This window comes from Colwellia sp. MEBiC06753 (assembly GCF_053470325.1).
The window spans coordinates 57,672-106,412 of the sequence record NZ_JBQMTM010000017.1; the positions used below are offsets into that span (position 1 = coordinate 57,672).

At 40.8% G+C, this 48,741-nt stretch carries 45 protein-coding genes and 1 pseudogene (1 of these 46 cut by a window edge); 24 read left to right on the forward strand and 22 right to left on the reverse strand.

Annotated elements, in window-relative coordinates; genetic code table 11:
• The 6 genes from ACOB82_RS13690 to ACOB82_RS13715 form a co-directional block, all read left to right on the forward strand.
• A protein-coding gene (locus ACOB82_RS13690) for a type III restriction-modification system endonuclease (protein ID WP_448213534.1) crosses the window boundary here: on the forward strand, positions 1-22 show its 3' portion. 3,107 nt of this gene lie to the left of the window's left edge; the window shows 22 of its 3,129 coding nt (coding positions 3,108-3,129); the start codon falls outside the window, past its left edge; its stop codon occupies positions 20-22.
• Positions 23-34: 12 nt separating this feature from the next.
• Entirely contained in the window at positions 35-1,015 is a 981-nt protein-coding gene (locus tag ACOB82_RS13695; RefSeq protein ID WP_448213535.1) for a hypothetical protein, read from the forward strand.
• Complete coding sequence (locus tag ACOB82_RS13700; protein WP_448213536.1) at positions 1,012-1,503, forward strand: hypothetical protein; 492 nt, start codon at positions 1,012-1,014, stop codon at positions 1,501-1,503. The genes ACOB82_RS13695 and ACOB82_RS13700 overlap by 4 nt, the downstream gene beginning before the upstream one ends.
• Positions 1,504-1,517: 14 nt before the next feature.
• Positions 1,518-2,168 carry a hypothetical protein gene (locus ACOB82_RS13705; protein ID WP_448213538.1) on the forward strand — a complete coding sequence of 217 codons (651 nt, stop codon included), beginning with the start codon at positions 1,518-1,520 and terminating at the stop codon, positions 2,166-2,168.
• Positions 2,169-2,269: 101 nt separating this feature from the next.
• Positions 2,270-3,598 (forward strand): hypothetical protein, encoded by a 1,329-nt coding sequence (locus ACOB82_RS13710; RefSeq protein WP_448213539.1) that lies wholly within the window; start codon positions 2,270-2,272, stop codon positions 3,596-3,598.
• Positions 3,599-4,145: 547 nt separating this feature from the next.
• A complete protein-coding gene (locus tag ACOB82_RS13715) occupies positions 4,146-4,505 on the forward strand; it encodes a transposase (protein WP_448213540.1) in 360 nt (119 codons plus the stop codon).
• Here ACOB82_RS13715 and ACOB82_RS13720 read toward each other — a convergent pair.
• Together ACOB82_RS13720 and ACOB82_RS13725 are read right to left on the reverse strand one after the other, a co-directional pair.
• Positions 4,441-5,925, reverse strand: a complete 1,485-nt coding sequence (locus tag ACOB82_RS13720) for a UvrD-helicase domain-containing protein (protein ID WP_448213541.1) — start codon at positions 5,923-5,925, stop codon at positions 4,441-4,443. The two genes, ACOB82_RS13715 and ACOB82_RS13720, sit on opposite strands and share 65 nt — an antisense overlap.
• A 2-nt stretch (positions 5,926-5,927) precedes the next feature.
• Positions 5,928-6,860 (reverse strand): ATP-dependent endonuclease, encoded by a 933-nt coding sequence (locus tag ACOB82_RS13725; protein ID WP_448213542.1) that lies wholly within the window; start codon positions 6,858-6,860, stop codon positions 5,928-5,930.
• 20 nt (positions 6,861-6,880) lie between these two features.
• Here ACOB82_RS13725 and ACOB82_RS13730 point away from each other — a divergent pair, with 20 nt between their 5' ends.
• Entirely contained in the window at positions 6,881-7,204 is a 324-nt protein-coding gene (locus tag ACOB82_RS13730; protein WP_448213543.1) for a hypothetical protein, read from the forward strand.
• A 222-nt stretch (positions 7,205-7,426) separates the two neighbouring features.
• Here ACOB82_RS13730 and ACOB82_RS13735 read toward each other — a convergent pair whose 3' ends face one another.
• On the reverse strand, positions 7,427-8,191 hold the full coding sequence (locus ACOB82_RS13735) for a peptidylprolyl isomerase (RefSeq protein ID WP_448213544.1): 765 nt from the start codon (positions 8,189-8,191) through the stop codon (positions 7,427-7,429).
• Positions 8,192-8,471: 280 nt separating this feature from the next.
• Here ACOB82_RS13735 and ACOB82_RS13740 point away from each other — a divergent pair.
• From ACOB82_RS13740 to ACOB82_RS13775, 8 genes and pseudogenes are all read left to right on the forward strand, one after another.
• A pseudogene (locus tag ACOB82_RS13740) lies at positions 8,472-10,052 on the forward strand (alkaline phosphatase).
• 10 nt (positions 10,053-10,062) lie between these two features.
• On the forward strand, positions 10,063-11,889 hold the full coding sequence (locus ACOB82_RS13745) for an alkaline phosphatase (RefSeq protein WP_448213545.1): 1,827 nt from the start codon (positions 10,063-10,065) through the stop codon (positions 11,887-11,889).
• Positions 11,890-11,990: 101 nt separating this feature from the next.
• Entirely contained in the window at positions 11,991-12,701 is a 711-nt protein-coding gene (locus ACOB82_RS13750; RefSeq protein ID WP_448213546.1) for a hypothetical protein, read from the forward strand.
• Positions 12,702-12,779: 78 nt separating this feature from the next.
• The gene (locus ACOB82_RS13755) at positions 12,780-13,634 is read left to right on the forward strand and encodes a TIGR02285 family protein (protein WP_448213547.1); all 855 of its coding nucleotides are present in this window, start codon (positions 12,780-12,782) and stop codon (positions 13,632-13,634) included.
• A gap of 58 nt (positions 13,635-13,692) precedes the next feature.
• Positions 13,693-14,148, forward strand: a complete 456-nt coding sequence (locus ACOB82_RS13760; RefSeq protein ID WP_448213548.1) for a hypothetical protein — start codon at positions 13,693-13,695, stop codon at positions 14,146-14,148.
• Positions 14,149-14,169: 21 nt separating this feature from the next.
• The gene (locus tag ACOB82_RS13765; protein ID WP_448213549.1) at positions 14,170-14,601 is read left to right on the forward strand and encodes a hypothetical protein; all 432 of its coding nucleotides are present in this window, start codon (positions 14,170-14,172) and stop codon (positions 14,599-14,601) included.
• 117 nt (positions 14,602-14,718) lie between these two features.
• Positions 14,719-15,858, forward strand: a complete 1,140-nt coding sequence (locus ACOB82_RS13770) for an MltA domain-containing protein (RefSeq protein ID WP_448213550.1) — start codon at positions 14,719-14,721, stop codon at positions 15,856-15,858.
• Positions 15,851-16,318, forward strand: a complete 468-nt coding sequence (locus ACOB82_RS13775) for an RNA methyltransferase (RefSeq protein WP_448213551.1) — start codon at positions 15,851-15,853, stop codon at positions 16,316-16,318. Before ACOB82_RS13770 ends, ACOB82_RS13775 begins: the two co-directional genes overlap by 8 nt.
• Before the next feature lie 3 nt (positions 16,319-16,321).
• On the opposite strand, the gene ACOB82_RS13780 is transcribed toward ACOB82_RS13775, so the two are convergent.
• The 11 genes from ACOB82_RS13780 to ACOB82_RS13830 all read right to left on the reverse strand — a co-directional run bounded on the left by ACOB82_RS13780 (position 16,322) and on the right by ACOB82_RS13830 (position 30,606).
• The gene (locus ACOB82_RS13780; protein ID WP_448213552.1) at positions 16,322-18,271 is read right to left on the reverse strand and encodes a polysaccharide biosynthesis protein; all 1,950 of its coding nucleotides are present in this window, start codon (positions 18,269-18,271) and stop codon (positions 16,322-16,324) included.
• A gap of 97 nt (positions 18,272-18,368) precedes the next feature.
• Entirely contained in the window at positions 18,369-19,556 is a 1,188-nt protein-coding gene (locus ACOB82_RS13785) for a DegT/DnrJ/EryC1/StrS family aminotransferase (RefSeq protein WP_448213553.1), read from the reverse strand.
• Complete coding sequence (locus ACOB82_RS13790; RefSeq protein WP_448213554.1) at positions 19,550-20,197, reverse strand: acetyltransferase; 648 nt, start codon at positions 20,195-20,197, stop codon at positions 19,550-19,552. The genes ACOB82_RS13785 and ACOB82_RS13790 overlap by 7 nt, the downstream gene beginning before the upstream one ends.
• Positions 20,194-20,790: a sugar transferase gene (locus tag ACOB82_RS13795; protein ID WP_448213555.1), complete on the reverse strand. Its 597-nt coding sequence runs from the start codon at positions 20,788-20,790 to the stop codon at positions 20,194-20,196. Before ACOB82_RS13795 ends, ACOB82_RS13790 begins: the two co-directional genes overlap by 4 nt.
• Positions 20,783-22,012 (reverse strand): glycosyltransferase family 4 protein, encoded by a 1,230-nt coding sequence (locus ACOB82_RS13800; protein WP_448213556.1) that lies wholly within the window; start codon positions 22,010-22,012, stop codon positions 20,783-20,785. Before ACOB82_RS13800 ends, ACOB82_RS13795 begins: the two co-directional genes overlap by 8 nt.
• Entirely contained in the window at positions 22,009-23,772 is a 1,764-nt protein-coding gene (locus ACOB82_RS13805) for a heparinase II/III domain-containing protein (RefSeq protein WP_448213557.1), read from the reverse strand. Before ACOB82_RS13805 ends, ACOB82_RS13800 begins: the two co-directional genes overlap by 4 nt.
• 101 nt (positions 23,773-23,873) lie before the next feature.
• A complete protein-coding gene (locus tag ACOB82_RS13810; protein ID WP_448213558.1) occupies positions 23,874-26,021 on the reverse strand; it encodes a bi-domain-containing oxidoreductase in 2,148 nt (715 codons plus the stop codon).
• Positions 26,018-27,214 (reverse strand): glycosyltransferase, encoded by a 1,197-nt coding sequence (locus ACOB82_RS13815; protein ID WP_448213559.1) that lies wholly within the window; start codon positions 27,212-27,214, stop codon positions 26,018-26,020. The genes ACOB82_RS13810 and ACOB82_RS13815 overlap by 4 nt, the downstream gene beginning before the upstream one ends.
• On the reverse strand, positions 27,207-28,253 hold the full coding sequence (locus ACOB82_RS13820; protein WP_448213560.1) for a glycosyltransferase family 4 protein: 1,047 nt from the start codon (positions 28,251-28,253) through the stop codon (positions 27,207-27,209). Before ACOB82_RS13820 ends, ACOB82_RS13815 begins: the two co-directional genes overlap by 8 nt.
• On the reverse strand, positions 28,250-29,449 hold the full coding sequence (locus ACOB82_RS13825) for an O-antigen ligase family protein (RefSeq protein WP_448213561.1): 1,200 nt from the start codon (positions 29,447-29,449) through the stop codon (positions 28,250-28,252). The genes ACOB82_RS13820 and ACOB82_RS13825 overlap by 4 nt, the downstream gene beginning before the upstream one ends.
• On the reverse strand, positions 29,446-30,606 hold the full coding sequence (locus ACOB82_RS13830; protein WP_448213580.1) for an oligosaccharide flippase family protein: 1,161 nt from the start codon (positions 30,604-30,606) through the stop codon (positions 29,446-29,448). Before ACOB82_RS13830 ends, ACOB82_RS13825 begins: the two co-directional genes overlap by 4 nt.
• A gap of 306 nt (positions 30,607-30,912) precedes the next feature.
• Between ACOB82_RS13830 and ACOB82_RS13835 the strand changes: the two genes are divergently transcribed.
• The 8 genes from ACOB82_RS13835 to ACOB82_RS13870 all read left to right on the forward strand — a co-directional run bounded on the left by ACOB82_RS13835 (position 30,913) and on the right by ACOB82_RS13870 (position 39,272).
• Entirely contained in the window at positions 30,913-31,803 is an 891-nt protein-coding gene (locus tag ACOB82_RS13835) for a mechanosensitive ion channel family protein (protein ID WP_448213562.1), read from the forward strand.
• A 198-nt stretch (positions 31,804-32,001) separates the two neighbouring features.
• Positions 32,002-32,808: an AzlC family ABC transporter permease gene (locus tag ACOB82_RS13840; RefSeq protein ID WP_448213563.1), complete on the forward strand. Its 807-nt coding sequence runs from the start codon at positions 32,002-32,004 to the stop codon at positions 32,806-32,808.
• Entirely contained in the window at positions 32,798-33,124 is a 327-nt protein-coding gene (locus ACOB82_RS13845; RefSeq protein WP_448213564.1) for an AzlD domain-containing protein, read from the forward strand. Before ACOB82_RS13840 ends, ACOB82_RS13845 begins: the two co-directional genes overlap by 11 nt.
• Before the next feature lie 41 nt (positions 33,125-33,165).
• Positions 33,166-33,789, forward strand: a complete 624-nt coding sequence (locus tag ACOB82_RS13850; protein WP_448213565.1) for a DUF938 domain-containing protein — start codon at positions 33,166-33,168, stop codon at positions 33,787-33,789.
• Between the two features lie 206 nt (positions 33,790-33,995).
• Complete coding sequence (locus tag ACOB82_RS13855) at positions 33,996-34,526, forward strand: hypothetical protein (RefSeq protein ID WP_448213566.1); 531 nt, start codon at positions 33,996-33,998, stop codon at positions 34,524-34,526.
• Positions 34,527-34,836: 310 nt separating this feature from the next.
• Positions 34,837-35,562 carry an osmolarity response regulator transcription factor OmpR gene (gene ompR / locus ACOB82_RS13860; RefSeq protein WP_448213567.1) on the forward strand — a complete coding sequence of 242 codons (726 nt, stop codon included), beginning with the start codon at positions 34,837-34,839 and terminating at the stop codon, positions 35,560-35,562.
• A gap of 24 nt (positions 35,563-35,586) precedes the next feature.
• On the forward strand, positions 35,587-36,882 hold the full coding sequence (gene envZ / locus ACOB82_RS13865) for a two-component system sensor histidine kinase EnvZ (protein ID WP_448213568.1): 1,296 nt from the start codon (positions 35,587-35,589) through the stop codon (positions 36,880-36,882).
• 191 nt (positions 36,883-37,073) lie between these two features.
• Complete coding sequence (locus tag ACOB82_RS13870) at positions 37,074-39,272, forward strand: immune inhibitor A domain-containing protein (RefSeq protein WP_448213569.1); 2,199 nt, start codon at positions 37,074-37,076, stop codon at positions 39,270-39,272.
• Positions 39,273-39,536: 264 nt separating this feature from the next.
• Here the strand turns inward: ACOB82_RS13870 and ACOB82_RS13875 are convergent, their stop codons facing one another.
• The 8 genes from ACOB82_RS13875 to ACOB82_RS13910 form a co-directional block, all read right to left on the reverse strand.
• The gene (locus ACOB82_RS13875) at positions 39,537-39,800 is read right to left on the reverse strand and encodes a hypothetical protein (protein ID WP_448213570.1); all 264 of its coding nucleotides are present in this window, start codon (positions 39,798-39,800) and stop codon (positions 39,537-39,539) included.
• A 177-nt stretch (positions 39,801-39,977) separates the two neighbouring features.
• A complete protein-coding gene (locus tag ACOB82_RS13880) occupies positions 39,978-40,874 on the reverse strand; it encodes a sugar phosphate isomerase/epimerase family protein (RefSeq protein ID WP_448213571.1) in 897 nt (298 codons plus the stop codon).
• A 109-nt stretch (positions 40,875-40,983) separates the two neighbouring features.
• Positions 40,984-41,739: a gluconate 2-dehydrogenase subunit 3 family protein gene (locus ACOB82_RS13885; RefSeq protein ID WP_448213572.1), complete on the reverse strand. Its 756-nt coding sequence runs from the start codon at positions 41,737-41,739 to the stop codon at positions 40,984-40,986.
• Position 41,740: 1 nt separating this feature from the next.
• A complete protein-coding gene (locus ACOB82_RS13890) occupies positions 41,741-43,420 on the reverse strand; it encodes a GMC family oxidoreductase (RefSeq protein WP_448213573.1) in 1,680 nt (559 codons plus the stop codon).
• Positions 43,421-43,422: 2 nt separating this feature from the next.
• Positions 43,423-44,118 (reverse strand): 3-keto-disaccharide hydrolase, encoded by a 696-nt coding sequence (locus ACOB82_RS13895; protein WP_448213574.1) that lies wholly within the window; start codon positions 44,116-44,118, stop codon positions 43,423-43,425.
• Between the two features lie 69 nt (positions 44,119-44,187).
• Positions 44,188-45,423: an MFS transporter gene (locus ACOB82_RS13900; RefSeq protein WP_448213575.1), complete on the reverse strand. Its 1,236-nt coding sequence runs from the start codon at positions 45,421-45,423 to the stop codon at positions 44,188-44,190.
• A 50-nt stretch (positions 45,424-45,473) separates the two neighbouring features.
• Positions 45,474-46,532, reverse strand: coding sequence for a sugar phosphate isomerase/epimerase family protein (locus ACOB82_RS13905; RefSeq protein ID WP_448213576.1), 1,059 nt, complete (start codon positions 46,530-46,532; stop codon positions 45,474-45,476).
• Positions 46,529-47,695: a Gfo/Idh/MocA family protein gene (locus tag ACOB82_RS13910; protein ID WP_448213577.1), complete on the reverse strand. Its 1,167-nt coding sequence runs from the start codon at positions 47,693-47,695 to the stop codon at positions 46,529-46,531. The genes ACOB82_RS13905 and ACOB82_RS13910 overlap by 4 nt, the downstream gene beginning before the upstream one ends.
• A gap of 167 nt (positions 47,696-47,862) precedes the next feature.
• On the opposite strand from ACOB82_RS13910, the gene ACOB82_RS13915 reads away from it, so the two are divergent.
• Positions 47,863-48,585: a helix-turn-helix domain-containing protein gene (locus ACOB82_RS13915; protein WP_448213578.1), complete on the forward strand. Its 723-nt coding sequence runs from the start codon at positions 47,863-47,865 to the stop codon at positions 48,583-48,585.
• Positions 48,586-48,741 lie beyond the last annotated feature (156 nt).

Here is a 48,741-nt window from a genome sequence, read left to right on the forward strand (position 1 = left end):
GAATGTAGTTGGACAAAATTAAGGAAAATAGAAAGTGAGCAATAAAACACCAGAGCATAGGAATAAAAAGTTCTACTATCGAAGAGCCAAATGGCATGAACAAGGTACTGCTACACTTCAAGACTTAATGGAAAAAGCACATGCTCAGTTGAGCACGGTAGGAAAGCGAACTTTTAGTTCAATTTCTGGTTCAGAAATTAGAGGTGCTGATTTTAAAGTTGATAATGGACTTTTCCTGCAAATAGCTTCTTTCGTTCCTGGCGAGTCAACGTCTATTATTGAGAATGACAAAAATGCAAAGTCCTCAAATGTTGAAGCGCAAAATGCACCAACTGGGAAAGACTATTTAGATGGCGATGTATTTGTATATATTAAAGACAATCATGTCATCCTATGTCCTTCTGGCGTTCGAGAAAAAGTGGCTGAACATTACTTTTGGCATGTTTTAAAAGCAGTCGATCTTAAGGATATAGCCAAAACCTTCGAATTAGATAAGGTTGCCAAAGCAAGTAAACTTAAAATGATTAAGGATGAGGGAGTAAAAGAGATTGATCTTGATGCATCGCTTTATGAGGCTAGTTTGATACAAATAGATCGACAGTCGCCAAAAGTATCTAATTGGAAAAAAGCTATAGCAGACCAATTCGTTTCGCTTTTTCGTAAGGATAAAGACTTAAAGGAAATCAAAGAAAAAGAAAATTTGAATGTTAGGTTAACTCTTAAGTTTGATGGAAGGGAAGCCATGAGACATTCTAAAGATCCTGAGTTTGGCGTTTCAGGTAGAAGTCGGTTAGAAAAAACCGCTGAAGGAATCATCGCTGAATATGATGAAGATAGCGAAGCTGGATTTATAATTGAAACATTCTCTGGAAATAAAATCACAGCTGAAGAAATAAGAGTCTCCGACACATACAAAGTTAAAACTTTAGGTAAATCGATAAGCAAGGTAGATGCATGGAATATACTGAAAGAATATCACGATAGACTTGACTCTGAAGGTGTATTTAGCCAATGAATACTGAGATCGACAAGGGTAAGCTTTTATATGCTTTGATTGTTATAGTCATAAGCGTTTTAGTGGCTTACTTTGGTCAACCACTGATTCACGGGAACCAAGATGCGATAAATGTCATCGTTACCGTGTTTTCAATATTAGCTGGATTTTTAGTGGCCGTTATTACTTTGGTTGGTGATCCAAAGTCGTTGCCAGCAGGAAGCTGGCAACTTGCGCGTTTAGGTAGTGATTTAACTTATAACCGTTTGAACCGCCATAAGTGGCTATTTAAGGGGTATTTAACAACTCTGTTCTTAATATTTGTTTCAATTGTGGTGAAAAACAAGTACCCAATAACACAGGTATATTTGGAGTACGTATATCTTTTTTTCGCCTCAATATCGTGTTTTTTGTCTTATAGACTACCCAGTGCTTTGATGGAACTTCAAAAAGAGCGTATTGAGCACGAAATTGATGAACGGCGTAAAAAAGAAGGGATTAAAGACTAACTCTAGGAATTAAAATGGATTTTTCATCACTTAAAAGCAAACAACGTGAAATAAGAAGTGAGTTTTCTGACAACTTAGGGCTGAGAGTACATCGTGCTCTCAGCTGGCTAGAGAAGTCAGAGCAATGTAACGATGACCAAGACAGTCAATTCATATTCCTCTGGATTGCATTTAATGCTGCATACGCACAAGACACCGAATTATTAAGGCATACTGAGTCAGAAGCTTTCTCTCTTTTCATAGCTAAACTTGTCGAACTAGATGAATCTAACAAACTCTATAACCTAATATGGGCTGAGTTTTCGTCAAGTGTGCGAGTATTGCTCGACAACCAATATGTTTATCAACCGTTTTGGGATTACCATAATGGTAAGTTAACAGAACACGAGTGGAAAGAGCGATTTGCTAAGGCAAAAGTCGCAGCCAACAATGCTCTATCTTGTAAGCGTACAGATCTCTTAGTAGCCATTATCCTTCAACGCTTATACACGTTGAGAAACCAACTTATACACGGTGGTGCAACTTGGCAAAGTTCAGCAAACCGTTCGCAAATTAGAGATGGCGTAGCATTCCTAAGTAAGCTCGTTCCAATAATTGTAGATATCATGATGGATAATCCTCAAGTGCTTTGGGGAAGTGCGAATTATCCTATGGTAAAGGAGTAACTTCAGAATGAACTTTTGCACAAGAAATAAGTGTCTTGGTATTTGGTATTTTGCCTTGCCATTGTTGTTGCAACTCTCGTTTAAAAGAGAAGGTTTTTAGTATGGGAGGAGGTTGGAGAACATTAAGTGATGGCAGAAAAGTTTTTATACCTAATGCTGCAGCTTCATCACAATCTAAATCGAGATCCTTTAGAATTCCAAATATTAAGCTGGCACCAAATATCTATAAAACAGAGGCTGGATTTACTACCCCAAATGCTTATTGCCCTATTTGTGGTGAAAAGGTCTTTTTTTATAGCCACCCTAATGGTGCACGTGTTTTTTTTGATAGCTTGGGGCCGCCTTGGCCGATTCATCCATGTGTAGCTGTTAATGAAAAGAGCTCAATAAAGGCTGTTAAGGCAACTAGCTGGAGGCAGGCCGGGTGGAATCCACTTTTTTTTGATAAAAAAGTGGATTTAGAAAGTGGTACATCTATTCGAGTTCAAGCTCACAATAAGCAATTAACGTTAAGATTTGAAATTGAGAAGTCTATATTAAGAAAATATAAAATAGCCGCGGAAGATATTGAACAGCTTTTAATGCAATCCAAACAGGTATCTTCTAGTTCATTTAAGGTGCAGATACATAATGGTATATCATTTTTTGAAGTGACAGCTTCAGCTATTGTTCAAATTAACAAAAAAGATTTGAAAAATATCAAAAACTCATTCATTGCATCTAATAGATCTATCCCTTTCAAAAAACTAAAGAAAACTAAAGCAGTAGAATTGATAAAACTTAAATCTAGTTGGAAAATATCTCTTGAAAATAAAGGACAAAGACATGTTGTCGAATCTAGTTTTGAAAGTTTTCAAGCACTAGGAACAGATCATAGTAAGCTTGCTTTTTATTATTATAAAACCAAAAAAAATTTAATAATGCTGTATATAGTTAATTCAGATACGTACAGCTTTATAAAGGAAGTTTTACCTAAAAAAGGTGTTTCACAAAATGTCGTTAGCCATCTGACTTCGAAGAACGTGGTTGATGGCAAAGGGTGTAGACTTAAATTAAGGGATATAGTAATTGACACCACGATTAGTGATGATTATTGGCTATTAAAGGGCTATGTATCTGAAAGATTGTTTTGTGGTTTAGTTGAGCGAAATTCGCATAATAAAAATTTTCAAACCTTGATATCATCGAAGTCTACAAATATAAGTATTGAATCTAAACATTCTGTAAATAAATGGTTTGGAACATATAAAGTTTATTTAGAAAACAAGTTATTAGGTCGCATACCAAACATTCCTTTAACTGAGCCTGAGCCAGATGAATCTCAGAATTTGGTTGAAAATAAAAAGAAGAAGGTATCTGAAAACATGATAAAAAAAGGTAAAAATCCTGAGTTTGCTAATAAGTTATTGGAAGCGATAAATAGAGCTTAGTACTCCATAGTTAAATGCTAAAGTATATTATCTTAAGTGCATACAGAAAAATGTATGTATAACTAATATTTATGAGTAGAGTGATTAGAATACTAATTCATTCAATGTGGAAGAAGTGGTGACATGAATGGTGACATAAAATAAAAATCAATATCAAAAGTCAACCTAACATTTTGATATTAATATTTATTGTTATTTTATTTGTTGTTAAGATCCAAAACATCGAATAACAAGTTTTCTAATATAATTTAAGCCTAAAATAACGATTTAATGTGTTTTTTTAGGCTTTTCCTTCCAAATATTTAAGAAAGTTTATAAAAAATAGTCCAAATTGAAGGCTATGTGGTGACTAAAGTGGTGACTTTTTCGGTTTCACTTTGATGCATACCTCTTCATTTACTCACCACATTTTTAAAAAATAGAGGTGACCTATGTCAATACTGGACAAAAAGAACCGAGTTCAAGAACTCGTAAAACTCGGTAAAGCAACTTTTGAAAATTTCTATCCAAGCCTATATCTTGATGTTAAATCACCGGGTAAAGCCAGTTGGATTATCAGATATCAGCTATATGGCAAACGAAGACATGTAACGGTATGGTATTTCATTCTGATAGAGGGTCTCAGTATACGAGTAAGCGATATCGCAATCTATTAAAGCAGTTTGGTATGCGAGCAAGCATGGGTGATGTGGGGGCTTGTTGGGATAACGCTGTTGTTGAAAGGTTCTTTGGCAGCTTGAAACATGATTGGTTGTTAAAAGTGGCTCAGCCAACTCGCGAACACATGAAAAATGATGTTACTGAATATATGAAATATTACAATCTGGAAAGGCTGCACTCAGCTAATAACGATCAGTCACCAGTTGAGTATGAAAATTCTTTAAGAAAAGTGTCCTGCTGGAGTTGACCAGAACAGAAGTAGCTTTCTCAAAGAACAAGTCAAACTGTTCTTTGAGCAACAAATCATGCGTTAAATCTATGTTTAACTCGTCCAAGATAAACTCAAAACATTCTTTAAGGTATTCTGTGCCCACAACAGTATTACTGTGAAAAGAGTTAATAGCTTTGAGCAGTTTTTTAGCAGTTAAATCACGGGTATGATGATGATTTTCTATTAGATTATTTAACAGTTCATTGGCCCATCTAACGCGGGCACTTAGTAACCTTCCTGATGGTTCTGTTAATACCAGTTTGGAAACTATCAACCAAAAATTGTCTTGTTGGCCGTGAAATGGTGACAAAGCCGGAGCGTCAAACTTCACTTGTGGTAGTAAAGTTATGAGCTTCTTTGTCATTGACCTTATCGGCGCCCACTGGGGTGCAATAACACATATATCATTTTCATTTGTGCCATTATTGAGTTCTATTTGAATTAACTCTGATATAGCTTCGGCTAAATGGTCTTTGTCTACTGATTGATTGAAAAAGCTTATAGCCCCTCGTTCATTTTTATGCTCTGCTTTTGATAGCCCTCCTTGAACACTTCTAAAAACAGAAAAGTAGTCAACCAGCCTTTGCGTAGATCGGTAATTGTCGCTAAACGTAAAGTGTTTGATATTACCACCCACAAATTCTGCGTTTAATTCTGCTAAGGAAAGAGATTTCCCTCCAATTCCACCATAAATTGCTTGATTCTCGTCGCCTACAATAAACAAAGAAGGCTTTATAAATGACTCGTTAAATATCTTGGATAAAATTGCATACTGTAGATCTTGTGTATCTTGAACTTCATCAACGCATATATGAGTAAATATATTGCTTAAAGTCTGGGCAATTTCAGGCAGCATTTCCATTAACTGAAATGCAAAATAGAGTGACTGATCAAAATCGATTTTCTTTCTTAAAGACAGTATCTTACGGTATTCCTGCTCTACTTCTTTTGCTCGGGCATTACGATTTTCAACCACGCCCTGCCTATTAAAGGTTGTATTTACGTCATCAAAAATTCTCAAACCTTTATCAGCTTTTAATTTGTTAAGAATTCGTCTTGTTTCAAATTCATCCGCAATAGAGTAACCAGAATTAAGTGTTGCAGAGTATGAGGCGTAAGGCTTTATTATCCACTCAAGCGCAAATGAATGAATTGTCCCTGCCCAAACGCAGCCACTTTCAATAGTGTAATTTTCTTCTAGTCTTGTTTTTATTTCATCGGCAGCTCTGTTTGTGAAAGTTACTGCAAGAACTTTATTGTTTTTATGCTTTAACTCTGCAACGCCTTTTGCAATACGGGCTGTAAGCGCTCTAGTTTTTCCACTTCCTGGACAGGCTGTAACATATGCATTTCCGTTGCAGTATACAGCGGCGTGCTGTTCAACGCTTAGTTTCATATTTATCTATCCAGCAGTCCAATCAGATAAGATAAGTCATCGTCTGGACATTGTTTTTCAAACTCTTTAATACAGGCGTTAATATCCTCGTGGTTGTCGGTAAAAAATTGTATTGGTTTATCTTTATCTTCCATTATTGGCATAGGGTTACAAAGTCTGTAGCAACACATTTTATAAAGGATTTGAGGCGCAAGCTTGTATCCACATGAAAATGCAATTGCATCTAGTATGTAGTTGGGAATGTAAGTTTGAGAAGTTACCTTTTCAGAAGTCAGTAAAGACAACCATCCTTTACCAACCTTGTCGGCGAGACGCAGTATTTCTTTTCCATAGACTTTAACTGCACCATTTTCAAGCAAGCCTATTGACTTAGCTATACTGGCTTTCTGTTGATAAATTGAGGGGAGCACTTCTTTGAGTTCAATTGAATTGTCAGCACCAACAAAGTCTACTTCAAAAGTATGGTTGGCGTAAAACGCGTTAATAAACTCATTATCCCTAGTATGTTCGTCTAGCTTGGCCTTTCTAAGCACCCCCGATTTTTGAGAGTTCCGACATGACTTTTGATACTTGCTGTCATCAGCCTCATCATCAGGAAGGGGTTCGATGGATGTATCTAAGTCAGTAATAATTGCGCAATGTTTTCGTATTCTATCCGGATGAAATAAGTTTGAAATGTGCTCAAAAAAAGCACTATCCATGCTAATTAAGCTAATCCCAAGCTCATCCAGTGATACACCAAGGACTTTTTTAACTAAAGCAGGAATCAATATAAGCTCTGCTTCGCCTTCTACTAAAATTACCCCTTTAGCAAAAAGAAGTGTTGAACGCGTAGCGTTCAAGTATCTTTCTATTCGGCTGCACTCTGTTGGATTTAGATTATTTGAAGGTTGAAAAACATCAACGTGATTTTCATTTAGCCCAAGTATGTTCATCTCGGAAATCTTTGCTACTGATGAAATATGTGTTGAGTGCGTTGATAGTGTTAGCTATGGCAATGGGAGATGAATTTGATCCAAATCATATCAATGCTTATCAGTTAGCTGACTTTGCAGAAACTTGTGCAATAGATAAAAAATTACTGGCAAGATTACTTTCTAATTTAACAAAAAAAGTGCTGTCCACTTTAACAGCAGAATCCTTTATTCAAGACCTAGTTAAGATCAATGACTTTTCAGTAGAAGAACAAATATACATAGGCCAATTGAAAGACAATATTGTATCGAGAGCACAACATCTAAGCTCTCAAGTCTCATTGATTCCAACAATAGAAGTGTAGCTAGAACTTTTTTTAAGTTGTTTTTCAAAAATTAATTTTTGAGAGCCTATGGTTTTGAACTGAATTTACGAGATTCGGTTATTGTTTATAATTGCTTGTTTAATGTGGAATAAAATTCCTTCAGTATAGTTGCCCAAATCCAAACTGGTGCTAAATAAAAAATAGGCGGATTTCCGCCTATTTTTTATTTGATGCTACAAGCTTAATTAGTAATAGAAAGCATTAAGCGAATTTTCGGCGTAATAATCCTGCTAAGGCAAGGAAAGTTAACCAGTAGGTGCTACCACCACCGCTCGATGATTTTTCTTTTTCAATTGGCTCATTAATTAAGGTGTTTGGCGTTTTAGTTAAGTCACTGTCAGTAACTTGGTTGCTATCAACAATATTGATACTGTAAATCACAACAAAATTTTCGTAGCCTGGAATGTCGCCGTTGCTACATTGCTCGCCAGTAAAGTTGACCATTGGTGTGCGGCCATAGCTGTTAACACAGTGAGTTAACTCTTCCATTGCTGCTAGTACAGGCATATCTTCGGCTACAACTTGTCCAAAAACAGTGAAGCCTCCATTTTGTAGGTCAAGGTTGGCGCTGTTATCGGTCATATTGAAGAACCATTGATTAGTAGCGCTGTTTTGATCGCCCGCCACTTTTGCCATGGCGATAGTGCCTTTTACATTTGAAAGTTTTGGCTCGTTAACAACCGGGTCATTTGTTTCAACGGCAATGTGACTAAAGCCATAGTCATATTTAAAGCCGCCACCTTGAATAACAAAGTTTTTTTCAGCGCGGTGAATTACCGTATCTTGATAGGCTCCTTCATTGACATAATTCAGGAAGTTTTCAACGGTTTTAGGGGTAGTGCTATCGTGCAAGTTCACTCGAACATTGCCTTGTGACGTAACAAATTCAACAATAGTTGCTTGGCTGCTGCTAGCCCAAAGTGCAGCACCACTTAGTATGATGCTTAGTAATTTTGGTAATTTCATAATACGTTAATTCATTCAGAAAATTTAAAGCCCCGCATAATAATGTGCTTTGCTGTTAATCACTAGTAACTTTTTGTAAACGGTCAGGTCGTTTCTGGTTATAGCTTTTTCGTTTACATTTTAATTACATACAAAAGACAAGTGTCACTAAGGCTTCATCGTTTAGTCATTTTGTTTAAACCCAATTGTCACTTTGGTCACATACCCTCATTTCGCTACTTATTACAGCTAGTAAAACCAATTTACCTAACCAAAATTAACTAATATAGAGGAACGAGATATGAATTCTCGATGGATTCTTCGTTCGTTGATAGCATCTTTGTTAGCAACGAATACTTATGCTGGTGTTATACCTTCGGTTCAACAGTCGAGCCCTTGGTATGAAAACGCTGAGCAAAACATTAGCAGTAAGCTACAACAAAAAACTAAAACCAAAGCGAAAAATGTCATTTTATTTGTTGGCGACGGCATGGGCGTATCAACGTTAACTGCAGCTCGTATTTTAGCCGGCCAACGTGCGGGTAAAACCGGAGAAGAAGGCTATCTTTCATTTGAGAAATTTCCTTATTCAGCGCAAGTAAAAACCTATAATGTTGATGCGCAAACACCAGATTCAGCCGGCACAATGACGGCAATGATGTCTGGCGTAAAAACCGATGTTGGTGTTATTGGTGTTTCAGAAAATGTCGCTCGTGGTGACTGTTCTACGGTAAAAGGTAATGAACTTATTACTGCGGTAGAGCTTGCTGAAATTCGTGGCTTGTCTACAGGTGTTGTTTCAACGGCACGTATTACCCATGCAACGCCAGCGGCAGCGTATGCTAAAGCTGCTGATCGTAACTGGGAAGATGTGTCTGATATGCCAGAAACTGCGGTAGCTGGTGGCTGTGAAGATATCGCCTCACAACTGATTAATTTTGAAAAAAATGTTGAGCAACGTTTTCTGGGTGTTGATATTGACGGTATTGACGTAGCGATGGGCGGTGGTCGTCGTCATTTCTTACCAAAAGATGCAGCCTATAACAGTAATGACGCAGTAAGTTCAGTCGAAGGTGATCGTACTGATGAACGCGATCTAACTGCTGAATGGCAAGCCATGTATAGCTAAGGCCGTTACGTGACGGATCAAGCAGGGTTTGACGCAATAGACCCTACGACTACGTCGAAAGTGTTAGCGCTGTTTAATGAATCTCACATGCAGTATGAAGCGGATCGCGGCAACGACATCGCAGGTGAACCTTCGCTTTCTGAAATGACTAGCAAAGCCGTTGATATCTTATCGAATAACGATAAAGGCTACTTGTTAGTGGTTGAGTCTGGGCGCATCGATCATGGTCACCATGCCGGTAATGCTTATAACGCATTATCTGATGCTATTGAATTCTCAAATGCAGTGCAGGCAGCCGTTGATGCGACTGACCCAGAAGAAACCTTAATTTTGGTCACTGCTGATCACAGCCATGTGTTTACCATTGCTGGCTATCCTAAACGCGGTAATCCAATTCTAGGTAAAGTAGTGTCGGTAGGGGCAACTGAACCTGCGGTAGCTGCTGATGGCAAACCATATACCACCCTTGGTTATGCTAACGGCTTTGGTTTTGCTGATTTAGGCACTGAAACCGATGCCGATGTGATCTATGAATTCACGCCAAATGCGGGTCGACAAGATCTAACAGCGGTTGATACTACCACACCGGGCTATCACCAGGAAGCAACAGTTCCACTTGGCTCAGAAAGCCATGCTGGTGAAGATATATCATTACATGCCAAAGGACCTGGCGCGCAGCTAGCGCAAGGTGTTGTTGAGCAAAATGTAGTATTTCACTTAATCAACCAATCATTAAACTTGTTAAACGACTAGGAGTATAGGCATGAAAACGTTAAAGATTTTATCTTTGTCAGTATTAGTCGCATTAGCGGGTTGTGACGGAGATGATGGTAAAAATGGTGCAAATGGCAGTAATGGTAACAACGGCTTATCAAGTTTAGTGAAACAAACGCCATTAGCTGTGGGCAGTGAGCATTGTTTAAATGGTGGTGTTGAGATTGCTTCTGGCTTAGATGATAACGGCTCAAATAGCCTTGATCCAGAAGAAGTCGATGCGACTGAATATGTTTGTAGTCCAACGGTAACGGCAATTGATTCATCACAAGCAAGTGCCACGGTAAATAGCGCTTGGTATAGCGATGGTCAACGAAAAATCACCTTGGCGAAAAGCCGTGCTGAGGCCATCGAAAATGCCAAAGGTAAAGCAAAGAATGTCATCTTATTTGTTGGTGATGGCATGGGTATTTCAACGGTTACGGCTGCGCGTATTTTAGCGGGTCAGCAACAAGGTAAAACGGGTGAAGAACATCAGTTAAGCTTTGATAAGTTTCCGTTTTCAGGTTTTGTTAAAACCTATAATGTTGATGCACAAACCCCAGATTCTGCTGGCACAATGACGGCAATGATGTCAGGTGTTAAAACAGATGTTGGCGTGATTGGCGTAGCTGAAGGTGTTAGCCGAGGCGATTGCAGCACAGTTGCCGGTCAGGAATTAGTGACGGCGTTAGAGCTTGCTGAAATTGCAGGTAAATCAACGGGAATTATTTCAACTGCCCGTATTACTCATGCAACGCCCGCGGCAACCTATGCAAAATCGGCAGATCGTAACTGGGAAGATGTTTCAGATATGCCAGCGGAAGCGGAAACTGCAGGTTGTGAAGATATCGCATCGCAATTAGTTAACTTTGAAGCTAATTTGGAACAACGTTTCAATGGTATTGACGTAGACGGTATCGAAGTTGTATTTGGTGGTGGCCGTCGTCACTTCTTACCAAAAGATGCAGCATTTAATACCGCTGATGCAGTTAGCAGTGTTGAAGGTGACCGTACTGATGGTCGTGATTTAACTGCTGAATGGAAAGCTCAGTATCCAGCGGGTAGTTATATTATTGACCAAGCTGGTTTTGAAGCGATTAACCCTGCAACAACTGAGCGTGTATTCGGCTTGTTTAATGAGTCACACATGCAATATGAAGCAGATCGCAGCAATGATATTTTAGGTGAGCCTTCACTTACCGATATGACCACTAAAGCCATTGATGTCTTAGACAACAATGACCAAGGATTTTTCTTAACCGTTGAATCTGGTCGAATCGATCATGGCCATCATGCCGGCAATGCCTATAACGCATTAAATGATGCAGTTGAATTTGCCAATGCTATTGAAGCGGCAGTAAAAGCGACAGATCCTCAAGAGACCTTAATTATTGTTACAGCCGATCATAGCCATGTATTTACTATTGCGGGCTACCCTAAACGCGGTAACCCAATTTTAGGTAAAGTGGTTGGCGTCGGTAGTGAGCAACCTTCACTAGCAGCTGATGGTATGCCTTATACTACAGTTAGCTATACCAATGGCCGTGGCTTTATGGACTTAGGTAATGAAACTGATGCGGATATGGGCTATCTACAGCCAATTGTTACTGGCTGCCAAGATTTATCAGATGTTGATACACAGGCGCCAGGTTATCACCAAGAAGCCGTGATCCCGCTAGAGTCTGAAACCCATGCTGGTGAAGATGTCGGTATTTACGCCCAAGGCCCTGGTGCACATTTAGTGACAGGCACGCAAGAACAAAGCTTAGTGTTTCATGTGATGAATCACGCCGCTAACCTTGTTGGTTTGGCTGATAAGGTTGTAAACCCATAAACAGTCGGCGTAATGTTCTAGTTAGCATTACGCCGTTTTTTAATTCGGAATTACCAATTAATTTACCCATAAAATTATCCATGAAATTATTAAATACTTTAATGGCTATAGCATTAGCTGGCTTTAACGCTTTCAGCACTTTAGCTAACCCGTTAACAGAAATTACAGGTTGTGATAGCGGCTATATTGCTCGCTTTGAATTAAGTAAGCATACAAATGCGCTTGAACAGCAGCATAGCGCAATTACTTCCTCTAGTTTTGAGCGCCTAAAGTTGGGACAACGACTTGCTCATGTTGATACTGCGAACCAAGTTATTGATATTTGGTACCAAAACCAAAACCAAAACCAAAACCAACAAGTGCAGTTAACCCGTATTTTTGAGCACTATCATCAAGGTATTGAGTACCAGCCGACGGATTTACAGTTGTCACAAACTCAAGATAAACCGTGGCAATTAGTGCCAACTCAGCTATTTAAACAAATGAAAAAAGTGTCAACATCTGGTCAAGGCTGTCAGCGCACAGAAGTATATGAATTAACGACAGATCATCAAGTTGTGCGCTTAACTTGGTTACCTGAATTAACTTTACCTCAGCAGTTTTCAATCACCGATCAGCAGAAAACAATGAGTTCAACCTTGGCATTAACGCAATTAGCTTTTGATCAAAAGACGTTAAATCAGCGCTTTAGTCACTGGGATGACGTGCGATTAACTGATTTTGCTGATATTGGCGATAATGAACAAAATCCCGTGTTGAATAAAATGATCAAACAAGGCTTTTCGCTGCCTGAAGTAGGTCATCACCACTAAAAGTTAAACAGGCAAATGTAAAGCATATTGCCTGATGATTATTCAAACAGTATAGTTAACGGTAAGGCGTGTTGGTGGTTGTCAGCTTTGCAGTTAATTGGCGTGTTATTTTTAGTTATGATTTCAATAAATGCTTTCGCAAAAGACGAAATCATTTGGTACAGCTATGATCAACCACCGGCGTCTTTTGAGCATGGCGAATATAAGGGCACAGGCTTTCTTCAGCGGGTACGCAGCCAAATAATCACTCAGTTACCGCAATATAACCATCTGAGCCAAGAAGCTAATGTTAGCCGCATGATCTACGATAAGAAGCAAGGTAAGCAAGTGTGCTATCCAGCGCTTATTCGAACCAAGGAACGTGAAAACTACATTGATTTCTCTGATCTTGCGGTAATGCATTATAAAGTGCATGTTTTGATGAAGGCAGAACAAGCGCAAGCGCTCAATTTGCACGATGAAGTGGATATCGAACAATTATTTAGTCAGCATGGCTTAGTAATGGCGCGTGTCGAAAGTCGCTCTTATACCACAGTGATTGATAAAGTACTGGCAAATCACAGTGACAAAATGCTTGATTACTCGACAAACTCCATAACTCAGTTATATCAGATGCTTGAGCGCGGACGCGTAGACATTATTTTAACGTACCCAAGTGTTGCCAATTTTAACTTAGCGCAACTTGGTATAACTGATGATTATGTATTGTTGGCGATTAAGGGCATTGACAAATTTATTGTCTCACCCGTTGGCTGTAGTAAGAGTGAAAAAAGTGAGCAGCTAATAGCTAATATTAATCTTGCTCTGGCAGAAATTAAAAAGTCATCCTGGTATTTTAGTGCCATGACTTCTTGGCTTAAACCTTCACAAATTACTGATGACTATCGGCAACATTACAATCGCTATATTGCCCAGTTACCTAACGTTGAATAGCCTTTGTTAACTTAATGTATTGCCAATATATTCAGCATGACTTTGGCGAATATAAAGTATGTTGCTCGATAATACTCAAGTCAGTATAGTGATCAATACGGTATGTAGTTGGTGGTATGCTTTGCAGTTTTTAAGCTTATTTTTGTTGGTATTTATTTCGCTTAATGCGTTTGCCAAACAAGAAATCATTTGGTACAGCTATCATCAACCACCAGCGAATTTCACGCACGGCGATGAGAAGGGCAGTGGCTTTGTTCAGCGCGTTAGGCAGCATATTATTGAGCAACTTCCTCAATATAAACATCACACACTTGAAGCTACCGTCAGTCGCATGTTTTATGATATGAAACATGGTCAACAAGTATGCTTTCCTGCGCTTATTCCAACCCCAGAGCGAAGTTCCTATATCGAATTCTCCGATATTTTAGTAATGCACTATAACGTGCAAGTGTTAATGAAAAAGTCGCTAGCGAATAAGTTAGGTTTGGCTAATAGCGTTGACTTAGAAACCTGATTTTCAAAGCACCGGTTAATTATGACAGCCATTAAACATCGCTCTTATACTAAAGAGGTCGATGCTATTTTAGCCCGTCATCAAGACTCGGTAGTTAGCCATTCCACCAATTCAATAACCTTGTTGTTTCAAATGCTGATAAAAGACCGAGTTGATTTTATGCTCACCTTTCCCAGCGTTGCTAATTACAACCTGAACTTGCTGAATAAAATTGATGATTACGTAATGCTGCCAATTGACGGAATCGACGAGTTTATTGTTTCTCGAGTTGGCTGTACTAAAAATGCTGAAAGCCAGCAGTTGATTCAAGACATCAACCATGCGCTAACTCAAATTAAACGGCAGCCTTGGTATTTTTCGTCGCTCACTTCTTGGCTTAGACCTGAGCAAATTACCGAAAAATTTAAACAGCATTATCATCAGTATGTCGAGCTTGCTCCATCTGGCTCCTAGCGCTTTGGTTTTCTTTCAGAGATGAGTGCTTGCGGCTTAGATGGAAAATTGGCGGTTACCGCTAAGGGAATTCTTGATAATATGTAGCTATTGCATTTTATTTGATGGTGTTATTCGTTGAAGTCTCGTTTTATTGCTCGCTCGTTATTACTCGTTCCATTGTTAGCACTTTCCTCTGTAGTATTTGCTAATGCAACATTTATCAAAGATAACGCGCCAACGTTTGGCACGCTTACCGGTTTTAAGGGCAGTGAGCTGTGTAAAGTTGCTGATAACACCAAAACCTATCTCACCAATTTTCCAGATGACGATAAAGCGGTACATGCAGGGGCTGTGATTGGTCATGGCATTACCCTTGAAAAGGTTGAGCAAACCTTGGCATTTATATGTCAGGTTTATCGAGAAGATGTGCGTGCAAAGCGCAATAGCCGCTTGCACGATGCTGCGTTTATCAAGCAACATTTTCAGTTAATTCGCTGGTTACCAGACACAGCAAAAGCAAATGAAATCGCATCAGCAAGTACCAATGCGGTAAAGCAGCGTATGCTAAGGGCAATTCCAAACGATCAATTATTTTTAACCAAATACTACGCCAAATTACTCGATGGCAGTGCGGTTAAAACTGAACATTACTCGCAAGCGTTATATCAATTACCTTACGATGAAGCTGGTTTAACGCAAGAACAGGCCGAGCAAGGTAAAGCTCAGCTCACTCGATTTAAATTTACCCGACAGCAAATTATTGATGGCGCGTTATTGAAAAATAATTTGGCAAAACCTTTAGTTTGGGTCTCGGAAGAGGCACTGCATGATGTGTTATTGCAAGGCACAGGTGTCTTAGAAGTTGACGGTAAAATTCGTTTTTTTAATGTTCATCGTAATAACGGTATTGCCTATGACTACAGCATTGGCAAACGTGAACAGCCGAGGTATTGGTACTTTGCGGAAGTGCCGAGTATTTTGGGTTACGGCAAAAAGATTCAGGATAAAGTCGCCATTTCACCGCAAGTGAGCTTAGCCGGTAATGTTAAGCAGTTAGGTTTAGGAAAGTTAGTGTTATTTAATTATCCGAATCAAGCCAATGCTCAGGCCCGATTAGCCATTTTGGCCGATGAAGGTGGCGCATTTGATGACAATTTATTTCAATTAGACCTATTAGCAGGTTCGTATAGAGGTTGGGATGATTATCATCAAGCCAATAAGCACTTACCAGATTATGCACAAGCATGGATTTTATTAAAGAAAGATAATGGCTAGATTAAAGCAAACCTATGAACAAAATGGCTTTTTCGGTATTGGTATTTTAAACAATGTTGACGAAGTGAATATCGGCACCTTGTGGCGTTCAGCCTATATTTTAGGAGCCGCATTTATTTTTACTGTCGATAAAAAATATAAAAAGCAATCTACAGATGTGGTGAATGCTTGGCAGAAAATCCCTTTATATCACTATGGTAGTGTCGAAGAGCTAATTAAACATTTACCCTATGATACTCGGTTAATTGGTGTAGAGTTAGATGAAAAATCTCAAGCACTTGCGACATTTAATCATCCTCACCGTTGTGTCTATTTACTGGGTAATGAACAGTCAGGCTTGCCACAAGCGGTAATTGACCAGTGTCATCAGCTTATTCAATTACCGGGTGACTATAGTTTAAATGTTTCAGTTGCAGGCAGCATTGTGATGTACGATCGAATTGCTTTTGCTCAAAAATAACCGTCAGCCCAAAGCGTATAAAGGTACAAGCTCTGGCTCGACAGGTGTAGTCTGGGAAACTGGCTTAATGTCTTTAGGTTGTTGTGTGGCGTTATCATTTTGGCCTTCAGGCTGATAACCTAACGGGGCATCAATCAATAATTGTCTGATCTCGCTAATGTTTTCATCGGCCATCGCATCGGTTAATCGATTTAATAGACTCATAACGTCGGCCCAACAAAGCGCTTGCTCATTGGCAGTTAAAATGCGCTGGTGAGCTGTTGGCTGAGCATGATCATCAATTAACAACTCTTCATAAAGTTTTTCACCAGGGCGCAAGCCACTGTATTGAATTTCAATATCGCCATCAGGGTTATCAATGTTTTTAATCGTTAGCCCCATTAAGTGAGTCATTTTGATTGCTAAATCGACAATTTTTACTGGCTTACCCATATCTAAGACAAAAACATCACCGCCTTTGCCCATCGAGCCCGCTTGCAGCACAAGCTGAGCGGCTTCCGGTATGGTCATAAAGTAACGAATGATATCTGGATGAGTAACGGTAATGGGGCCGCCTTTTTTTATCTGCTTTTTAAATAGTGGCACCACTGAGCCTGATGAACCAAGTACATTGCCAAAGCGCACCATAACAAAGCGCGTCGCATGATCGCGTTGTGCTAACCCTTGTAGCACGAGTTCGGCTAAGCGTTTTGTTGCCCCCATCACATTGGTTGGGCGCACGGCCTTATCAGTAGAAATCAGGACAAAGGTTTCTACCTCACAAAAAACTGCAGCTTGGGCGATTTCGTATGTGCCCAAAACATTGTTAGTGATGCCGGCAATAATGTTATTTTCCACCATAGGCACGTGCTTATAAGCCGCGGCATGGTAGATGGTTTGTACTTGATGTTGGTTAAAAATTCGAGTCATCAACATGCCGTTTTGGACATTGCCAATCATAGGCACTAAATCAATGCTGAGATTATGCTCGGTAAGTAGCTCAAGCAGTTCTTGATGAATTTCATACAAAAACGCTTCACTCACATCTAATAACACCAGCTTTGACGGGCTTAAGTTAACTATTTGTCGACAAAGTTCTTTGCCGATAGAGCCACCAGCGCCAGTTACTAAAACAACTTTTTCATTTATGTTGGCACTGAGTAATTCTGGAATTGGCGCTACCGGTTCTCGACCTAACAAGTCATCTACCGAGACTTCCCTAAGTTCATCTATGGCGTGTTTGCCAGAAATAATGTCGATAAGTGGTGGTACTGTCAGTAATTCTAAAGCGTATGGCTCAAACTGATCGACAACTTGCTTCATTCTGGCAGGCTTGGCATCTGATAGCGCAATTAATACTTTAAATTGACCATAGCGTTCAATTAACTTTTCAAGTTTATCCATATTGTAAACTTTGACATCGAATAGCATTCTGCCTTGATACTGGGTTTTATCATCGACAACCCCCAAAATTTGGTACTTTTTCCCGCTACCCAGCGCGTTAATAAGTTGTCGACCAGTACTGCCAGCACCATAAATAACAATAGGCTCGCGCTCTTCAAACCAGCTTTTGCCGTTACTTAAACCCACTAAAGCCCGAGCTCCAGCAATTAATAGGGAAGAAAGTACTAAAAATGAAAACGGAATAGAGCGCGGAACAAATGCGCCAAGCACTTGCGATAATAGGTAACACAGGCAAGCAGCAGATATAAGAATAACAATTATTCTAATTGATGCTTTAGCATTAAAATAACGAACAATGGATGAGTAAATGCCCAGTAAGTAAAAGCAGCTGAGTGTATAACCCGCAGTCAAGAAAAATACTAAAAACTCAGCACCCGTTAGTACGTGCCAATCACCACCTAAGCGCAGTAAATAAGAAAGAAAAAATGCAAAGCATAGTGCGGTTAGATCAAAACTTAATGCGACTAAAAATTTAATTTTGCTCGAAATAAGATCAATACGTCTGATCACAGAATAACACCTTATTATTATTGTTATACGTCCGTTTAAGGGGTGTTTCCTTATTTAGTCATTTTTACAGCATTTTGTTGAAAAGTCACACAAATATTTACATATTTTCAATCATCATTAACTTTTTACTAACGTTTGCGATAGCGTTGCAGGTTTTGTCTATTTCATTTTGGCTTAATGTCGGGTGTACTAAAAACATTAAACTGGTTTGCCCTAATTCGTGGGCATTGGGTAGTGGGTTGCTAGGCTTAAAACAGGTATCTTTAAATGCTTTTTCGTTATAGACCTCAGAGCAACTCCCCGAATAACACGGCACACCTTGCGCGACAATGGCATCAATAATTTGATCTCGAGTCCATGGCTTAGGCAATTGCTCAGGAATAATTTGAACGTAGCATTTATAGTAGCCGTGATATAGCTCACTTTCAGGCAAAGAAACCCTGAGCCAAGTGTGTTTGGCGCACTCATCTAAAATTTGCTTAGCATAGGCATTTCGAGCGTCACGCCATTTAGTCATTCGGGTCAATTGAATACGACCAATTGCCGATTGCATTTCAGTTAATCGCCAATTGGTGCCGAATGATTCATGTAACCAACGAAAGCCTGGTGGATGTTCAGTTTCATAAACAGCAGCATATGACTTACCATGATCTTTATAAGCCCATGCCTTGCGCCACAACGCTTCGTGATTGGTGGTTAACATGCCACCCTCACCGCCAGTAGTCATAATTTTATCTTGGCAGAATGACCAACAGCCAACATCACCAATACTACCAACAGATCTACCTTTGTACTGAGCACCGTGAGCTTGTGCACAGTCTTCAATAACTTTAAGGTTATGAGCTTTTGCCAGCGCTAATATCGGATCCATATCACAAGGCCAACCAGCCAAATGCACGCAAATAATGGCTTTGGTTTTTGGAGATAAAACCTGGCTTATGGTGTCGGCAGTTATATTTTGGCTGACTAGATCAACATCAGCGAATACTGGCGTAGCACCGGCATTAATCACACAACTAATTGAAGCGATAAAAGTGCGTGGCGTAACAATCACTTCATCACCTTCGCCAATATCTAAGGCTTTTAGCGCCAAATCTAATGCTAAGGTGCCATTAGCAACCGCTATCGCGTATTGGCAGTGGCTAAATTCAGCAAATTCACGTTCAAAATTTCGGCCTTCTTGCCCTGTCCAGTAGTTGACTTGGTTGGAAAGTAGTACTTGGCTAACGGCGTCAGCTTCTTCTTGAGTAAATGCTGGCCATGGTGAAAACGGAGTATTTAACATAATGGCGTTATCGCTGGTAAAGATTTTAAGGGTTTTGCTGGATTACCGGCAAAAATGGTATTTTCTGGAATGTCTTTGGTTTGAACGCCGCCCATCCCTAACATGCCACCTTGGGCAATGGTTAACCCTTGTCGAATACTGGCTCCTGTACCAACTTCGGAAAAATCTGCCAGAACCACGTTGCCAGAGATAGCTGCCATTGGTGCAATTGTTACAAAGTTACCAATACTTGTTTCGTGGCCAACCGTATTACTTAAATTCAAGATGCTATGCTGACCTATCGTGATCTCAACCGTTAAAATACAGCCTGCGCAAATAATACTGCCTTTATCCACACTAACATGACCAGACATAATCACACTAGGATGAATTAGTGTAGCAAAGACAGGCTTACCAGTGCTGATCATTTTACGATAAACCAAGTGGCGAATTCGTGGCGAACCAATGGCCAAAATAAACTCACAGTCGCCGTATTTTTGCCAATCACGGATACTGCCTAAGACGTTAACGCCTAATGCTGATTGACCATGCATACTTTCATTATCATCAAGTAAACCAACTACTTGGTAGCCACAATCGTTTGCAAGCCAGATAACTTCCTTGGCAAAGCCACCACCACCAATAATCACTAATTTTTTCATGAATCATTTCCTGTAAATTTTGCCATGGTTGCTTGCCCTTGTGCTGAAATATCGCTGCGCTTAAGCACTTTTCCTAAGGTAAGAATGAGTATTTTGAGGTCTAGCCAAAAGCTTTGATGTTGAACATACCAAACATCTAGTTCAAATTTTTGCTGCCAAGATAAGGCATTACGCCCGTTAACTTGTGCCCAACCGGTAATACCAGGCTTTACATTATGGCGCTGGCGTTGCTGTTCGGAATACAAAGGTAAATACTCCACTAACAGTGGTCTGGGGCCCACTAAGCTCATATGACCTAGTACTACATTCCACAGGCCTAGTAATTCATCTAAGCTCGAAGAGCGTAAAAACTTGCCAAACTTGGTTAGTCGTTGTTCGTCGGGTAGTAGGTGACCATGACTATCTGTTTCACTGGTCATGGTGCGAAATTTCAACATATTAAACACTTTGCCGTGCAGGCCAGGTCTTGGTTGCGTGAAAATTACTGGGCTACCAAGGTTTATGCTTACTAACAGTGCCGTGATTAAAAATATCGGCAATAAAACCATGATTAAACATAGCGCGGTAGTTAAATCAAAAAGGCGTTTAATCATGGGATTGACCTGTGACAAAAGTGACAAATTGTTGTGCTAAAGATGTTCGAGAAAATTGCTCTTTTGCTAGCTTCAAGCTCTGTTGTGCCATTTGTTGGCAACGCTGTGGGTCGCCGGATAATGTGATTAAGGCATCAGCAAAAGCTGCGGCGTTGTCTGGCGGCACTGCAATGCCACATTGATGCTCGGTGATAAGGTTTGCCACCCAACCTGGATAATTATTAATAACGGGCAGGCCTGCGCTTAAATAGTCAAAAAATTTATTTGGCGAGGTACCAAAGTAAAATGCTGGAATATTGGCTAGTACTTGTAAACCAACGTCTGCACGCCTCATTAATTTAGCCAAAGTGTATTTATCAACCGGCTCAAGAAAAACAACATTTGTTAGTTGCTCATCTTTAGCGCGATCAATTAGTTGATTTTTGAGCTTACCTTGTCCGATTAACACTAATTTAATCTCGTTTCTTTGGCGCTCTTTTAATAATGCCGCGACATTTAACACTTGTGCTAAATCATTCGCCATGCCATGAGTGCCAGTAAACACAGCGATAAATTCATTGTCATTAATATCGTCTGGTTGCCACTTCGCTTGTTGGTCGAAAATAGCAAAATCACAGCCATTGGGAATAAGCGCTACTTGATGCTTTTCTAGATAAGTTGCGCTAAGGTGACGTTCAATTCCCTGTTTAATGCCTGGTGATAAGGCAATATGACGATCAGCACTCTTATACGCTAACCACTCTAAGGCACTTAACATTGAAATAACGAGGGGGTTAGTAATCACGCCCATCGCTTTAGGTAACTCTGGCCACAGATCACGCACTTCAAAAATAAAGGTTTTTTGTCTAAACCATTTGGCGACAATGCCGGGTATCGCTGCGGTTAGTGGCGTGGTTGTTGCAAAAACTACATCATATTCTTCAGTAAATACCACTTTGATACTGTGCCATGCAAAGGACAAAAACGCTTTGCTGCGTTCGATAAAGCTTTGCTTGTTGGCGTAGCTTAATTCAAACTCAATGACTGTAATACCATTGACATTACCCTGTCGTTTGCCATGAATAAACGGCATCGACAAGCCGGTATTGCCGCCATCATATGAACCACAAACAATGGTTACCTGATGTCCTGCGTTAACTAGGGCATGTGCCATTTCATAAGATCGAATGCCGATGCAACCGTCTGGGGTCGAAAAGTGCTGATGAAAGTAAAGTATGTTCATGTTGCCCAATTAATTTTTGTTGTTATTTGGCATGCATCCTGACTGGTTATTGTTAATACAGGGATTGCAGATTCGTGAAGGTAATACCTTGACTCTGATTCATTGATTAATTCGATCTTACAATCACCTTGACTTGATTGCACCTGAATTGTCGCTAAATCTGAGCGTAAATAATTGCCTGATAAAAGCCAGTTTGCAGGTATCAGCCGCCAAGTCAGCACGACGTTTGAATTAAAGCCTGCTAACGTATCTTCAACAATTAACTGGGTGTCCGCTAAGGTGACTATGCGCTGGTGTTGATTATGTTGGTAGTCGCGGTAACGGCAAATTAGTTGAGAATCATTGTGCTTTAGTATTAGAGCTTTTATCCATTGCCCGTATAGAAAACGTGAAATTTTAGGCATTTGCTCTTGATGATCAAATTGAGCGGTATTGTGTGCCCCGGTGGATGGAAAATAATGCTGCTTTTCCGGCAAGCAATTGTAGCTATAGCTACCGGCATCGCGCAGCAAATTTACGCTGCCTAGCCATAAATCAAGGTGAAGTGCATCGCAGCTTGAAGGTCTAAATTTGGCTTGCGGTGTGCGTAAATTCACACGTACTTGCTGACTGGTGAGCTGCAGCACTTCTTCAGTTAAACGGTGTTTTTGATAAGCTGCTATCGCAGTAGATTGCTTAAGATCTTGATTTTGCGGGCTGAGCAGCATGCTTAGCTGTTGATATTCACCTGATTTGTCATACAAAAATGCGTTATGGAATAAGCCAAATGCCCATTGCACGCTCGGGCGATAATCTCGATAATCGCAGTTGGTAATGGGAAATAGTCTGGCGCCGTCATTCGCGCCTATATTGGCAACATCACCTGTGCTTTTGTCAGTCAATTGACCTAACCAACTCGCCGCTTGTTGAGCGTTTCGATAAAATTTTGCTGAAAATTTCGTAAGGTTAAACTGACGCCTAGCTTGTTCGGCAAAACATAAAGTATCTAACATTAAACGGTGATAATTTGTCGAGTATTGGCTAAACGATCCATCATTGCTAATAAGCTTTTTAACTCGGTTCTCAAGCCAAAATCGCCCTTGCTTTTGCCAGCGCTTTGCTCGAGTTAACTGTTGATGTGTTAAATATTTGGGTTGAGATAATAACAAGCTAGCGCCAACAAATAGCGCACATGCCTCACTGGTACCGTGGTTATTATCTTGTGCCATTGCATAAAAGCGTGTTGGCGATATTCGCTGTAAATGCTGCTCAACCAAGTTCAGTAAACCGGTACTGGCTGAGTCTGATGATAAAATAAATTGTGCCGCAATTAGGTGAATAACTCGAATAGAAGCTTCTTGACCGCAACGCCAGTTAACGCCGGTGTTTGCTGGATTGTTTAATTGCCAGTCGTTGAGCCAGTCATTGGCTTTATTTAACCAAATCGGATCGCCAGTAGCTCGGTAATTACAACTAAACACCATTAGCCAATCAAATCGTGATAGCTCCCAAACCGTTTTTATATCACCAATCGTTAAGTTAAATTCGTTTAACTCACTCCAATGAATGTCATTATTTGTGATGACCTGCTCACTATTAACTGCCTTAAACCAGTTGGGGATGTTAACAGTGTTTATTGTAATCCAACCAAAAGCTTTTAAAGGAACGGTTGATAAGTTAGTCAGCTTGTTTGTTGTTGCATTTTTTCTAAAGTAATCAACTCTTTCGGTTTGAGGAGGGCGACAAGGTTGAATGCGTTTAAAGTAGCCAAGCTTAATCATAATTCGATAGCATAATACCGAAAGCAGGTTTAATGACCCGAGTGCGAAATAGGTGCTTAGCTTTAGCCTTAACTTATTCAATGTCTTTAGCCTTAATACGCTTAACTTTTTTGGTTTTTTAATTGTTCTGCCGCTTCAATTGAGATGCGGGCAACTTCAAATATCTCATCGCTGGCAATGGGGCTGGGTAAGCCTTGTGCGATAGCGTCGATAAATTGCTGCACACATTGTTGTTGCCCTTTATCTTGTTGCCATAAATTCAATTTACTAAAGCCAGTAAAGCCAAAGCCTTTTAATTTTCTGAAGTTGTTGAGTTGCAATATTTTGCCTTCAGAAAACACCTCAATACGTTCTTTGGGGAATTTGGCAGAGCCATTGGCAAAATAATGAATAGTGCCGAAGCTACCGTCTGCAAAGGAAAGGGTGATGCTTGCAATATCGTCTACTATATTTGTGGTATTTTGCTTACCCATACGATGTGCTTGCACTGAAGTGATAGGCGAAGCGGCTAAAAATCTCATTAAGTCAATAAAGTGACAGGCTTCGCCAATAATTCTACCGCCACCTATTTCTGGATTTTGCGTCCAATGGTCTTGCGGTATGGCACCTGCGTTAATGGTCATAATGAAAGATTTTGGTGCTTTAATAGGGGTTAGCAACGCTTTCATTTTCACGATATGTGGGGCAAATCTTCGGTTAAAACCCACCATTAAATGACATGGAGCGTGCTCACTAGCTTTTTTGTAGGCTGCTGCGACCTGCGCTAATTGATTGAGATTTATTGCAAGTGGTTTTTCAACAAACACATGCTTGCCATGGAGCAAGGCTTGTTCAACAAATTGAGCATGTGTGTGATGCTGAGTAACAATGGCAACAGTATTAATCTCTTGATTGGCGAGCAATCCATTAGTATCTGTCGTTGCAGATTGGAAACCATTAGCTTTACCGTGAGTTACGCCATTTAACCCCGTCGATGTCGCAATAGTGTGCAGTTGGGCGTTGCTTTGCTTAAATGCGGGGATCAGAATTCGAGAGCCATAATTTCCTGCACCAATAAAGCCAACAATCGGTTTATTTGGGTTGTATTTTTTGGGCGTGTGAAGCGCAATATTTTTGTTTAGTTTTTGCTGGCGGTGATCATGTTGTTGGTAGTTAAGCAAAATACCTAAAGCAGCCGGTTCATCAGTTAATAATTGGTAGGCTTTTTCTGCTTCATCAAATAAGAAGCGGTGACTAATTAATGGTTTTACATTGAGTTTACCTGCAGCCATCATATCTAGAATGGCGACAAAATTTCGTTGCTCTGTCCAGCGAACAAACCCTGTGGGATAATCGTGGCCGCTATATTCGTAATCTGGCTCGTATCGCCCAGGGCCATAAGAGCATGAAACCTGAAAACTTAACTCTTTTTCATAAAACTCACTGCGATTAAGCGTTAATCCTGTGACGCCTACTAAAACAATTCTACCGCGTTTTCGCGACATCTGTGCTGCATTTGAAACGGGATCACTTGATGTTGTCGAGGCGGATATGAGCACAGCATCAACACCTTGACCACGGCTGAAACTCATACCTGCGGTGACAGGATCTTCGCCTTGGGCTGGGTTGCAAATTGATGCACCAAATGATTGCGCAATGTCCAGTTTTTGCTGATCAAAATCAATGGCCAATACCCGACAACCATTGGCAATCAGTAATTGTATGGTCATCAATCCAATTAAGCCGGCACCAATAACAACAACACTTTCACCTAATGTTGGTTTTGCTAAACGAAGGCCTTGCAGACCAATAGCACCTAATACGGTAAAGGCAGCGGATTCATCGTCAACATTGTCTGGAATTTTGGCCGCCAGATTTTTACCAACACGGACAATATCGGCATGTGGTCCATTAGAAACGACCCTGTCATCTAACTGGAATGTATCGGCACCAGCACCAACGTCGATAACCTTACCAACATGGCAATAACCTAATGGCAGCGGTTGACTTAATTTGGAACGAACGGCATCAATGGTGGTCAGCAAGCCATCGGTTTGAATTTTGTCCAACACCATTTTAACTTTATCTGGTTGTTTGCGTGCTTTATCGATTAAAGAGGCTTTACCAAAGTCAACGAGCATGCGCTCAGTACCTGTGGAAATTAACGTTACACTTGACTCGATCAACAGATGGTTTTTGATGACATCAGGTGCGGGAGCCTCAACAATACTTGTGGTGCCATTACTCATGTCTTGTAAAATTTGTTTCATTGATTGGCCTCACTACTTAAGTCTGGCTTTAGTAAATATCGCTGGATAATATCGATCGTTTGTTGATGTTTTTGTTGCGGTGTTAGCATTTGATGATAAATGTTACTGCCAGCAGTTACTAGTTGTTGATATTGATCATTATTGGTCAACAACAGGTTCATTTTCTCTGCAATATCTTCAGATTTTTCCGGTTGAATATATAGTGCCGCACCTTGGCAAACCTCTCTAGCAAAGTCTGCATTTGTGGTGATTACTGGTGTCTTAGAAGCAAAAGATTCCGGATAGACGGCGGAAAACGTTTCAATAAAGCTCGGTAACACCGAGCAAAACGCGACGCTATATAATTTTACAATATCGGCGATTTGCACTTTTCCTAAGTTAATTACCTGATTGGTCACATTCAATCGCGAAATCAACGGTTTATATTGCTGTTGAAAAGTTTCCTTAGGCATTGTCAGCACTAGTTTAAAATTGCTTTGGTTAAATTGTTTTTTTAAATGCTCAGCAGCATAAATTAACTGAACTAAATTTTTATGTGGGTAATCAGCAGCTAATGCAATAAAAAGCTTATTTTGATATTGAAGTGGGATGTTGTTAATTGACACTTTAGGTTGTTTGGCAAAGTTCACGCCGAAATCAATACAGGTATTAGCAACAACATGGCATCGCTTGGCTGGTACTTTTAAGCGCTGAATAAACCCGTTTAAAGCTGTTTGCGTTTCAAGTACCCAGGCATCGGCTTGTCGAATATGCCATGCGTAATATAAATATTTGAATAATGATTTTAACTGGTGTAATGGCTTGTGAGGGTAGGTTTGTTTTAAGGTTTTTAAACTACCATGTGTTACCCAGCCATTAGCAAAGCCAGTTAGATGAAAGCTCTTAAAGTTAAGATAGCTTGGACCAAATAAAGTAAACACTAAGTCGGGCTGGATACTGCGTTCGAATGCTAATGCTAACGAACGAGCGTGTTTATTGGTGGCAGGACTATCGCTTAGCACTAATAATTGTTCAGCAGGAATTTGGATATTTAAGCCTTCAAGCTCGCTCAGTAATTCTTGATGGACAATGTAAAACCAGTCTATTTTTGGTGCGGGCAGCGTTAAATTGACTTGAATAAAATTTACCGCGGCCTGCAATGCGCCACCCTTGATTAGATTGCCAAAATTGGCTATTACTTTGCCGTTAATCATCTCGCTTCCCGTTAAAGGCATGGATAAAGCCGGCAACCATTACGTCCATTGAGCAGTGAGCTTGGTAATCTTTAAAGGCCTGTTTCCCCTTTTTTTCGGCAAGTTCTGGGTGAGCCATCAATACTGTTAGTTGATGAGATAAATTGGTTACTTGGTCGCATTCTTCTTTTGCGTCGTACCAAAACGAATTGTTTTGATTTAACAGCCAAGTTTCAGGCCCATGTGGCTCAATACTGTTTGACAAGGTTGGTACGCCGTAGGCAAAAGCGTGGTTGACGCCCAAACCCATAGGGCCAGGCGAAACATAAGCAATGGCTTTATCAAAATGCTGTTTTAGTGCTTGATCGCTAGTGGTAGCACCTAAAAAAGCAACCTTTGCCTCAATTCTTAGTGACTTTGCAAGTAATTCGAGTGACGTTTTCTGGTCGCCGTCTCCGATAATAGTCAATGAAATATCCGAAGTTGTTTCTTCTGTGGCCACAGCTTGCGCAAAAGCTTTGATCAGCACATCAACACGCTTTCTTGCTTGTAATCGACCAACAAACAAAAATTGATGGCGATGTTGTGGGCTACGTCCTGCGTTACTAATATATAAGGTGTTGTTGGCGCTATATAATTTGTGCTGATTAAAACCAAATGTTTTAACTGTATTGAGCTTTTCTTCGTTGTAAAGAATCAAGCCTTCACTTTTATTCACCAGCCATTTTCGCAGATAGTTACCGCATGTATTTTTGCCTAAACCATGTCCCCAAAGTAGGTATTTACCGCGAAAGCGTCTAAATAGCCAAACAATGTTCATCAACCAATGTAAATCAAACATGGCAACGACAATATCAAAGTCATTTATTGGCGGTAATAGACGTTGAATATGGAGCCCAAAAATCAATGTTTTGGGGGCAATAATTTGTTCAAAATCACAATGACTATCATTTTTAGCACCTGAATGGACCACGGTAATTTCAAACCCTTGCTTAGCGAGTTGATTATAAAAACCTACGCGGTAATCAAATAATACGTTTTGTAAAAATAGAATTTTCATGACGTTCTTTTTATAAAATTCTCTACCGTATTCTTTTTCAACGAGACAAATAACAGCCACCATAATAGATAGTTTTGGTAACTGAAAATAATGGCATTGGGCTCAACTAAGGTTGGAAATAAGCTACAAATCAAAACGATTAAGATGCCAATAACTTTCTTTTGCAGCCGATGTCGCTGATAAAACACTAAAAATGAATAAGCTAAGTAACCTAAAATAAATAACGGTAAAAAGACACCATATTCGATAAATAATCTTAGCCAGACATTATGAATTTCATTGCTAACATGCTGAAGCGAGAAGTATTGTTTATAGCCATGAGGACCAAAGCCGAACAATAAATCTAGTGGGCCATTGATCATGTTAAATGCCATAGTGTAGTGGTCTAAACGTCCTGCGCTAAAATCTGCACTGCTGGCTTGAGTTAAGCGATCAAGCCGCAAGTGAACAGTGAGCATATCTGAATTTATTAGTGAGAAAAGCATCGCCAGTATGGCAAATATCATCAGGTAGCGAATCTTTCCGTAGTAAATAAAAAGTAAGCTTGCGGTGATGACTGAAGTTAATAAACCTCCGCGGCCACCACTTGCCAATTGTGAAAAAATGATGGTGATAAAGGCGATTAAATATAAATACCTAATTTTCCGTTCGGTAATGAGAAATTGCCAAATAAGAAACGCAGCACAACATGCTAATCCGCTAGACCAACCGGTTCTTGTCGTAGAAAAACCTGATTTATGCAGCCGGACTTGATGATCAAAATTGTAAAGATTACCAACTACAAGCCAATCAATAATCGTTATAGAGCACACAACAACCATTACTATAGCTATTGCAACAGGCAGTCGCTCGTAGAGGCGATCATCATTTAAAGACCAAGTAAACCCAAGCAATAAGCCTAGCAAAATAATATATCGACTAAGTACGTGAAACCCTTCCTGACTTTGGTTCAGTAATAGTGATGGCAATGAAAGGATAATAATGCCTACAATAAGAAAGGCACCGCTGCTTTTTATAACGCCTGAGCGAAAATAAAACGTATGAAACGAAAAAATTATAGGCGCAGCAATGATGATAAGTGCGGTCGCGTGCTTAACGATATTAAACACACTAGGCTGTAATAAAAAAAACCAATAAATGGGTCCAGTCGCTATATACCAAGGTACCGCTAATCGTAAAAAAGACTGCCAATTCACAGCGCCAACTTCCTTGAATAGAATTGTGTACCTAAACAAAGCACGAGATATGACATTAACGTACTGAATGCAGCACCGACTATGCCGATATATGGGATTAATAAAATATTGGTAGCAATGTTAATGACCGCAGCAGTTATGGTAAAAATTGGAATAAATGCCGTTTTTTCTAACCAAGAAAAGCGGACGTTAGCTTGTAAATAAAGTGGATAAATACCATAAGCAATGGAAAGCAAAGCGAGCACCGTACCATTGTAGAGCTCTGATTTACCTATTAATGTCAATGCATACGGCGCAAGCATATTAAGCAATAACAACGCGATTAATGCGATGATTAACGAATAGTTAAGAATTTTACCTAATGTTTTTTCAACAACGACTTTGCTACGTTCTTGGTAAATGCCGGATTCGAGCACAATATTAAGAATTGCATAAACAAAAAATATGCCGCTGGCAATTGCATTCAAAAAAGCATATTGACCAAGCTGCTCAGACGTTACTGACTTCGCTAACATTAATTTATCAATATGCCCTAAGCAACTGCCGGCGACTACATGGAGTATTAAAGGAGCACCAAAGGTTAGTGACTTTTTAAAAGAAGAGGTTGTCGTGGCTGAAAAAATTGTCTGGCTGTAATGAACGTATCCAATTACACAGAAAAGTAAGACAAGAACTGCTTCGTAAATAATGAGATGAGTAGCGCTAGGGGAGTACCATGCAAGCAAAATGATGCCGACGCATTTGAGGGTATTCATCACCACTCTAAATACGAAAAAACCATATGTATCTTCGAGCGCACGGGCATGGTGAATATGCAGCGTTAATTGACTGTTAGCGAACAACCATAGCATGATGATTAATGGGTTAATTGCTATTTGTATGACGTCTTGTTCAATCAACCAATAAAGCACTGTTGCCATAAGCAACGCAGCAACAATACTGAGCAATGTTGCCGCCGTTCTAATTGCATTGTCATTGGCCAAATAACGCAATATAACTCGTTCTTGGCCTGAGCTCGCGATAGCTGAAAAAATCAAACTTGTTGCTATTGCGACAGAATAAATTCCAAACTGCTCGACAGGTAATAAAATACCAGCGAGGCTAAACGCGAGCCAATTTAGCCCTCTAGCAATAGCTTCAATACTACCTACACCCATCAAAATTTCTATCCTAACCAGTTAACTACGAATTGATGAGGAAGCTTTGTGAAAGCGACATTTAAAAATACGTATATAGAATGTTAAATTTTTATTATTTGACCAATTATTTCTGATCAGCGTCTTGATGTAAACGAAAGTATTTAACCTTAATTTCTTCATGTACCTTGCAAAGTAAGAAGCAAAGACAAAACCTTAGTTGGCTTTTTTCTTTCTTTTCTTGTTGATTCTTCTACAATTTAACTTTGTATTTACAAGTGGTTTTTAACGAACAATAGCTTCAGTAACACTGTGAAGGGGAACACTATGGCAGAAACGGAACCGTCGGTAATTGAGAGTGCATTAGAATCTACTGCTCAAGCAATAGATGTGAATGTCGGCCAAGTTGAGCATTACGCACAAATGATGGGGGAAATGGGGCTGCAATTTGGCACCAAATTAATACTAGCGATTTTGGTTTGGATTGTCGGCCAATGGATTATCAATCGTATTATCGGCCTGCTGCAAAGCGGCATGACCCGTAAAAAGGTTGAGGAAACGCTGCATCGCTTTTTAATTAGCATCTTTAGAATCACTTTTAAAGCCATCCAAATTATTATCTTTGCCTCGATGATTGGCGTAGAAACCGCATCGTTAATTGCGATGTTGGGTGCTGCTGGTTTAGCGGTTGGTCTAGCACTTCAAGGTAGCTTAGCTAATTTTGCCGGTGGCATTCTAATTTTATTCTTCAAACCATTTAAAGCGGGTGATGTTATTGAAGCCCAAGGTTATGTTGGCCGCGTGGTGGAAATTCAAATATTTAATACTATTTTACGGACCTTAGATAATCAGCGCGTGATTATTCCAAACGGGTTATTGTCAAACGGCTGTGTTAAAAACTTATTTATTGAGAAAACCCGTCGGGTGGATATGACGTTTGGTATTAGTTATGGTGATGACGTTAAATTTGCCAAGTCGGTACTACAAAAAGTAATGGATGAAGACGAACGCGTGCTTAAAGAGCCGGTGGTGGATATTTTTGTTTCTGCACACTCTGCGAGCTCAATTGATTTTATCGTCAGACCTTGGGTAAATTCTGACGACTATTGGCCGGTATTTTTTGATACGCATGAACGAGTAAAAATTGCCTTTGATGAAGCAGGTATCACCATACCGTTCCCACAACGCGATGTACATATTATTCAGGCTAGCAACTAACATTCAGCTTATTAATGGCAAGCCAAAATAATCAAGTAAAAGTGAGGTTAAGCCTCACTTTTTTATATGAGCGATGCCTTTGTTAATTGGTAAAGTGCAGTTAGGTAAAGCCTTAGCTATTTAATTGTCGGTGCTATTTAATTTTGCCGCGTTTTTACGTACATTGATGCTCTTTATTAAATTTGCTGAGACATTAACGTGCTAGAGCCCGCCAACACTGAAGCACAAACAACAAAGCCTGCCTTAAGTTATTCCCGTACGCGCTTATTGTTGCTTGGCATGAAAGATTGTGCGCCATTAATCATAGCGGCCACGCCATTTGGCATCATATATGGCGCTTTAGGAGAGGGAGCTTCTTTATCATTTTGGGCGGTTTTGGCAATGTCGTTATTTGTCTTTGCCGGCTCCGCGCAATTCATTGCTGTTGGTTTATTGGCAAGTGCCACATCTTGGCCGGTGATTGTGCTTACCACCTTTTTTGTTAACTTCAGGCATTTGCTTTATGCGGCCAATTTACTACCTCATATTAAAGATTTTAAACAGCGCATACGCATACCAATGGCATTTTTGCTGACTGACGAAAGCTTTGCTGTTGCCAGTAATTATTTAAAGCAAAATGGTGATAAGCCTAACTTTTGTTGGTATTACTTTGGTGCAGCGGGGTTGATGTATTTAAACTGGCAGTTGTGCACTCTGATCGGGCTACTGATAGGCCAGCGAGTACCCAATATGGCAGAGTGGGGTTTAGATATGGCGATGGTCGTCGCGTTTATCGGAATTGTTGTACCGTGTTTGCATAATAGAGCAACGTTGGCCTGTGCAGTTGTTGCGGGTGGTTTATCGTTAATCACTTATCAATGGCCACACAAAACGGGCTTATTATTTTCGGCATTGGTGGCGATTATTGTTGCTATGTACTTAGAGCATCGCTCTGAATCAGGTTTACAGCCTGCCAGTAATGATCCTGATGCAAATCAGGTAAACGGGGGCGCAAATGACAACTAACGAAATATTGATGCTTATTGGTATGTTCATCGTCACTTTTGGCGTACGTTATGTGCTATTTGCCATGGCTGATACTATTGTCTTTCCGCATTGGTTAAAGCGGGCGCTAAACTATGTGCCTATTGCCGTATTAACTGCAATTATTTTTCCTGCGGTATTTATGCCAAAAGGACAAATATGGTTAAGTCTAGAAAATGCTTATATCATTGGCGCAATTGTGGCTGTACTCGTTAGCGTGTGGCGGAAAAATATGTTGCTTACTGTCATTATTGGCTTGGCAGCATTTGCCTTGTGGAAGATGTTGATTACCCCTTAGAGTGCGGTGATTAAACTGACTTCCGGTGTGATAAAAGTTTAATGATAGACCCTACAATACTTGAACAATTTATCAATTTTTCACCTAGCTGTGAACGCAATAAAGCACCGATTTTGGTGGAGTTATTACCATTAGTTCAAGGGAAAAGTAGCGTATTGGAAATTGGCAGTTATTCTGCACAACATGCGTTACATTTCGCCCGTCAAATGCCTCATATTACTTGGCAACCAACAGATATAGCGCAAAACTTAGCTGGCTTAAACCACAATTTAGCTTTAGTGCCAACCGACAATATAACCCCAGCAGTATTGTTAAATGTTAGTAATCCTCTGCACTGGCCACAGCGGCAGTTTGATCTAATTTATACCGCCAATACTTTACATATTATGGCATGGCAAAGTGTCGTGGAATTTATTAGTCAGCTTCCTAAAGTGACAAAGCTAGGTTCAACTGTGGTGATATACGGCCCATTTAAATATCATGGACAATTTACTAGCCCAAGTAATCAAGATTTTGATAACTGGTTAAAAGAGCGAGACCCGTTAAGTGGCGTTCGTGATTTTGAGCAAATACAATCGTTATTCAATAACATTGGCTTCAGCTTAATTTCCGACACAAATATGCCGGCTAATAATCAGTTGTTGGTTTTTGGGCGTGAATTTTAGCCGCTTATTTGGGCCGTGAAAATTGTGCAATGTTGTGATTATGCAAATTAACTTAGCTTAATTACGTTAACTTCTATCGCGCCATCAAGTATACTAGCCGCCGTTTTTCTGAGATAAAATTCTGCAATGCTTAGCAGCTACTTACTAAGCGTATAACAGGGGCGTTTGTGCAGAGTTAGTAAATCAATTCAAAGGAGCAAGTGGCGATGAAGGTAAAATTGTCGGTCAATTTAGTATTAGTATTTTTCTTTATTATCTATACAGCCTTAGCGTCGTCATCTGTGGTATCAGCTACTGAAAATTCAGCCACTGTAAAGTCAATTAGGGAAAGCTCAGCCAGCACTGAGCAAAACCAGCTATTACAGCAGCAATATTTGGCCAAACATCAAGAAATTCTGCCAAAAGTAGCAGTAGCCGATATGTTTTATGGTTGTAATTCAACGCGTAAGAGCGATCCTATTCCTTATCAAATAGCCCAACTAATTGAAAAAATGGATAAAGCTCAATTAGCGGAAAAATTAAATAGTTGTTTGCAAGGTGAAACGCCACAATCAGAAAGCGCCTTGAACTTTGGGTTAGTCGGCTGTTTTACTGACCAGTTATCTAGCTTACCAGCCGCTGAGCGCGAACAAAAAATGACGTTAGTGCATGGCGCCATTGAACGCTTATCACGTGAACAACGTCAAAAAAGTTTTACCCGCTGCGTGGCAAAACAAGCGATAAAATACGTTCGTTAACTTGCTTAGCGTGAGGTTCCCATATAAGAATCGCTGGCGCCCGATCTTTATCGGGCACTTTCATATGTCATTGTAAATCGCATGCTAATTTAGACAAACCACACTTTGTTATTTCTTGTTATGGCAAGTTGCAAAGACTAACCCTCCTTTTAAACCAATAACCACTAAAATGTTTCAAAATAATAACTAAAAAGAATAAGTAGATGTCTGCATATGTTCATAAGTTTACACTTTGTAACATTCTAGATTTTTCAGGCAAAAAATTATGTCTTATAGTGACATTAATTGAAAAAGAAATGGCTTGATGATCATGGGACAAGAAACTCAAAAAATTTTAGTAGTAGATGATGATATGCGCTTACGTGCGCTATTAGAACGTTACTTAGTAGAGCAAGGATTTGTGGTGCGTAGTGCTGCTAATTCTGAGCAAATGGATCGCTTACTTGAGCGTGAAAATTTTCATATGTTGGTGCTTGATTTAATGTTGCCGGGGGAAGATGGTTTATCTATTTGTCGCCGTTTACGTCAAAACGGTAACAATATTCCTATTGTTATGCTAACGGCTAAAGGTGACGAAGTTGACCGAATTATCGGCCTTGAACTTGGTGCCGATGATTATATGCCGAAACCGTTTAATCCACGTGAATTATTGGCACGTATTAAAGCGGTATTGCGTCGTAAAACCCAAGAAGCGCCGGGTGCGCCATCAATGGAAGAAAACGTTATTTCTTTTGGTGACTATTCACTGAATTTAGCCACCCGTGAAATGGCTAAAGGCGAAGTCAATATGCCGCTAACCAGTGGTGAATTTGCGGTTTTAAAAGCCTTAGTGACTCACCCGCGCGAACCTTTATCTCGTGATAAATTGATGAATCTAGCACGTGGTCGAGACTATTCGGCATTAGAGCGTAGTATTGATGTACAAGTGAGTCGGTTACGTCGTATGCTAGAAGAAGACCCAGCCAAACCTAGATATATTCAAACGGTTTGGGGGTTAGGGTATGTATTTGTTCCGGATGGAAAAGAAGCGGCTTAAATTCCGCCTTAATTAACGCTTTATATGAAAATATTGCCACGCAGTGCTTTTGGGCAAACCGTATTATTAATTGGATTTTTACTGCTGATTAATCAGGTAGTCTCTTATGTGTCTATCGCGCTTTATATTATTCAGCCAAACTTTCAGCAAATTAACGAGTTGTTAGCCAAACAAGTGCGCGTGGTATTTATTGATGTTGAAGATGCCGAACTTAGCCCAGCAATGGCGGAAGCGTTTCAACATGAAACCGGCATTGGTGTATATCGCGAAAAAGATGCGATGCGTTTAGGACTAGCCGATGCCGTATATTTAGAGTTCCGTTCGGCGCAAATGTCTGAATTACTTGACGGACCTGCCGAGGTTCGCATTACTCAAGGTGATGAATACCTATTCTGGATCCGTCCACCTCAAGCACCTAGTTTATGGGTAAAAATTCCGTTAACTGGTTTAGAAGAATCAAATTTCTCACCACTAATTTTCTTTTTGGTCATTTTAGGGGTGCTTTCGGTTGCCGGTGGCTGGCTATTTGTCCGCAATTTAAATAGGCCCTTAAGGGCATTGCAGCACGCCGCTGAAGAAGTGGGAAGAGGTGAATTTCCAACGCCGTTAAGTGAAGAAGGCACAACTGAAATCATGGCGGTAACCCAAGCCTTTAATCATATGTCTAAGGGTATTAAGCAACTGGAAGATGATCGTAATTTATTAATGGCGGGCATTTCTCATGATTTACGTACGCCATTAACTCGCATTCGTTTAAGCGCCGAAATGATGTCGACCCAAGATGAATACCTAAAAGAAGGGATTGAAGGTGACATTGATGATATGAATGCGATTATCGATCAGTTTATTGATTACATTCGCCATGACAGTAAAGATAAAGCAGAACTTGGTAATCTCAATGTCTTGATTGATGATGTAGTTCATGCTGAAACCCCAACGGATCGTGAAGTGGTGTTTAGCGCGGGTGAGATCCCAGAGGTGCCGCTTCGCTATGTTGCAATCAAACGAGCCGTGGCTAACTTAATTCAAAATGCCATTCGTTATACCGATGGCAAAATTTTAGTTAGCACGGGAATGGAAACTAATCGTTACGTCTATATTATGGTTTGTGATGAAGGTGCAGGCATTCCAGAGTCTGAAATAGAGCGACTATTTCAACCGTTTACTCAAGGTGATAAAGCCAGAGGCACCGAAGGTAGTGGCTTAGGGCTTGCTATAATCAAGCGCATTGTCGATACCCATGGTGGCAAAGTTATGTTGTCAAATCGTGAACAAGGTGGTCTTCAAGCCAAGATTATTTTACCTGTTACATTTAATTAACTAATTTTTGATCTTTCTTTAACTTAATTTTTTTATCTACTAGACTGGAAAAATGCGACTATTTTTGTCGCGTTGTCGGTCGAATTCGATAATTCATAAGCACAAACTACCGTTAATATTAAAGTGCTTGTTGGTTTGAATTGATGCAGTACGAATGGCGATCTCTTAAATGAACAAAAAGGGATGTATCCATGATAAAAAAATTAAACAAATTAACCTTGTCTATTCCGCTAATGTGCCTAAGCGTGGCATTTTCAAGCATGGCTCAACCACCAGAAACTCCACCGGGTATCGCAAAAAAAGGCGATGATTACCAGCATCCGCTAGGCAAGAAAAAGCGCGAAAATACTAAAAAGGCATTAGAAGCAAAATTGCAGGGTAAGGCCAAAGGTAAAGTTCATAAAGTGGCAAAAGGTCAATATGTTGAACTTGAGCGAGAAGGGGAAGAGTTAATCTGGACGGTGTTAGCGGAATTTAGCGATTTTGCTCACAATAACATTGCTCAACCTGATGAAAATAACAATACAACCATTTGGCGTGAAGACTTTAGTCAGCAACATTATCAAGAAATGTTGTTTTCAGAAGCGCCTGGCGCTAACTCAATGCGCAACTTTTATATTGAGCTTTCATCAAACCGCTATACGGTGAACGGCGATGTGACTGATTGGGTCACTGTGCCAGGCGACGCCGCCAGTTATGATGATGACGCGGGTAATGATGCGTTATGGAGTTTTATACAAGACTCTGTTGATGGTTGGTACCAACAGCAATTAGATGCCGGCAAATCGCCAGCAGAAATTGCCGAATACTTAAGTAAATTCGATGTTTGGGATCGCTATGATTATGATGGCGATGGTAATTTCAATGAGCCGGATGGTTATATTGATCACTTCCAATCTGTGCACGCTGGCGAAGGTGAAGAAGCCGGTGGTGGTGCCCTAGGTAGCGCTGCCATTTGGAGCCATCGCTGGTATGCGAATTGGCCAGACATTGGAGTAACTGGCCCTTTATTTAACCCTGCCGGCGGTGTACGTATTGGTGATACGGATTTATGGATAGGTGATTACACCATTGAACCAGAAAATGGCGGCGTCGGGGTCTTTGCTCATGAATATGCCCATGACTTAGGTTTGCCTGATTTATACGCCACTCAAGGCGGCTCTAACTCAACGGGTTTTTGGACGTTAATGTCGTCTGGTTCATGGTTAAGCAATGGCACTAATGATATCGGTTCAAAACCTGGTCATATGGGCGCTTGGGAGAAGTTCCAATTAGGTTGGTTAAATTATGAAGTAGCATTTGCCGGGGCAAAATCTCAACATAAATTAGGGCCAGCAACAGCTAATACCAAGCAAGCACAAGGCTTATTTGTTGTCTTGCCAGATAAGGAAGTAGAAACTCAATTGGGTACGCCGTTTGAGGGTGAATACATGTATTACAGTGGCTCAGGTAACAATCTGAACAATGTAATGTACAAAGCCATGACACTACCTGCCGCAGCAACATTATCAGCACAAGTCGACTTTGCAATTGAAGGTGATTGGGATTATGCCTACTTGGTGATATCGTCTGATGGTGGTGCTAATTGGGAAAGAGTTGAAACCAACCTTTCAACCAATACCAACCCAAATTCAACTAACTTAGGTAATGGTATTACCGGTTTTTCAGGCGGCTGGATTGAATTAACCGCTGATTTGTCTGCCTACGTTGGCGATGTGATGTTAGGCTTTAATTACGTTACTGATGGAGCTGTTGTGGAGTCAGGCTTACTGGTTGATAATATAAATATTACTGGTATGGACGTTGATGGCGCAGAAATGGATACCGGTTGGGCATATAACGGCTTTGATACCACTACCGGTACCGAGCTAGGTTATTACTTTAATGCTTATGTCGCTGAATTTAGAAACTACAATGGTTACGACAGCGTTTTAGAAGTTGGCCCATATAACTTTGGTTTTCTTGATGAGCATGGTGATAAAGTAGAGCGCTTCCCTTATCAAGATGGCCTATTAATCAGCTATTGGGACTCATCACAAACGGATAACAATACACCGCAGCATCCGGGTGAAGGGTTGATTTTACCGATTGATGCGCACCCTGAAGTTTTCTATCGTCCAAGTGGTGCCGCATGGTATAACCGGTTACTAAGTTTTGATTCAACGTTTTCGCTAGCGCCAACCGATGAATTAAACCTACACTGGTTTAGCGTTGAATCGCAAATTCCAAGCCAGCCTGCAGTTAATAAGTTTAATGACAATATTCAGCATTGGAATTCAGAAACCCCTACTGCGGGTGTGAAAAACCCTCACACGGGTACAGAAATTTGGATTAAGAGCATCAGTGCTAAAGGCAACTTTATGCAGGTGCAAGTAGCACCGACAAAATAGCTTTACTTATTCAAGTTAAGGTAATCAATAAGCAAGCTACTTTATAACGTAAAGCCGGTCATATTGACTGGCTTTTTTATTATCACTCTATACATATTCAACAGCATTGACTACACCGCATTGTAGAAAAACTTTAGAGGTTAGCTACTAACTTCTCAATCTCGTCATTAATTAATGCCTGGGCATAGCTATTGCCAGCTAAATTTGCTTGTTTGCTTGTTTGCTTTTTAGCTCCAGCGAAGCAATTAATTTAGCTTTGTTTTCTTAATCCATTAATACAGCGCGTACACGATCATATTTAAAACGAGATGCGGTTTCAGCTTTAATGTAATTAATTTTTGTATCGACACTGATAAGTGGTATTAATCGGCAAAGATTGGCAATACGCAGTTGCAGAGCTTGGTAGTAAGGCAAACTAGAGATAAGTTTTTCATCACTCCATAACTTAATTTGGATATCATTGAAATGAATATGCCAAGTTAGAAACACGAAAAATACGGCGAGTTCGGAAAGTAGCAAAAACAACATAGTTAATCCCTTAATCAATGTGTATTCACTTAAGCGTAGGCAGGGAAGTTTAGGTTCGCCATTTATCATCAAGTTTGATCATGCAAAAGCGAATAAAGTTTGATTAAAGTCAAAAAAGCCAGTGATTAGGTCACTGGCTTGAAAGGTGTGTTGGTATGGATTTCAGCTATGCTTGAGCTAATTTTGCATTGCTTGATAAATTCGATCAAAGCCAGCTTTGGTTTTTGCTACTGACTGCATTGAACTTAAGCCATCTGGATATTGCTCTTGTTCAAGCACAATCCATTTTGTGCCACCCACTGTTAAATTGGCTTTAATGATACTCGGCCAATCAAAGTGATTTTCACCAATAATTGCGCTTAATTTTTCACCTTCTTTGACATGAATTTTATAATGAGTAGTCAGGGTTCTGCCTGGGTAACGTTTGATGTAATCAATTGGGTTATGGTTAGCATAAAATACCCAGCCAACATCAAGTTGTAACACTACGTTTTCAGGGGTGTTGCTGGCAATATAATCCCAAAAGGTTTTGCTTTTGTAGCTGGCAAATTCATATTGGTGGTTATGAAAACCGACGGTCATTCCGTATTTAGCAAGCTCGGCGCTTAAACGAGTTAGCTCATTGGCAAATGCTGGCACATCGCTGGCGCTCCATGCTCGTTCATCCCAAGGGATAATTAACATATCAACACCTAACGTTTTATAAAACAGCAAGTTTTTATTAATTACTTCAGGGGCAAACGCTTCAGCATCAACATGGGCTGCGCTGGTTTGTAAGTTTAACTGAGTTAATAACTGTTTTAATCCGGCAGCATTCTCTTGATACGGGCCAAAATAGCCAGCAAATTCAACACCGTCAAAACCCATAGCAGCTAGTTCGGATAGCGTGCCAACAAAGTCTTGCTGTAGGGCATCTTTAACTGACCACAATTGCAAACCAATCACAGGTTTTTGTGCCTGTTGTTTTAGGTGAGCTTGGTTTGATTGTTGGGACTGATGGTTATGGCTAAGCGCTGGGTGCGACAGTGCCAGTAAGCCAGCAGCAATCAGTGAATGAACGATAGAGTATTTCATGGGCGCGAGCTCCTTAAAAGCAATGGCTCCTTAAAAAAAGCGGCATGAGCGAGGGAGAAGAAAGTGCCCCATGCCGCTTGTACACCTAATAACCTAGTAATTTAATAGATTAGGCAGATGTTTCTTGGTAGGCGTATTCAGTTAAGCCAAGCTCAGCCAATACGCCGTTTAAGTGGTCTTTTGCCGCTTTATCTGGGCCTGGGTAATCACCGGCAATTGCCACATTACCCATATAGCCGATATCTTTCATGCCGGCAGGCGAACAGAAAAATGCCGCAAGCACTAAACCGCGAAAACGAGCAAATGCTTTGGCAATTTGTTGGAACTGCGCTGGCGTTTGTTCATTGCGATAGGCAATATCATCAACAATGGCTAATTGCTGCTTAGCCTGTAACTTGGCAAACACTTTTTTAAAGCGCAGTTTCGCTTCATCATCAATCCAAGCAAGGGCATGTAAAATAGTGCTGCGATCGCGCTGCTGTCCTGAATACGGCGCGCTGACCCACTCGTCGATAACTGCAGGTACATCAACTTCAGTTGCCGATGGCACTTCGCCATCACGCGGCACAATAATATCCGATAAAATCGCGACTAAGGTTAATTGCGCTGGCGTTAACGTTAGTGGCCATGGCGAACTTGGCGGAATAATTAAATTAGGATCGGTACCATAGCCGCTGGCAGTAATGGGTGTTAACTCTAAGTTTGGCCAATGACCCGCTGCCGATGTTTCACCAAAGGTTGCCGCTTGAGTGTATTTAGTGGCAACCGTGGCTGCAGAGCCAGCCGCAAGCAAACCTAACCATTTTAATGATTCGCGGCGGGTAATACCTGATTGGTATTTATAACTATCAAAACGTTCTGACATGTTAAATAGCTCCTTTGTCTAGTTGCTCGGCTAACCAAGTAGAGTTGCGCATGGCAAGCGTCATAATTGTTAACGTACAGTTTTTATGAGGATTCGAGGCAAATACGCCGGCGTCCATCACAAATAAGTTATTGCAATCCCAAGTTTGACCCCATTGGTTGGTTACTGAATCTTTTGGCGAGCTGCCCATACGTGTAGTGCCCACTTCATGGATAATTTCACCACCTTTAGAAATCGCTTTTTCCGCTGGCGGTAAATCACCGACTTTCGCGCCCATGGTTTCAAGTAAAGTTTTCGCGGTTTTTAAGCCGTGCTCAATTTGTTTTAATTCATGATCTGACCATTTGAAGTGGAACTTAGCGACCGGAATACCCCACTGATCTTTAGTGGTTTCATCAATTTCCATGTAAGTGTGCTTATTCGGTAACATTTCACCGCGCAGGGCAAAACCAACGTAAGCACCGTAATGGTCTTTAGCAATTTTCTTTAATTCACTACCGTAGCCTTGTAAATCACCTGAAACACCTGAGCCTGGTTGATGGAAGCCGCTGCTGATTTCAAAGTGATAACCACGAGGGAATGCTAATTCTTTGTTCGCTTGCGCTTTATGACCCCACCAAGGAATAAATAAATGGTTGGCTGTATGACCGTCTTCGTTGTAACGCGGACGACCTTTTAATGCAGGAATTAATGCGCCAAGCCATGCACCAGTTGAGTCCATTAAGTTACGACCCACTTGACCGCTTGAGTTTGCCAAACCGTTCGGGTGCTTTTTAGTTTTTGAGTTAAGTAAGATACGCGCTGATTCACAAGCACTTGCCGCTAAAATCACTACGCGCGCAGTTAATGTGTGCTCGGTTTTTGAGGTTTTATCTACGTAGGTAACGCCAGTAACTTTACCGTTTTCATCGGTTTGTACTGATTTAACCATGGCATCAGTTATCACCTTTAAGTTACCGGTTTTCTTGGCTAAAGGAATAAGTGAGGTCGTGGTTTGGAACGCGGCACCAATTGAACAGCCATGACCACAAGGTGTTGCGTAAAAACAAGCGGCACGATCATCTTTTGGACGCGTTAATACCGCGCGGTGCATAGGCACTGCTGGAATATCATGTTTTTTCGCCGCCGCTGCCACTAATAGTTCAGGGATACGCGGGGTTGGTGGTGGCTGAAGTACGCCTTCAGAAGAAGGTGGCATATCGTCTAAGCCGGTATTAGTGCCACAAACACCAACGATGGTTTCTGTTTTGTCATACCAAGGGGCAATATCTTCATATTCAAATGGCCAGTCAGCACCTAAACCGTCACGTGATTTACCTTTAAAGTCATGCTCACTAAAGCGCAGAGAATAACGACCCCAATGGTTAGTGCGGCCACCCAACATGCGGGCACGCCACCAGTAGAAAGTTGAATCTTTACCTGTGGTGTAAGGCTCGTTTGGCACCTGCCAGCCGCCATCAACCGTAGCATCGTAAAAGCCAAAGTTTTTATCTTTATTACCGGCACCCATTAAAGGTGCTTCACCGTTGCGTTTAAACATCGGCGATTCAGTTTTAGGGTCGTAGTTACGACCCGCTTCGAGCATTAATACCTTATGACCAGCATTGGCAAGGGTGTAAGCAGCCATTGCGCCACCTGCGCCTGAACCGACTACTAACACTTGGTGTTTAAATTCTGCCATTGTTATAACTCCTTAATCTTAAGGTTTTTGAACCACACTTGGTCGCCGTGATCTTGTAAGCCAATGTGGCCTGATTTACTTTCTGCAAAGCCTTGCCAAGTGGCAAATTTGCTGTTCTTTACTAAGGTATTCCAGTTAGTGCTGCCAATAACAACACTGGCGGTGGATACCCCGTTTTGCCACACTTCTAAGTGACCGTCATTAAAGCGAATTCGAACGTTATTCCACTGGCCAGCTGGCTTGTGGGCTTTTACTGATGAGGCAATTAAGTCGTAGATAGAGCCCGATAAATGCGAGTCAATCTTATTATCTGAATGGCGTTCATTATCCAAAATTTGAATTTCTGGCGCGTGTGAGTATATGGCGCCACCTAATTCGTCAGCCAGAATGAAAATGCCGCTGTTACCAACTAGGGCAATTTTCCAATCAAGCACTAACTCAAAGTTGGTATAGATTTTTTTGGTTAAAATGTCGCCGCCACCTTTGCCGGTTAAGGTCATGGCGTTGTCTTCAATTTTCCATTGTGGGTTCAGGCTGTCACTTTTAAAGTTGCGCCATTGCGACATATCTTTGCCGTTAAATAATAATGACCAACCGTCTTTGCGTTCCTGTTTAGTGAGCTGGTTATCAGCTGCATGTGCTGTTGCGGCAACGCCAAGAGATAACGCTAATGCTGCAATTTTGAGTTTTTTAAGCATAAATATAACCTTTTGCTTGTTCTGTAATAATTTGTCTTATTTGCCTAATCATTGCCCTAACTTGGGCGATTACGCGTATTGCTGTTCTTTGTCTTGTTTCTTATTTTGCTTTTGGCTTTTATTGATAAACAGATATAAACCGATGAATGCGACAATTAGCACACATGGGAAAATAAATAAGTTTTGTAATACCGCCTGACCTGCCGCTAACTCTGCTTCCGCTGCCGTTAAATTTGCCGCTTGTGCGCTAGCGTGTGCATTATCAATCCAGCTGCCAATCACAGGGTTCCACATACTAACCGCGAACATACCCGCACCGCCCATTAGTGACATACCTAACGCCCCGGTTTTTGGCGTGTATTCCGCAACGCAGCCAAGCATGGTCGGCCAGAAATAAGTAACACCAATTGCGAATAAAATTGCTGCTAAATATAGAATATTGCCTTGTGCCTGACTCATTAAGAAAATGCCACTTGCAGCGCATACCGCTGAGCCCAAAAGTACACCGGTTGGATTAAAGCGATGGACAATTGGGCCAGCGAATGCACGACCAACTGCCATCAAGCCAGTGATCATCGCGAGCATTAACATGGGTGACGCGCCACTGGCGCCAAGAATACGTTCAATCCACTGTTGCGTGCCTAGCTCAGTGGTGGCGGTAAAGGTCATACACAGCACTAAGAATAAATACAGCGGTGAGAATAGGTTGCGTAAGTTGCTGGTGGTTGAATGGCCTTCACGGTCAAATTCAGGAAATTGACTTTTGATTAACATAAAGCCGTAAATCACATTTGGAATTAGAATCAATGCCACTTGCCATTGCCAGTTTAAGCCCATTGAGGTCATAAAGTTTGAAGCTAAGGCGCCAATAACAATGCCGCCAGGGAACCAAACATGGAAACGGTTAAGCATAGTGGTTTTATTGTTTGGATACATTTCGGCAATTAGCGGGTTACAACCTGCTTCGACCGCGCCATTAGCAAAGCCAATTAAAAACGTGGAAATTAATAAACCCCAGAATCCGTCTGCTGTGATGGTTAGCACTAAGCCTAATAAATGGCAGAAAAACGCTAACGCCACCAATTTCTTAGCGCCGATGGCATTATAAATAACGCCGCCGATCATGGTTGCCAGTGGGAAACCTAAAAATGCCATGGCATTTACCCAGCCAAGCTCTGTACCTGATAGTCCAAATTCTGCCCCCAATTGTCCTAAAATACCGGCGCGAATGGCAAAGGTCATCGAGGTAACCGTTAACGCGATACAGCATAATTTAAAGACAAACAAACTTTCTTTACTATTCATGTGATGTCCTGTTAGTTGTTTTTATTGTTTTTATTGTTTTTATTATTTTGTTATTTAGATAGACCTAAAATCAGGTTGTTACGGTCAATATCCGTAGCAACACTGGCAAAATCATCAAACGCTTTATCGGTTGGACGAATTAAATGTTGTTTAATAAATTCGGCGCCTTCTTTAGCACCATCTTCAGGGTGCTTAATACAGCACTCCCATTCCAGCACCGCCCAGCCGTCAAAACCGTATTGGGTTAATTTACTGAAAATACCTTTAAAATCGACTTGGCCATCGCCTAGTGAGCGAAAGCGTCCAGGGCGGTCAATCCAGTTTTGATAACCACCATAGACACCGCTTCTGCCGTTTGGATTAAACTCGGCATCTTTTACGTGGAATGCTTTGATACGCTCGTGATAAATATCGATAAACGCTAAGTAGTCGAGTTGCTGCAGCACAAAATGGCTTGGGTCATACAAAATGTTAGCGCGGGCATGATTTCCGGTTGCCTCAAGAAAGCGTTCAAAGGTAATACCGTCATGTAAATCTTCCCCTGGGTGCAGCTCATAACATACATCAACGCCGGCTTCTTCAAACTGATTTAATATTGGTAGCCAACGCTTAGCAAGTTCTTCAAAGCCTTGTTCTACTAAGCCAGAAGGACGCTGTGGCCAAGGGTAAACGGTTGGCCATAATAGTGCGCCTGAAAAACTGGCGTGACTGGTTAAGCCAAAGTTAGCACTCGCTTTCGCTGCCAGTGCCATTTGCTCAGTTGCCCATGCCGTTCTGGCGGCAGGGTTATTACGAAACTCGACTGGAGCAAAGGCATCAAACATTTGATCATAAGCTGGGTGAACAGCTATTAGTTGCCCCTGCAAATGAGTCGATAGCTCAGTGATGCTAATGCCATATTCACCAGCAATGCCACTAAGCTCCTGACAGTAATCTTTACTTTGGGCGGCAAGCGCTAAATCAAATAAACGGGCATCGGTGGTAGGTACCTGAACACCCTTAAAGCCTTTTTCACTCGCCCACTGGCAAATGCTGCGAAAATCGTTAAATGGTGGTTCGTTAGATGCAAATTGAGCAAGGAAAATTGCTGGTCCTTTTATTTGATTCATAGTTGAGTTCCAGTGTGAAAGTTGTGCCATTTAGTGTCAGCTGCACTGGCTGATACTGCATTTTCGATAAAAGCCATGCCGCGTATTGCCTGTTTAATGCCTGGGACATCAAATGCGTCATTTGTCGCAGGCTGGCCTTCATTAAAGGCTTGAATTTGCTTAGCAAAGTTTAGGTACAAATTAGCAAAGGCTTCTAAGTAACCTTCTGGATGGCCTGCTGGCGTGCGAAGCGCAGCTTGCGCGGCAGGGCAAAGTTCACCAACACCTGCACGTAGTTGCTGGGTTGGCTCAGTATTGCTGCGAAGCCATAGTGTATTTGGCTCCATTTGCGACCATTCGAGGCTTTTGTGTTCGCCGTAAATTTTAAGTTTAAGATTGTTTTCTTCACCGACCGCTATTTGGCTAGCTAATAATACGCCTTTCGCGCCGTTATTAAATTTGAGCAATACCGTGCCGTCATCATCGAGTGTACGGCCATCAACCACCGCATTTAAATCGGCACAAAGCTGGCTAATTTCCAAGCCGCTGATATATTCGGTTAAATTGGCTGCATGCACGCCAATATCGCCTATACAACAGCTAATGCCTGAGCGTGATTGATCTAATCGCCAGCTTGCTTGTTTGCTTGCTTCATCATCTTTATTGGCCAACCAGCCTTGGGTGTACTCAACAATGATTTTACGAACCTTTCCTAATTGACCCGAAGCAACGAGATGACGCGCTTGCTTAACCATAGGATAGCCAGTGTAAGTATGGGTTAAACCGTATAAGCAATTGTGTTGTTTTAGTAAAACATCCAGTGCTAGCGCTTCTGATAAATTAAGCGTTGCAGGCTTATCCGATAACACATGAAAACCGTGCTCAATTGCCATTTTGGCTACAGGGAAATGTAAGTGGTTGGGGGTAACAATAGCGACAAATTCCATACGCTGATCAGCGGGCAACTTTGCTTCTTGTTCGAACATTGCTTGGTAGCTAGGGTAACAGCGACTGGCATCAAGCGCTAATGCTTGGCCTGAATTTACACTGCGCTGTGCATCTGAACTAAAGGCACCACAGACTAGCTCAATCTGACCATCCAGATTGGCTGCTATACGGTGAACAGCGCCAATGAATGCTCCTTCACCACCGCCGACCATGCCCATTCGGACTTTTCTTAGCATGCTTTTCCCCCAACTACGTTAATTCTGGTAACTCTAGCTTAATTGAATACCTTTGATAATAAAGTTATGCCGCGACAATGCGCTAATAATATTTCGGTTGACAATGTAACAAAATCGGCGTTTAAATAATTTTATGAAATCGTAATAAATGGCGAGAATGTGCCTAAATGAAAGCTACAGAGTTGTTACAACAAGATGGGGTGAAGCAAATAATTGCCGCGTTTGACCTCCTGCCCGATATTATCTTTTGGATCAAAGATACTGAAAGTCGCATTCTTTACGGCAACAGCCATTTTATTCAACACTTAGGCTATAAAACCTTAGATCAAATTCTTAACAAAACTGATTTTGACTTTTCGCCTTCACATTTAGCTTTCCAGTTTGTTAATGATGATAAGCGAGTATTAGCGGGGCATAATGTGGTTGATCGCCTAGAGCTCAACCATACGGTTAGTGGTGAATTAGGCTGGTTTTCAACCTCTAAAAAAGTCTTGCTGGATGAGTGTGGTAAGGTTGTCGGCACCTATGGTATTACCCGTCATTTAGAAAAAACCTCAAAGGCGTTATCGAATGTTAAGGCGATTGAGATACCGGTTAGGTATATTCGCGAACATTATAGTCGCACCATTACTATTGAAGAATTAGCCGATTTAGCCCACTTGTCAGTCAGTGCTTTAGAGCGCCGTTTCAAAAAGCATTTAGCTAAAACACCGAATCAATTTATCAATGAAATTCGTTTGGAAAATGCTCGCAAATTAATTGTTGAAACGCAATTGCCAATCTCGCAAATTGCTTACCAATGTGGCTATTCGGAGCCGAGTTATTTTAGTAAGCAATTCCAACGGATGTTTGGTGAAGTGCCATCGCAACTGCGTAAGCAGTTAAGTTAGTACTAGCGTAAGTTGCTTGTTATCTAATTTAACCTGAGCTGCGCATAAGAAATTGAACTAAATGCCCTTGCGGTGATCAGATCTTTCGACCAAGAAATATAAGATTACCAAGGACAAGGGCATGAACAACTTAGACGCAATTTACGTAGATGTCGA

What these genes read in the sequence shown, in the direction of transcription:
- ACOB82_RS13700 (WP_448213536.1), top strand. Translation starts at nt 1,012, where the DNA reads ATGAATACTGAGATCGACAAGGGTAAGCTTTTATATGCTTTGATTGTT.
- ACOB82_RS13705 (WP_448213538.1), top strand. Translation starts at nt 1,518, where the DNA reads ATGGATTTTTCATCACTTAAAAGCAAACAACGTGAAATAAGAAGTGAG.
- ACOB82_RS13710 (WP_448213539.1), top strand. Translation starts at nt 2,270, where the DNA reads ATGGGAGGAGGTTGGAGAACATTAAGTGATGGCAGAAAAGTTTTTATA.
- ACOB82_RS13720 (WP_448213541.1), bottom strand. Translation starts at nt 5,925, where the DNA reads ATGAAACTAAGCGTTGAACAGCACGCCGCTGTATACTGCAACGGAAAT.
- ACOB82_RS13725 (WP_448213542.1), bottom strand. Translation starts at nt 6,860, where the DNA reads ATGAACATACTTGGGCTAAATGAAAATCACGTTGATGTTTTTCAACCT.
- ACOB82_RS13730 (WP_448213543.1), top strand. Translation starts at nt 6,881, where the DNA reads ATGAAATATGTGTTGAGTGCGTTGATAGTGTTAGCTATGGCAATGGGA.
- ACOB82_RS13735 (WP_448213544.1), bottom strand. Translation starts at nt 8,191, where the DNA reads ATGAAATTACCAAAATTACTAAGCATCATACTAAGTGGTGCTGCACTT.
- ACOB82_RS13745 (WP_448213545.1), top strand. Translation starts at nt 10,063, where the DNA reads ATGAAAACGTTAAAGATTTTATCTTTGTCAGTATTAGTCGCATTAGCG.
- ACOB82_RS13750 (WP_448213546.1), top strand. Translation starts at nt 11,991, where the DNA reads ATGGCTATAGCATTAGCTGGCTTTAACGCTTTCAGCACTTTAGCTAAC.
- ACOB82_RS13760 (WP_448213548.1), top strand. Translation starts at nt 13,693, where the DNA reads ATGTTGCTCGATAATACTCAAGTCAGTATAGTGATCAATACGGTATGT.
- ACOB82_RS13765 (WP_448213549.1), top strand. Translation starts at nt 14,170, where the DNA reads ATGACAGCCATTAAACATCGCTCTTATACTAAAGAGGTCGATGCTATT.
- ACOB82_RS13775 (WP_448213551.1), top strand. Translation starts at nt 15,851, where the DNA reads ATGGCTAGATTAAAGCAAACCTATGAACAAAATGGCTTTTTCGGTATT.
- ACOB82_RS13785 (WP_448213553.1), bottom strand. Translation starts at nt 19,556, where the DNA reads ATGTTAAATACTCCGTTTTCACCATGGCCAGCATTTACTCAAGAAGAA.
- ACOB82_RS13790 (WP_448213554.1), bottom strand. Translation starts at nt 20,197, where the DNA reads ATGAAAAAATTAGTGATTATTGGTGGTGGTGGCTTTGCCAAGGAAGTT.
- ACOB82_RS13795 (WP_448213555.1), bottom strand. Translation starts at nt 20,790, where the DNA reads ATGATTAAACGCCTTTTTGATTTAACTACCGCGCTATGTTTAATCATG.
- ACOB82_RS13800 (WP_448213556.1), bottom strand. Translation starts at nt 22,012, where the DNA reads ATGAACATACTTTACTTTCATCAGCACTTTTCGACCCCAGACGGTTGC.
- ACOB82_RS13805 (WP_448213557.1), bottom strand. Translation starts at nt 23,772, where the DNA reads ATGATTAAGCTTGGCTACTTTAAACGCATTCAACCTTGTCGCCCTCCT.
- ACOB82_RS13810 (WP_448213558.1), bottom strand. Translation starts at nt 26,021, where the DNA reads ATGAAACAAATTTTACAAGACATGAGTAATGGCACCACAAGTATTGTT.
- ACOB82_RS13815 (WP_448213559.1), bottom strand. Translation starts at nt 27,214, where the DNA reads ATGATTAACGGCAAAGTAATAGCCAATTTTGGCAATCTAATCAAGGGT.
- ACOB82_RS13820 (WP_448213560.1), bottom strand. Translation starts at nt 28,253, where the DNA reads ATGAAAATTCTATTTTTACAAAACGTATTATTTGATTACCGCGTAGGT.
- ACOB82_RS13830 (WP_448213580.1), bottom strand. Translation starts at nt 30,606, where the DNA reads ATGGGTGTAGGTAGTATTGAAGCTATTGCTAGAGGGCTAAATTGGCTC.
- ACOB82_RS13835 (WP_448213562.1), top strand. Translation starts at nt 30,913, where the DNA reads ATGGCAGAAACGGAACCGTCGGTAATTGAGAGTGCATTAGAATCTACT.
- ACOB82_RS13845 (WP_448213564.1), top strand. Translation starts at nt 32,798, where the DNA reads ATGACAACTAACGAAATATTGATGCTTATTGGTATGTTCATCGTCACT.
- ACOB82_RS13850 (WP_448213565.1), top strand. Translation starts at nt 33,166, where the DNA reads ATGATAGACCCTACAATACTTGAACAATTTATCAATTTTTCACCTAGC.
- ACOB82_RS13855 (WP_448213566.1), top strand. Translation starts at nt 33,996, where the DNA reads ATGAAGGTAAAATTGTCGGTCAATTTAGTATTAGTATTTTTCTTTATT.
- ompR (WP_448213567.1), top strand. Translation starts at nt 34,837, where the DNA reads ATGGGACAAGAAACTCAAAAAATTTTAGTAGTAGATGATGATATGCGC.
- envZ (WP_448213568.1), top strand. Translation starts at nt 35,587, where the DNA reads ATGAAAATATTGCCACGCAGTGCTTTTGGGCAAACCGTATTATTAATT.
- ACOB82_RS13870 (WP_448213569.1), top strand. Translation starts at nt 37,074, where the DNA reads ATGATAAAAAAATTAAACAAATTAACCTTGTCTATTCCGCTAATGTGC.
- ACOB82_RS13875 (WP_448213570.1), bottom strand. Translation starts at nt 39,800, where the DNA reads ATGTTGTTTTTGCTACTTTCCGAACTCGCCGTATTTTTCGTGTTTCTA.
- ACOB82_RS13880 (WP_448213571.1), bottom strand. Translation starts at nt 40,874, where the DNA reads ATGAAATACTCTATCGTTCATTCACTGATTGCTGCTGGCTTACTGGCA.
- ACOB82_RS13885 (WP_448213572.1), bottom strand. Translation starts at nt 41,739, where the DNA reads ATGTCAGAACGTTTTGATAGTTATAAATACCAATCAGGTATTACCCGC.
- ACOB82_RS13890 (WP_448213573.1), bottom strand. Translation starts at nt 43,420, where the DNA reads ATGGCAGAATTTAAACACCAAGTGTTAGTAGTCGGTTCAGGCGCAGGT.
- ACOB82_RS13895 (WP_448213574.1), bottom strand. Translation starts at nt 44,118, where the DNA reads ATGCTTAAAAAACTCAAAATTGCAGCATTAGCGTTATCTCTTGGCGTT.
- ACOB82_RS13900 (WP_448213575.1), bottom strand. Translation starts at nt 45,423, where the DNA reads ATGAATAGTAAAGAAAGTTTGTTTGTCTTTAAATTATGCTGTATCGCG.
- ACOB82_RS13905 (WP_448213576.1), bottom strand. Translation starts at nt 46,532, where the DNA reads ATGAATCAAATAAAAGGACCAGCAATTTTCCTTGCTCAATTTGCATCT.
- ACOB82_RS13910 (WP_448213577.1), bottom strand. Translation starts at nt 47,695, where the DNA reads ATGCTAAGAAAAGTCCGAATGGGCATGGTCGGCGGTGGTGAAGGAGCA.
- ACOB82_RS13915 (WP_448213578.1), top strand. Translation starts at nt 47,863, where the DNA reads ATGAAAGCTACAGAGTTGTTACAACAAGATGGGGTGAAGCAAATAATT.